General features: G+C 64.5%; 59 protein-coding genes (1 of these 59 running past the window's edge). 30 read left to right on the forward strand and 29 right to left on the reverse strand.

Annotated features, from left to right (window positions below):
• Positions 1 to 51, forward strand: partial view of an SDR family oxidoreductase gene (locus tag IAG25_RS20035; protein ID WP_187606403.1) — the final stretch only. The gene continues 750 nt to the left of window position 1, outside the view; only the last 51 of its 801 coding nucleotides appear in the window; its start codon lies off the left edge, out of view; the stop codon is at positions 49 to 51.
• Positions 52 to 80: 29 nt separating this feature from the next.
• Complete coding sequence (locus IAG25_RS20040; RefSeq protein ID WP_187606404.1) at positions 81 to 1,517, forward strand: dihydrolipoyl dehydrogenase; 1,437 nt, start codon at positions 81 to 83, stop codon at positions 1,515 to 1,517.
• 77 nt (positions 1,518 to 1,594) lie between these two features.
• Here IAG25_RS20040 and IAG25_RS20045 read toward each other — a convergent pair whose 3' ends face one another.
• From IAG25_RS20045 to IAG25_RS20055, 3 genes are all read right to left on the reverse strand, one after another.
• Positions 1,595 to 1,951, reverse strand: a complete 357-nt coding sequence (locus IAG25_RS20045; protein ID WP_035507454.1) for a hypothetical protein — start codon at positions 1,949 to 1,951, stop codon at positions 1,595 to 1,597.
• A gap of 264 nt (positions 1,952 to 2,215) precedes the next feature.
• Positions 2,216 to 3,112 (reverse strand): 3-hydroxyisobutyrate dehydrogenase, encoded by an 897-nt coding sequence (mmsB, locus tag IAG25_RS20050; RefSeq protein WP_187606405.1) that lies wholly within the window; start codon positions 3,110 to 3,112, stop codon positions 2,216 to 2,218.
• A 15-nt stretch (positions 3,113 to 3,127) separates the two neighbouring features.
• Positions 3,128 to 4,660 carry a CoA-acylating methylmalonate-semialdehyde dehydrogenase gene (locus IAG25_RS20055; RefSeq protein ID WP_187606406.1) on the reverse strand — a complete coding sequence of 511 codons (1,533 nt, stop codon included), beginning with the start codon at positions 4,658 to 4,660 and terminating at the stop codon, positions 3,128 to 3,130.
• A gap of 203 nt (positions 4,661 to 4,863) precedes the next feature.
• On the opposite strand from IAG25_RS20055, the gene IAG25_RS20060 reads away from it, so the two are divergent.
• The 6 genes from IAG25_RS20060 (at position 4,864) to infA (ending at position 9,778) form a co-directional block, all read left to right on the forward strand.
• Positions 4,864 to 5,838, forward strand: coding sequence for a LysR family transcriptional regulator (locus IAG25_RS20060; RefSeq protein WP_187606407.1), 975 nt, complete (start codon positions 4,864 to 4,866; stop codon positions 5,836 to 5,838).
• Positions 5,839 to 6,125: 287 nt separating this feature from the next.
• Complete coding sequence (locus IAG25_RS20065; RefSeq protein ID WP_187606408.1) at positions 6,126 to 7,076, forward strand: M23 family metallopeptidase; 951 nt, start codon at positions 6,126 to 6,128, stop codon at positions 7,074 to 7,076.
• A complete protein-coding gene (locus IAG25_RS20070; RefSeq protein ID WP_187606409.1) occupies positions 7,063 to 7,428 on the forward strand; it encodes a hypothetical protein in 366 nt (121 codons plus the stop codon). Before IAG25_RS20065 ends, IAG25_RS20070 begins: the two co-directional genes overlap by 14 nt.
• Before the next feature lie 59 nt (positions 7,429 to 7,487).
• Positions 7,488 to 7,922: a bactofilin family protein gene (locus IAG25_RS20075; protein ID WP_187606410.1), complete on the forward strand. Its 435-nt coding sequence runs from the start codon at positions 7,488 to 7,490 to the stop codon at positions 7,920 to 7,922.
• A 171-nt stretch (positions 7,923 to 8,093) separates the two neighbouring features.
• Positions 8,094 to 9,071: a magnesium/cobalt transporter CorA gene (gene corA, locus IAG25_RS20080; protein WP_035507469.1), complete on the forward strand. Its 978-nt coding sequence runs from the start codon at positions 8,094 to 8,096 to the stop codon at positions 9,069 to 9,071.
• 440 nt (positions 9,072 to 9,511) lie between these two features.
• The gene (gene infA / locus IAG25_RS20085) at positions 9,512 to 9,778 is read left to right on the forward strand and encodes a translation initiation factor IF-1 (RefSeq protein WP_035507474.1); all 267 of its coding nucleotides are present in this window, start codon (positions 9,512 to 9,514) and stop codon (positions 9,776 to 9,778) included.
• Positions 9,779 to 9,947: 169 nt separating this feature from the next.
• On the opposite strand, the gene IAG25_RS20090 is transcribed toward infA, so the two are convergent.
• From IAG25_RS20090 to zwf, 3 genes are read right to left on the reverse strand one after another with little or no spacing between them, the layout of a single operon-like run.
• Positions 9,948 to 10,832 (reverse strand): HAD family hydrolase, encoded by an 885-nt coding sequence (locus IAG25_RS20090; protein WP_187606411.1) that lies wholly within the window; start codon positions 10,830 to 10,832, stop codon positions 9,948 to 9,950.
• The gene (locus tag IAG25_RS20095) at positions 10,832 to 11,653 is read right to left on the reverse strand and encodes an ROK family protein (protein ID WP_371882232.1); all 822 of its coding nucleotides are present in this window, start codon (positions 11,651 to 11,653) and stop codon (positions 10,832 to 10,834) included. Before IAG25_RS20095 ends, IAG25_RS20090 begins: the two co-directional genes overlap by 1 nt.
• A 29-nt stretch (positions 11,654 to 11,682) precedes the next feature.
• Positions 11,683 to 13,248 (reverse strand): glucose-6-phosphate dehydrogenase, encoded by a 1,566-nt coding sequence (gene zwf / locus IAG25_RS20100; protein ID WP_187606412.1) that lies wholly within the window; start codon positions 13,246 to 13,248, stop codon positions 11,683 to 11,685.
• A 207-nt stretch (positions 13,249 to 13,455) separates the two neighbouring features.
• Here zwf and IAG25_RS20105 point away from each other — a divergent pair, with 207 nt between their 5' ends.
• The 6 genes from IAG25_RS20105 to IAG25_RS20130 all read left to right on the forward strand — a co-directional run bounded on the left by IAG25_RS20105 (position 13,456) and on the right by IAG25_RS20130 (position 17,973).
• The gene (locus IAG25_RS20105) at positions 13,456 to 14,292 is read left to right on the forward strand and encodes an arylamine N-acetyltransferase family protein (RefSeq protein ID WP_187606413.1); all 837 of its coding nucleotides are present in this window, start codon (positions 13,456 to 13,458) and stop codon (positions 14,290 to 14,292) included.
• 48 nt (positions 14,293 to 14,340) lie between these two features.
• Positions 14,341 to 16,044 (forward strand): peptidoglycan D,D-transpeptidase FtsI family protein, encoded by a 1,704-nt coding sequence (locus IAG25_RS20110; RefSeq protein WP_187606414.1) that lies wholly within the window; start codon positions 14,341 to 14,343, stop codon positions 16,042 to 16,044.
• A gap of 135 nt (positions 16,045 to 16,179) precedes the next feature.
• Complete coding sequence (locus IAG25_RS20115) at positions 16,180 to 16,545, forward strand: hypothetical protein (RefSeq protein WP_187606415.1); 366 nt, start codon at positions 16,180 to 16,182, stop codon at positions 16,543 to 16,545.
• Between the two features lie 11 nt (positions 16,546 to 16,556).
• Positions 16,557 to 16,847, forward strand: a complete 291-nt coding sequence (locus tag IAG25_RS20120) for a hypothetical protein (protein WP_187606416.1) — start codon at positions 16,557 to 16,559, stop codon at positions 16,845 to 16,847.
• Positions 16,848 to 17,142: 295 nt separating this feature from the next.
• Positions 17,143 to 17,448: a hypothetical protein gene (locus IAG25_RS20125; protein ID WP_035507493.1), complete on the forward strand. Its 306-nt coding sequence runs from the start codon at positions 17,143 to 17,145 to the stop codon at positions 17,446 to 17,448.
• Positions 17,449 to 17,640: 192 nt separating this feature from the next.
• Complete coding sequence (locus IAG25_RS20130; RefSeq protein WP_187606417.1) at positions 17,641 to 17,973, forward strand: beta-xylosidase; 333 nt, start codon at positions 17,641 to 17,643, stop codon at positions 17,971 to 17,973.
• Between the two features lie 14 nt (positions 17,974 to 17,987).
• Here IAG25_RS20130 and IAG25_RS20135 read toward each other — a convergent pair whose 3' ends face one another.
• Both IAG25_RS20135 and IAG25_RS20140 read right to left on the reverse strand, forming a co-directional pair.
• Entirely contained in the window at positions 17,988 to 18,845 is an 858-nt protein-coding gene (locus IAG25_RS20135) for a formate/nitrite transporter family protein (RefSeq protein WP_187606418.1), read from the reverse strand.
• A gap of 83 nt (positions 18,846 to 18,928) precedes the next feature.
• Complete coding sequence (locus tag IAG25_RS20140) at positions 18,929 to 19,996, reverse strand: HoxN/HupN/NixA family nickel/cobalt transporter (protein WP_187606419.1); 1,068 nt, start codon at positions 19,994 to 19,996, stop codon at positions 18,929 to 18,931.
• A 165-nt stretch (positions 19,997 to 20,161) separates the two neighbouring features.
• Here IAG25_RS20140 and IAG25_RS20145 point away from each other — a divergent pair, with 165 nt between their 5' ends.
• The 5 genes from IAG25_RS20145 to IAG25_RS20165 all read left to right on the forward strand — a co-directional run bounded on the left by IAG25_RS20145 (position 20,162) and on the right by IAG25_RS20165 (position 24,328).
• Positions 20,162 to 21,169: a fatty acid desaturase gene (locus IAG25_RS20145; RefSeq protein ID WP_187606420.1), complete on the forward strand. Its 1,008-nt coding sequence runs from the start codon at positions 20,162 to 20,164 to the stop codon at positions 21,167 to 21,169.
• Positions 21,170 to 21,216: 47 nt separating this feature from the next.
• Positions 21,217 to 22,029, forward strand: a complete 813-nt coding sequence (locus IAG25_RS20150) for a phosphate/phosphite/phosphonate ABC transporter substrate-binding protein (RefSeq protein WP_187606421.1) — start codon at positions 21,217 to 21,219, stop codon at positions 22,027 to 22,029.
• A gap of 121 nt (positions 22,030 to 22,150) precedes the next feature.
• Positions 22,151 to 23,146, forward strand: coding sequence for a luciferase-like monooxygenase (locus tag IAG25_RS20155; protein ID WP_187606422.1), 996 nt, complete (start codon positions 22,151 to 22,153; stop codon positions 23,144 to 23,146).
• Between the two features lie 241 nt (positions 23,147 to 23,387).
• Entirely contained in the window at positions 23,388 to 23,633 is a 246-nt protein-coding gene (locus IAG25_RS20160; protein WP_008353523.1) for a hypothetical protein, read from the forward strand.
• Between the two features lie 365 nt (positions 23,634 to 23,998).
• Positions 23,999 to 24,328: an H-NS family nucleoid-associated regulatory protein gene (locus IAG25_RS20165; protein WP_035507515.1), complete on the forward strand. Its 330-nt coding sequence runs from the start codon at positions 23,999 to 24,001 to the stop codon at positions 24,326 to 24,328.
• A gap of 78 nt (positions 24,329 to 24,406) precedes the next feature.
• Here IAG25_RS20165 and IAG25_RS20170 read toward each other — a convergent pair whose 3' ends face one another.
• Positions 24,407 to 24,598: a hypothetical protein gene (locus tag IAG25_RS20170; protein WP_187606423.1), complete on the reverse strand. Its 192-nt coding sequence runs from the start codon at positions 24,596 to 24,598 to the stop codon at positions 24,407 to 24,409.
• Positions 24,599 to 24,837: 239 nt separating this feature from the next.
• On the opposite strand from IAG25_RS20170, the gene IAG25_RS20175 reads away from it, so the two are divergent.
• Together IAG25_RS20175 and IAG25_RS20180 are read left to right on the forward strand one after the other, a co-directional pair.
• A complete protein-coding gene (locus IAG25_RS20175; protein WP_222946566.1) occupies positions 24,838 to 25,242 on the forward strand; it encodes a helix-turn-helix domain-containing protein in 405 nt (134 codons plus the stop codon).
• A 52-nt stretch (positions 25,243 to 25,294) separates the two neighbouring features.
• Positions 25,295 to 25,900 carry a copper-binding protein gene (locus tag IAG25_RS20180; RefSeq protein ID WP_187606424.1) on the forward strand — a complete coding sequence of 202 codons (606 nt, stop codon included), beginning with the start codon at positions 25,295 to 25,297 and terminating at the stop codon, positions 25,898 to 25,900.
• A 689-nt stretch (positions 25,901 to 26,589) separates the two neighbouring features.
• On the opposite strand, the gene rhaS is transcribed toward IAG25_RS20180, so the two are convergent.
• The 6 genes from rhaS to rhaM all read right to left on the reverse strand — a co-directional run bounded on the left by rhaS (position 26,590) and on the right by rhaM (position 32,472).
• Positions 26,590 to 27,603, reverse strand: a complete 1,014-nt coding sequence (gene rhaS, locus IAG25_RS20185) for a rhamnose ABC transporter substrate-binding protein (RefSeq protein ID WP_187606425.1) — start codon at positions 27,601 to 27,603, stop codon at positions 26,590 to 26,592.
• A 75-nt stretch (positions 27,604 to 27,678) separates the two neighbouring features.
• Positions 27,679 to 28,683, reverse strand: a complete 1,005-nt coding sequence (locus tag IAG25_RS20190; RefSeq protein ID WP_187606426.1) for an ABC transporter permease — start codon at positions 28,681 to 28,683, stop codon at positions 27,679 to 27,681.
• Positions 28,676 to 29,716, reverse strand: a complete 1,041-nt coding sequence (locus IAG25_RS20195) for an ABC transporter permease (RefSeq protein WP_187606634.1) — start codon at positions 29,714 to 29,716, stop codon at positions 28,676 to 28,678. Before IAG25_RS20195 ends, IAG25_RS20190 begins: the two co-directional genes overlap by 8 nt.
• The gene (locus IAG25_RS20200; RefSeq protein ID WP_187606427.1) at positions 29,716 to 31,230 is read right to left on the reverse strand and encodes a sugar ABC transporter ATP-binding protein; all 1,515 of its coding nucleotides are present in this window, start codon (positions 31,228 to 31,230) and stop codon (positions 29,716 to 29,718) included. The genes IAG25_RS20195 and IAG25_RS20200 overlap by 1 nt, the downstream gene beginning before the upstream one ends.
• An 11-nt stretch (positions 31,231 to 31,241) precedes the next feature.
• Complete coding sequence (locus IAG25_RS20205) at positions 31,242 to 32,126, reverse strand: amidohydrolase family protein (RefSeq protein ID WP_187606428.1); 885 nt, start codon at positions 32,124 to 32,126, stop codon at positions 31,242 to 31,244.
• A 31-nt stretch (positions 32,127 to 32,157) separates the two neighbouring features.
• A complete protein-coding gene (gene rhaM, locus IAG25_RS20210; protein WP_187606429.1) occupies positions 32,158 to 32,472 on the reverse strand; it encodes an L-rhamnose mutarotase in 315 nt (104 codons plus the stop codon).
• Positions 32,473 to 32,635: 163 nt separating this feature from the next.
• Between rhaM and IAG25_RS20215 the strand changes: the two genes are divergently transcribed.
• On the forward strand, positions 32,636 to 33,592 hold the full coding sequence (locus IAG25_RS20215; RefSeq protein WP_222946567.1) for a LysR family transcriptional regulator: 957 nt from the start codon (positions 32,636 to 32,638) through the stop codon (positions 33,590 to 33,592).
• On the opposite strand, the gene IAG25_RS20220 is transcribed toward IAG25_RS20215, so the two are convergent.
• From IAG25_RS20220 to IAG25_RS20235, 4 genes are read right to left on the reverse strand one after another with little or no spacing between them, the layout of a single operon-like run.
• A complete protein-coding gene (locus tag IAG25_RS20220; RefSeq protein WP_187606431.1) occupies positions 33,586 to 34,368 on the reverse strand; it encodes an SDR family NAD(P)-dependent oxidoreductase in 783 nt (260 codons plus the stop codon). The two genes, IAG25_RS20215 and IAG25_RS20220, sit on opposite strands and share 7 nt — an antisense overlap.
• Positions 34,369 to 34,380: 12 nt before the next feature.
• Positions 34,381 to 35,559 (reverse strand): L-rhamnonate dehydratase, encoded by a 1,179-nt coding sequence (gene rhmD / locus IAG25_RS20225; RefSeq protein ID WP_187606432.1) that lies wholly within the window; start codon positions 35,557 to 35,559, stop codon positions 34,381 to 34,383.
• 30 nt (positions 35,560 to 35,589) lie between these two features.
• On the reverse strand, positions 35,590 to 36,912 hold the full coding sequence (locus tag IAG25_RS20230) for an MFS transporter (protein WP_187606433.1): 1,323 nt from the start codon (positions 36,910 to 36,912) through the stop codon (positions 35,590 to 35,592).
• A gap of 22 nt (positions 36,913 to 36,934) precedes the next feature.
• Positions 36,935 to 37,696: an SDR family NAD(P)-dependent oxidoreductase gene (locus tag IAG25_RS20235; RefSeq protein ID WP_187606434.1), complete on the reverse strand. Its 762-nt coding sequence runs from the start codon at positions 37,694 to 37,696 to the stop codon at positions 36,935 to 36,937.
• A gap of 192 nt (positions 37,697 to 37,888) precedes the next feature.
• Here IAG25_RS20235 and IAG25_RS41185 point away from each other — a divergent pair, with 192 nt between their 5' ends.
• The 3 genes from IAG25_RS41185 to IAG25_RS20245 all read left to right on the forward strand — a co-directional run bounded on the left by IAG25_RS41185 (position 37,889) and on the right by IAG25_RS20245 (position 39,515).
• Positions 37,889 to 38,068, forward strand: coding sequence for a hypothetical protein (locus IAG25_RS41185; protein WP_222946568.1), 180 nt, complete (start codon positions 37,889 to 37,891; stop codon positions 38,066 to 38,068).
• Positions 38,069 to 38,200: 132 nt separating this feature from the next.
• Positions 38,201 to 38,470 carry a hypothetical protein gene (locus IAG25_RS20240; RefSeq protein WP_187606435.1) on the forward strand — a complete coding sequence of 90 codons (270 nt, stop codon included), beginning with the start codon at positions 38,201 to 38,203 and terminating at the stop codon, positions 38,468 to 38,470.
• 190 nt (positions 38,471 to 38,660) lie between these two features.
• On the forward strand, positions 38,661 to 39,515 hold the full coding sequence (locus IAG25_RS20245; RefSeq protein WP_035507549.1) for a helix-turn-helix domain-containing protein: 855 nt from the start codon (positions 38,661 to 38,663) through the stop codon (positions 39,513 to 39,515).
• Positions 39,516 to 39,548: 33 nt separating this feature from the next.
• On the opposite strand, the gene IAG25_RS20250 is transcribed toward IAG25_RS20245, so the two are convergent.
• From IAG25_RS20250 to IAG25_RS20260, 3 genes are all read right to left on the reverse strand, one after another.
• A complete protein-coding gene (locus tag IAG25_RS20250; protein WP_187606436.1) occupies positions 39,549 to 41,387 on the reverse strand; it encodes an ATP-binding response regulator in 1,839 nt (612 codons plus the stop codon).
• A 3-nt stretch (positions 41,388 to 41,390) separates the two neighbouring features.
• Positions 41,391 to 43,028 (reverse strand): ATP-binding domain-containing protein, encoded by a 1,638-nt coding sequence (locus tag IAG25_RS20255; RefSeq protein ID WP_187606437.1) that lies wholly within the window; start codon positions 43,026 to 43,028, stop codon positions 41,391 to 41,393.
• A 78-nt stretch (positions 43,029 to 43,106) separates the two neighbouring features.
• A complete protein-coding gene (locus IAG25_RS20260) occupies positions 43,107 to 43,778 on the reverse strand; it encodes a glutathione S-transferase family protein (protein WP_187606438.1) in 672 nt (223 codons plus the stop codon).
• 149 nt (positions 43,779 to 43,927) lie between these two features.
• Here IAG25_RS20260 and IAG25_RS20265 point away from each other — a divergent pair, with 149 nt between their 5' ends.
• Positions 43,928 to 44,098, forward strand: a complete 171-nt coding sequence (locus tag IAG25_RS20265; protein WP_187606439.1) for a hypothetical protein — start codon at positions 43,928 to 43,930, stop codon at positions 44,096 to 44,098.
• Positions 44,099 to 44,147: 49 nt separating this feature from the next.
• Here the strand turns inward: IAG25_RS20265 and IAG25_RS20270 are convergent, their stop codons facing one another.
• From IAG25_RS20270 to IAG25_RS20295, 6 genes are all read right to left on the reverse strand, one after another.
• Entirely contained in the window at positions 44,148 to 44,558 is a 411-nt protein-coding gene (locus tag IAG25_RS20270; RefSeq protein WP_238216800.1) for a response regulator, read from the reverse strand.
• Between the two features lie 340 nt (positions 44,559 to 44,898).
• A complete protein-coding gene (locus tag IAG25_RS20275) occupies positions 44,899 to 45,702 on the reverse strand; it encodes an AraC family transcriptional regulator (protein WP_187606635.1) in 804 nt (267 codons plus the stop codon).
• Positions 45,703 to 45,811: 109 nt separating this feature from the next.
• Positions 45,812 to 47,083, reverse strand: a complete 1,272-nt coding sequence (locus IAG25_RS20280) for an NAD(P)/FAD-dependent oxidoreductase (RefSeq protein WP_187606440.1) — start codon at positions 47,081 to 47,083, stop codon at positions 45,812 to 45,814.
• A complete protein-coding gene (locus tag IAG25_RS20285) occupies positions 47,080 to 47,328 on the reverse strand; it encodes a (2Fe-2S)-binding protein (protein WP_187606441.1) in 249 nt (82 codons plus the stop codon). Before IAG25_RS20285 ends, IAG25_RS20280 begins: the two co-directional genes overlap by 4 nt.
• On the reverse strand, positions 47,321 to 48,460 hold the full coding sequence (locus IAG25_RS20290) for an NAD(P)/FAD-dependent oxidoreductase (RefSeq protein WP_187606442.1): 1,140 nt from the start codon (positions 48,458 to 48,460) through the stop codon (positions 47,321 to 47,323). The genes IAG25_RS20285 and IAG25_RS20290 overlap by 8 nt, the downstream gene beginning before the upstream one ends.
• A complete protein-coding gene (locus IAG25_RS20295) occupies positions 48,457 to 49,401 on the reverse strand; it encodes a 4-hydroxyproline epimerase (RefSeq protein ID WP_187606636.1) in 945 nt (314 codons plus the stop codon). The genes IAG25_RS20290 and IAG25_RS20295 overlap by 4 nt, the downstream gene beginning before the upstream one ends.
• A 215-nt stretch (positions 49,402 to 49,616) precedes the next feature.
• Between IAG25_RS20295 and IAG25_RS20300 the strand changes: the two genes are divergently transcribed.
• Positions 49,617 to 50,522 carry a dihydrodipicolinate synthase family protein gene (locus IAG25_RS20300; protein ID WP_187606443.1) on the forward strand — a complete coding sequence of 302 codons (906 nt, stop codon included), beginning with the start codon at positions 49,617 to 49,619 and terminating at the stop codon, positions 50,520 to 50,522.
• 62 nt (positions 50,523 to 50,584) lie between these two features.
• On the opposite strand, the gene IAG25_RS20305 is transcribed toward IAG25_RS20300, so the two are convergent.
• Positions 50,585 to 51,328, reverse strand: coding sequence for a response regulator transcription factor (locus IAG25_RS20305; RefSeq protein WP_187606444.1), 744 nt, complete (start codon positions 51,326 to 51,328; stop codon positions 50,585 to 50,587).
• A gap of 490 nt (positions 51,329 to 51,818) precedes the next feature.
• On the opposite strand from IAG25_RS20305, the gene IAG25_RS20310 reads away from it, so the two are divergent.
• The 3 genes from IAG25_RS20310 (at position 51,819) to IAG25_RS20320 (ending at position 54,954) form a co-directional block, all read left to right on the forward strand.
• Entirely contained in the window at positions 51,819 to 53,111 is a 1,293-nt protein-coding gene (locus IAG25_RS20310) for an MFS transporter (protein WP_187606445.1), read from the forward strand.
• 113 nt (positions 53,112 to 53,224) lie between these two features.
• Complete coding sequence (locus IAG25_RS20315) at positions 53,225 to 54,697, forward strand: MFS transporter (RefSeq protein ID WP_187606637.1); 1,473 nt, start codon at positions 53,225 to 53,227, stop codon at positions 54,695 to 54,697.
• Positions 54,698 to 54,786: 89 nt separating this feature from the next.
• A complete protein-coding gene (locus tag IAG25_RS20320) occupies positions 54,787 to 54,954 on the forward strand; it encodes a hypothetical protein (protein ID WP_187606446.1) in 168 nt (55 codons plus the stop codon).
• The last annotated feature ends 9 nt before the right edge of the window (positions 54,955 to 54,963 follow it).

The raw sequence follows: 54,963 nt of genomic DNA on the forward strand, positions 1-54,963 counted from the left end.
TTCGTCGATGGCGGCATGACGCTCTATCCCGGATTCGCGGATAACGGCTGATATCGCATCGACAGAAACACGGGGACGGAATGAACGAAATCAAGGTTGACGTCGCCGTGATCGGCGCAGGCACCGCGGGCATGGCTGCGTTGCGTGCGGCGCGGCTCGCGGGCGCGAACGCGGTGCTGATCGAGGGCGGCGAGTTCGGCACGACCTGCGCGCGCGTCGGTTGCATGCCGTCGAAGCTGCTGCTCGCGGCGGCGAATGGATTGCACGATGCGCGTTCGCTGGCCGCGCGCGGCATCGAAGGCACGCACGCGCTCGAAGCGGACTACGCGCATGTGCTCGACTACGTGCGGCGCGAGCGCGATTACTTCGTCAAGGGCGTGCTCGAAGAAACCGACGCGCTGCCCGGCGGCATCGTGCTGCACGGCGAGGCGCGCTTCGAAGCGCCGACGCAGCTCGTCGTCGGGGATCACACGCGCGTCGAGGCGAAGAGCGTCGTGATCGCGACGGGCGCGGCGCCGAGCGTGCCCGAGGAACTGAGGGTGTTCGGCGACAAGCTCATCACGAGCGACGATCTTTTCGAGCTGCGCACGCTGCCGAAGCGCATCGCGGTGTTCGGCGCGGGGCCGATCGCGCTGGAGCTGGGACAGGCGCTCGCGCGTCTCGATGTCGATATCTTCATGTTCGGCAAGGGCGGCCGCGTTGCAGGGCTCACCGACAAACCGGTGCGCGATGCGCTCGCCGCCGCACTCGCCGACGAGTTCTATTTCGATCCCGACGCGAAGTTCGAAAAGATGTCGCTCGAAGACGGCGTGCCCACGCTGCGCTTCACCTCGCCGGATGGCGCGAGCCACGTCGAACGTGTCGATCTGGTGCTCGCAGCGACGGGCCGCAGACCGAATCTCGCGCCGCTCGCGCTCGAAAACGCGGGCATCGAACTGAACGAAAAAGGCGTGCCGCTGTTCGACGAAACCACGATGCAATGCGGCACGAGCTCTATCTTCATCGCGGGCGATTGCGACGGCACGCGTCCCTGGCTCCACGACGCCGCCGACGAAGGCAAGCTCGCCGGCGACAACGCCGCGCGCTTCCCGGACGTGCAGGCGGTCAGGCGCAAGGTGCCCTTCTCGATCGTGTTCAGCGAGCCGCAAGCGGTAATGGTCGGCGCGTCGTACGACGAGCTCGACAAGCAGATGACGGTGACCGGCGAGGTATCGTTCGAGAATCAGGGCAGAAGCCGCGTGATGCGGCAAAACCGCGGCCTGCTGCACGTCTACGCCGACGCGAAAACCGGCAAGCTTCGCGGCGCGCAAGGCTGCGGCCCGGCGATGGAGCATCTGGGGCATCTGCTCGCGTGGGCGCTGCAACTCGAACTCACGCTCGATGAAACGCTCAAGCTGCCTTTCTATCATCCGGTGGTGGAAGAAGGCCTGCGCAGCGCGCTGAAGGATGCGGACAGAAAATGCTATGAAGAGCGTTCGGAGGCACCGCCGACCTTACCTAGCGCGGCAGGTTGCTAGGCGCGCCAAAAAACAAAACGCCGGCTGCGAAGAGCCGGCGTTTCTTCTTTCGAATCATGCAAGAGAGCCGTCAGAGATCAGCTTCCGCTCAAACCATATTGCAGTGCAAGATCGAAACCCAACACCACTAGCGAACAGAAGAGACCCAGCGACAAATTTGCCAGCCGGTGGCCGACATCCTTGTGCTTCGTCAGAACGGCGCCCGCGAGGAACGCGATTTCCACGATGACCTGCATACAGAACACGGCGATCATCAACGCGAACTCATAACCCATCGAGTTGAAGTTCATGAAGTTGAAGCCGTTCACCGCGACCCAAGACCCCACTCGCCAGGCTTCGTATGCCAATAGCAGCAACGGAAAGAAATAGCTGGCTACATAAGTCGGCACCGTGGCGTGCCGCAATTCCATATTTAAGTGACGTGTTACTTGCATCGCGTACTCCTCATCTGATTGCCCGAAAACGACGGGCGTTCTACCTGCACCGTGGCGCAACCGGAGCGTTCTGACCGAACGGCAGACGGGCGTCGTGCTTTCAGAATAGGACAATTTTCGGGAAAGCGAATCATCGTATTCCCGATGATCACACCCAGTAAGGGATTACACGATGCATTGTGCAGTGCAACTGAACAACGTTGTTATTTATACCCTTGAATTCGGCACGCGCGTGCGCACCGAACCCATAACTCGTTTGATCGCTTATTGGCCGTTTTGTTGCTTGGCGTATAGCTTGATAATCCCTGAAAAATCGAGTCCGCCGAGTCCCTGCTGGCTCATCGACTGATACAACTGTTGTGCCAGCGCGCCCATGAAAACCGGCTGCTTTGCGCTACGCGCCGCATCGACAGCAAGGCCCAGATCCTTCAGCATCAGATCCGCTCCGAACCCGCCCGAATATCCGCGCGAAGCGGGCGCCGTTTCGACGATTCCCGGATAAGGATTACACGTATCCGAACTCCAGCAACGCCCGGTCGATGTATTGACGATGCTCGCCAGTTTCGTCGGATCGATGCCGAGTGTTTCGCCCAGCTTCATCGCTTCCGCGACGCCGATCATGGAAATCCCTAGCAGCAGGTTATTGCAGATCTTGGCGATCTGACCGGTGCCCGTTTCGCCGCAGCGCACCATGTTCTTGCCCATGCCTGAGAGCATGGGGCGCAGCGTTTCGAAGAGCGCTTCGTCGGCGCCGACCATGAAGGTCAGCGTACCCGCCTGTGCGCCGACGACGCCGCCGGAAACCGGTGCATCCGCGAACGGATTGCCCTGCTTCGCCGCCGCTTGGCCGATGAGCTTCGCGGTGGCCGGATCGATCGTGCTGCTGTCGACGAGCGGCACGCCCTTCGCAACACCCGCAAGCACGCCGTCATCGCCGAGATAGACCGACTTCACATGCTGCGCTGCGGGAAGCATCGTGATGACGACTTCCGCGCCTTCGGCGGCCGCGCGCGGCGAAGCGGCCAGCCTCGCGCCCGCCGCTTTCGCCGCGTCCAGCGCATCGGGCACGAGATCGAACGCCGTTACCGCGTGACCCGCTTTGAGGAGATTGGCGGCCATCGGGCCGCCCATGTGCCCGAGGCCGATAAAGCCTATTTTCATCGCCGTCTCCTTTTCTTATCTCAGCGAGATGGTCGTGTTGACGCCGTCGTTCACCGTGGCGTCGTCGAACCAGCGCGAGGTGACCGTCTTGGTCTGGGTGTAGAACTGCACGACCTGCTTGCCGTATGGCCCGAGATCGCCCAGTTTCGAGCCGCGCGAGCCCGTGAAACTGAACGCGGGCACCGGCACCGGAATCGGAATGTTGATGCCCACCTGGCCGATGTCGATCTCGCTCTGGAACTTGCGCGCCGCAGCGCCGCTTTGCGTGAAGAGACCGACGCCGTTGCCCATCGGATTGCGATTGACGAGCGCGATCGCGTCATCGAGCGTGTCGGCTTCGACCACGCACAGCACCGGGCCGAAGATCTCGGTCTTGTAGATCGACATATCGGTATCGACGTTCGTGAAGATCGTCGGGCCGATGAAATTGCCGCTCTCGTAGCCCTTCACGTCGATATCGCGGCCATCGAGCGCGAGCGTCGCGCCCTCTTCCACGCCGCGGCCGATCAGGCCGAGAATGCGCTCCTTCGCCGTTTTCGAAACGACCGGGCCGACATCCGTATTCGGTTCGATGCCCGCATTGACCTTGAGCGTCCTTGCGCGTTCGACGAGCTCCGGCACCCACTCCTTCGACGCCCCGACGAACACCGCCACCGACGTCGCCATGCAGCGCTGGCCCGCCGCGCCGAAGCCCGCGCCCGCGAGCGCGTTGAGCGTCTGTTCCTTGTTCGCGTCGGGCAGCACGACGGCGTGATTTTTCGCGCCCATCATCGACTGCACGCGCTTGCCGTGCTGGCTCCCGAGGTTGTAGACATGCGTGCCGACGGCCGTCGAACCGACGAACGAGATCGCCTTGATGTCGGGATGCGTGCAGATCGCGTCCACGACTTCCTTGCCGCCATGCACGACGTTGAGCACGCCCGGCGGCACGCCTGCTTCGATCGCGAGCTCGACGAGTTCCATCGTCGAAAGCGGGTCCTGCTCCGACGGCTTCAGCACGAAGGTGTTGCCGCAGACGATCGCCATCGGGAACATCCACAGCGGGATCATCGCGGGGAAGTTGAACGGCGTGATGCCCGCGCAGACGCCGATCGGCTGGCGCAGCGTGTACGTATCGACGCCGCCCGCGACGTTCTCGGAGAATTCGCCTTGCTGCAGCGTGCTGATCGAGCACGCATGTTCGACGACTTCGAGACCGCGGAAGATATCGCCCTCGGCATCGGCCAGCGTCTTGCCCTGCTCGGCCGTGAGCGTCTGCGCGATGCGTTTCTGGTTCTGGCGCACGAGATCCTGGAACTTCAGCATCAGACGCATGCGCGCGCCGAGCGGCGTCGTGCGCCACGTCTGAAACGCCTTGTGCGCGGCGGCAACGGCGGCGTTCACCTCGTCCATCGTCGCGAAGGGCACGCGGCCGACCACCTCCTGTGTCGCGGGATTGACGATGTCGCGCCATTCGGTCGTCTTCGAATCGACGAACTGGCCGTCGATCAGCAGCTTGGCCGTACGGACGGATGTATTCTGCGCCGGATGTTCAGCAGCGATATTCACGAGTCACTCCTTGTCTGGAAAGTTGCAAACGCGGGGGTTGGGATGAGAAACGAAGACGCGCGGACTGGACGCCGGTGCGGCGCCGAAGGGGAAAGGCATGTCGTCTCCGTTTATAAGAAATCGGCCTGCACTGCTGCACGGTCGTTTCCTTGAGTATAGTTATGCAAAAGTCCATCATGGCACCATAAAAACACCCGATCGATATGCAAAAAAACGCCATGCAAACCGCCAAGTTCGACCTCGCCCGCCTCAACTGGGACGATCTGCGCTTCTTCCTCGAAGTCGCCCGCACGCAGCGCGCGAGCGGCGCGGCCAAGCGCCTGGGCGTCGATTACACGACGGTCGCGAGGCGCGTGCGCGCGCTCGAAGACGCGCTCGGCACTCTCCTGTTCGACAAGTCGCGTAGCGGCGGATTCATTCTGACCGCCGAGGGCCAGCGGCTGCTCGGTTTCGTCGATTCGATCGAGACGACGGTGCAGTCCGCCACCGAGCAGATCGCCAATACGGGCCACGCGCTGTCGGGACATGTACGCGTCGGCTCGACGGAAGGTTTCGGCTGCTTTTTTCTCGCGCCGCAGCTCGCGCGCTTCCAGGACGCGCATCCGAACATTTCCATCGACCTGTTGCCGGTGCCGCATTTCGTGAGCCTGTCCAAGCGCGAGGCGGATATCGCCGTGACGCTCGAGCGCCCCGAGCAGGGCCAGTACGTCTATACGAAGCTCTGCGAATACCGGCTCAAGCTCTACGCGACCGCCGAGTATCTGGACGCGCACGGGCCGATCCGCTCGAGCGAGGATCTGCGACATCATCGCTTCGCGAGCTATATCGACGATCTCGCGTTCAGTTACGAACTGCTGTATCTCGAGCGCGCGGTGCCGGGCGCGGTGTCGCGCTGGCGCAGCACGAGCGCGATCGCGCAATACTTCGCGGCGCTGCAGGGCCGCGCGCTCGCGATCCTGCCGTGCTTCATGACCTCCGCCGATCCACGCTTCGTGCCGGTGCTGCCGGACGAGATCGTCGTGACGCGCGCTTTCTTTCTGTCCTGCCGCGAAGACCTGCGCAAGCTGAAGCGCATCACGGCCGTCTGGGACTATCTGCGCGCGGCGGCCGAAGCGAACCGCGGATTCCTGATGGGCGACGGCACGCAGATGGCGTGGGTCGATGTCAAGTCATCCTGATCGAATCACGTTTTATGACAGCGAGATCGGATCGAACGTGTTATCCGTCGATGCCCAATCGCGCGTCACAAAATTTGACCCGATGAATTCGTGTAATTTTGCTTCGATATCCTGTTTAAAACATCGCCTGTGCACACAGGGTCGTGCATAATCGGCGCCCAGTCTTATCGTTTTGCCGTGGAGAGCGCGGCGCACTCCATCCCCGTGATTTTCCTTAGTCTTTTTTCCGCCGGCCATACTGGCCGCTCCGCGCGCTGATGGCTTTCGTCATCTGGTCACGGCGGACCATGTCCCGCCAGCGCATCCGCTTCGTCGAGGCACGGACGGCGCGCGCCATCGCCATCATCGGCGCGATCACGCTGCTGATCGCCGCGCTCGCGCTCGGCATCGCCATCGGCACGATGTTCGGCCGCAGCCATCTCGGCGAAGAGCGCGCGCTGACGTCGCGCCGCTCGTACGAGATCGAAGAGCTCGGGCGGATCAATGCCGCGCTGATCGAACTCGCGCCGCGCGTCGAAGGGCTGTCCGCGGAAGTGAACGAGCTGCACGAGTTCGACGCGCACCTGAAGGCCGCGCACGGCACGGGCGGCACGTCCGGCGTGCACGACGTGCCGCCGCTGCCGGACAGCGAGGAACCGGCATCGTCGCTCGACGGCGCCGGCGGCCCGGCGCTGCCGCCACGCCTTTGCGATACCGGCCACACGACGACGGGCGCGCCGCGGCAGCGTCTGAAAAGCACGCAACGCATCATCGATTGCGTGAACGACCAAGTCTCGCAGTTGCAGACGCAGACGCTCGCGCACTATGCCGCGTACATGGCGTTTCCCGGCCGCGAACCGGCGCCCGGCGCGCGCAGCGGCTCGCCTTACGGCAATCGTCTGGATCCGTTCACCGGACATCTGAGCTTTCATCCGGGCGTCGATCTCGTCGCGCCAACCGGCACGCCGATCCTGGCGAGCGCGGGCGGACGCGTCGTGCAGGCCGGAGAGCGCAACGGCTACGGCAACGCGGTCGATATCCGCCACGGCGACGGCACGATGACGCGCTATGGACACGCATCGCGCGTCCTCGTGAAAGCCGGCGACTACGTGATGCCCGGACAGGAGATCGCGGAAGTCGGCTCGACCGGACGCTCCACGGGCCCGCATCTGCATTTCGAAGTGATCGTCGACGGCGCGCAGATCAATCCCTCACCCTTTCTCGCGCTCTTCAGGCGCAAGCCGAATGCGCAAAGTTGATTCGAAGCGGCCGTCGCTGCAACTGACTCGTCAGTCCTATTCGCTCACGCCCAAGCGCGGCGCGGGCATCTGGCTAGGCTTGATCGCGGCCATCTGCGCGATGGCCGCGCTCGCTGCCGCGGGCTTCGCGCTCAAGCGTTCGAACGAGGACGCGCACAAGCTCGACGCGCTCTGCGCGCCGCCCGCCTCCGAGCAGACGCTGCGCGATCAGCTCGCGCATGCGCAACTCGCACTCGAACAGGAAGCGGCGACCCGTGCGGCGCTGGAACAGCGCGTAGCGGACGGCACGGCCGAGATTCAGCGCCTGCAGACCGACCTCGTTTTCCTCAAGAAACAGCACAAGCCCGATTGAGCGGCACGTCTCGCACGCTCGCTTTCGTGTAACCCCTTACCGCATCGCAAGGACTCGACATGTTTTCATCCAAGAAGGATTCCACCGGCGTCAAGATGGCCAAGCTCGCGACGCTCGTCGCGCATAACGTTCATATCTCCGGCGATCTCGAGTTCAGCGAGGGCCTGCGCATGGACGGCCAGGTGACGGGCAACGTGAGCGGCCGCCCCGGCGAAGAAACGCTGCTCGTCGTGAGCGATCAGGGCGCGATTCGCGGCAATGTGAGCGCCTACGATGTCATCATCAATGGCTGCGTGACGGGCGATGTCACCGTCGCGCATTTCGTCGAACTTCAGTCCAACGCGCGCGTGCTGGGCAACATCTACTATCAGCAGTTGCGCATGGATATCGGCGCGACCGTCGAGGGCAAGCTGACCAAGCTCGATTCGCAGTCCGCGCATGTTCCGACGCTGCCGTCGCCGACCGAATACGCCGTCGACTTCAGCACGACTTGATGGCGGGAAACGAGCGCCGCACGATCGACGCTCGTTGGCAACAGTGCGCATGTCCAGCTAAGATTCGATGGATGGAGGCCACGCGCTCGCGCCCCACGCGAATCATCACGCGACTTCGAGCGCCCATCGACGCGTGGCCGGTGACATCGAAATAACTATAAAGGGCGCCCCATGCTGGTCAATTGCGCGGCTTATCAGAACGGCCGGAAACTCGCGGACGTCAATATCGACGATATCAACGCCTATCGCGATATGCCCGACTCTTTCATTTGGGTTGCATTGAAGGAGCCCGGTCCCGGCGAGCTCGCGCATATGACACACCAGTTCGGTCTGCATGAGTTGGCGGTCGAAGATGCGCAGCATGGTCATCAGCGGCCGAAGATCGAGGAATACGGCGACTCGCTGTTCGCGGTCTTCCATACCGTCGAGTTCGATGAAGAAGGCGAGGTGCTCGTCGGCGAGATGAACGTGTTCGTCGGCAGGAACTATGTGCTCTCGGTGCGCAATCGCACGACGCAAGGCTTTCAGGAAGTGCGCAAGCGCTGCGAGCGCGAGCCGCATCTGCTCAAGCACGGGCCGGCCTTCGTGATGTACGCGCTGCTCGATGCCGTCGTGGATCGATACTTTCCCGTGCTGGAAACGCTCGGCGCGGAAGTCGACGAAGTGGAAGAGCGCATCTTCGAACAGAAAGGCTCGGTGGAATCGCGCGAGATCATCGAGGATCTTTACTCGTTGAAGCGGCGCATGACGATTCTCCAGCATCACACGGCGCCGCTGCTCGAAGCCGTCAGCAAACTGTATGGCGGGCGATCGCCGGGCGTGTGTTCGGGCATGCAGGAATATTTCCGCGACGTGTACGACCACCTGCTGCGCATCGTGAAGACGATCGAAGGGCGTCGTGAAATGATCGTCACGGCGATTCAGGTGAATCTCGGCCTGATCGCGCTCGCGGAAAGCGAAGTGACCAAGCGCCTCGGCTCCTTCGCGGCCCTCTTCGCGGTGCCGACGATGATCGCCGGCATCTACGGCATGAACTTCAAATCGATTCCGGAGCTCGACTGGATCTACGGCTATCCGACCTGTCTCGCGGTTATGCTGATCGTCGATCTCGTGCTTTACTGGCGCTTCAAGAAGGCGGGCTGGCTGTAGCGAGAAAGCGTCTTTCAGGAACCTTCAGGCGAAATTCATTGTCTAATCAAGCGATTTGCGCGAGAATGCGGAGTGGGCTTGCAAACAGGCCCATCGACCGCATATGACGTGAACGCACGTCGCATTTTCACCGCTTTTCGTATCAACCGCACGTCGGCCTTGCTGTTCGCCGATGTCGCCGTCCCGGTCATGCCGGCCACGGCGCGCCGCCCCCGCGGTTCGCCCTGTCGTCCGGCCTATGCCGTCAAGCTCACAACGAGCCTGAAATAGAGACGCGGCGCGATCCGATCGCACGTTTTGATCGTGCCGGACGTGCCAGGCCACGCTTTGCATCGAATCTCACGTTTCGTAGCGACGCAGCCTGCGGGCAGCGGCGCTCGACGCTTCATCGGCGTAGGATTCGCAGATGCACCCATTACTAATCATCACAGGAGCCCCATATGGCGAAAGAAGAACTCATCGAACTCGACGGCATCGTTGACGAAGTGCTTCCCGATAGCCGCTATCGCGTCACGCTGGACAACGGCGTTGTCGTGGGCGCGTACGCCTCGGGCCGCATGCGCAAGAATCACATCCGTATTCTGGCCGGCGACCGCGTGACGCTGGAACTGTCGGTGTACGACCTGACGAAGGGCCGCATCAACTTCCGTCACAAGGACGAGCGCGCCAGCGGCGGCGGCCCGCGTGCGCCGATGCGCCGTCGTTGATGCCTGACCGCCTCATCTGATTCATCCGCAGCCAGCGTGAGCCTGATCCGCAGCGCACGCTTCTGAACCAACCCGCGGATCACCTGTACTTCGACGCGGCCGCATGCCCCGCGCCTGGCCGTTCAAGGCTGCGCGACGCGTCGATGCCCCCTTTCCCGCCCGCAATACCTCAGGCCGCACCGCGCGCCGCCAGCAGCGCGTCGATGCCGATCGCGAAGCCATCCTCGTCATTGCTCTTCGACACTAGGCTCGCCTGACGCTGCACGGTGTCGGATGCCTGTCCCATCGCGATCGATACACCCGCGATCTCGAACATCGCCACGTCGTTGCCCATGTCGCCGAGCACGGCCAAGCGTTCGAGCGGCACGCCCGCGATTTGCGCGAGTTCGCGCACCGCGGTGCCCTTGTTGGCCGCGAGGCTCGTGACGTCGAGATAGTAGGTCTGCGAGCGCGCCGCATGACCGCGACCTTCCAGTTGCCGCTGCAAATCGCTTTCCACGCGCGCGAGCAATGCTGTATCGGCGGTCGAGCCGACGATCTTGTCGACCGCGTCGAGATCGACATCGTCGAAGCGCGTCACGCGCACGCCCTCATAACCGACCGTGCGCGTTTCGAGCGGCACGTAGGTGCCTTCGGGATTCGTCAGATACCACGCATCGTCGATGAACACCCACGCGTCCACGTTCGCGGCGGCGAGCGCTTCGAGCGTGGTCTGCACGACATCGCGCGGCAATTTGTGCGACGACAGCACCTCCCACGTGCCTGGCCTGACGAGACTGCCGCCGTTGTACGACGCATACGGCATATCGACAGAAAGCGCCTCCACGATATGCCGCATGCCTTTGCCCGGCCGGCTGCTGGCCACCGTGAAGCGCACGCCGGCTTCGCGCAGACGGCGCACCGCGTCCTTCGCGGGCTGGCCGAGCGCCTTGTCGGTGTAGAGCAGCGTGCCGTCGCAATCGGTGACGACGAGCTCCACGCGGGCGAGCGCTTCGAAGGCCGCGGCGCCGTCGCCGGTCGCGCTGTGCAGGCCGTACTTGCCTTGAGCGTTCATCAGTGCGCCCCTTCCCGCTGGTTGAAGTGCGGCAACTGCCGCGTCTCGCGCACCGAGCGCGGATGCCACAGCCGCGCGCCGCCTTCGATGCCCGCCGCGTTCGACACGATCGCCACGTTATCCGGCAGCTTGAACTTGATGTGCGCCGCGTTGCCGCCGCCGATCCAGAGCTTGTCGTAGTTCACGAGCGTCGCAAGAATGCCGATGATCTTCTCCACGCGCCGGCTCCAGCGTTTCTTGCCCGCCTTCTCGCGCGCCGCGTTGCCGATGTATTCGTCGTAGGTCTTGTCCTTCGCGACCGGATGATGCGCGAGTTCCAGATGCGGCATCAATTCGCCGTCGCGAAAGAGCGCGGTGCCCGCACCGGTGCCGAGCGTCAACACCATCTCGATGCCGCGCCCTTCGATCGCCGCGAGTCCCTGCATTTCGGCGTCATTGATCATGCGCGCGGGCATGCCGCCGAGGCGCTCGGAAATCAGTTGCGCGAGCGGTACGCCACGCCAGGCCGGCGTGCCGAGATTCGGCGCGGTCAGCACGACGTTCTCGCGCACGACGCCCGGAAAGCCGATGGAGATATGCGTCGGCGGCTCCGCGACGATCGGTTTGATGAGTTCGATGAGCGTCTCCACGACCACGTCGGGCTTCGCCGGATGCGGCGTCGCCACGCGCACGCGGTCGCTCTTCATCTCGCCATCCTCGGAGATGATGGCCGCCTTCAACCCGGTCCCGCCGATATCGATCGCGAGAATCCGTTCGGCCTTGATCGCGAGTTTGTCCGCCGAGACATGCGTTTTCTGTTTGGCTCTTGATTCTGTGCTCACGCTCGTTGTCCTTATGATTGTTGATGAGGTCAGTCCTTCTTGCGCGTATCGGTCAGCGCGCGCCATGTGCGGCCGTCCTGCGCCAGCAATTTATCCGACTCCGCCGGTCCCGCGCTGCCCGCCGCGTAGCCGTGCACGTCAAGCGGGCTGTCGGGATGCAGCACGCGATCCACCGCGGCCCACGCCGTCTCGATGCTGTCCGCGCGCTGGAAAAGCGTGGCATCGCCGAGCATGCAGTCATAGAGCAGCGTCTCGTAGCCGACGTTCGCCCGCTCCGCGAAAAAGTCCGCGTAGTTGAAGGCCGATCGCACCTTGCCGATCTGCATCACCGGTCCCGGCACCTTCACGTTGAAATCGAACGTCGTGCCGTGCGCCGGATCGATACGCAGCGTGAACACGTTCGGCGTGAGCGCATCGACGGGCGTATCGCGGAACAGCAGAAACGGCACGGCTTTGAGTTGCACCGAGATCTCCGTGCGCCGCTCGGTCAGCCGCTTGCCGGTGCGCAGATAGAACGGCACGCCCGCCCAGCGCCAGTTCTCGACATACACGCGTGCCGCCGCATAGGTTTCGGTGCGGCTGTCTTTCGCGACGCCCGGCTCTTCCTTGTAGCCCGGCCCGGCCGCTCCGGCTTCGTATTGACCTAGCACGACATCGTTCGCCGTGAGCGGGCGGATCGCATCGAAAATTTCGGCTTTGCGGTCACGCACGGATTCGGCATCGAAGGAATTCGGCGGCTCCATCGCTACCATCCCGAGCAACTGGAAAAGATGATTCGGCAGCATGTCGCGAAACGCGCCGGTCTGCTCGTAGAACTTGCCGCGCCCTTCCACGCCGATCGTCTCCGCCGCCGTGATCTGCACGTTGTCGATGTATTCGCGCCGCCAGATAGGCTCGAACATCGCGTTGGCGAAGCGCACGGCGAGAATGCTCTGCACCGTGTCCTTGCCGAGAAAATGGTCGATCCGGTACACCTGCGACTCGTCCGCGAATTTGAGGATGCAGGCGTTGAGCGCCTTTGCGGACGCCAGATCGGTCCCGAACGGCTTTTCGATGACGAGCCGCCTGAAGTTGCCGTCCTTCTCTTCGAGCAGGCCCGCCGCGCCGAGATGCTCGATGATCGGTTGAAAGAAGCGCGCGCCCACCGCGAGGTAGAACATGATGTTGCCGGACTTCGCCTTCGCGAGCCGCGCCTTGAGCCGCGCAAAGGTCTCGTCTTCCTCGAATTCGCCGGGGAAATACTCGAGCCGCCCAACGACCCAGTTCCATGCCTCTTCGTTCAACTGCGACGTGTGAAAGGTGGCGGCCTTGTCGGCGGCGAAAGTGCGCAGCGATTGCGTGAGCTCGTCGCGCCAATCGGACGTCTCGCGCTCGCCGTGGTTCACCCCGATGATTTCCATGCCGTCGTCGAGCAGCTTGTCGGCGGACAGGTTGTACAGCGACGGCATCAGGAGCCGCTTGGTGAGATCGCCGCCGGCTCCGAAAATCACGAGCGTGCATGGCGGCGCGGGATGCTTGCCGGCGCATGTCGCGCTCGCCGGGTTCGCGGGATTCGCTTCGTTCGATTGGTTCGCTTCGTTCGATTCTTTCGGCATGGCGTATCGCCCCTTGTCAGTTGCGCGTGAACCTGGAAAGACCTTCATCGATACGGCACAGTTCATTTCGATGGCGCACTACGCACCCGCGCGCCAAAAAACGTATGCAGTTTGTAATTTTTAACCTTTCGTGTCGTAAAATATGCGCGCTCGGCGCCTGCGCTCGCCGATCTTGCGACATCGAAGCCGACTCGAGGCCTGGACTACATGAACGCACACGACACTTCCATCGACCTTGCCGCTTACTTCGAGCGCATCGGCTTTTCCGGACCTGCGCGGCCCGCGCCGACGCTCGACATGCTGCGCGCGCTGCATCTGCTCCATCCCCAGACCATTCCGTTCGAAAACCTCGACGTGCTGATCGGCCGTCCGGTGCGGCTCGATCTGGAATCGGTCCAGCGCAAACTCGTCAAAAGCCGGCGCGGCGGTTACTGCTACGAGCATAACCTGCTGTTTCGCAGCGTACTGCAGACGCTGGGTTTTCGCGTGCGCAGCTTCGCGGGCCGCGTCCTCTGGGGCCGGGATGCGCCGGAGATGCCGGCGCGCACGCACATGCTTCTGCTCGTCGATCTCGACGAAGGCACGTTTCTCACCGACGTCGGTTTCGGCGGCATGACGCTGTCCGCGCCGCTCGCACTCCAGACGGGCCTCGAACAGATCACGCCCCACGGCGCCTTTCGCCTCGACGATGCCGGCGGCGAGCCGCCCGCTTATATCCTGCAGGCGCTCGTGAACGGCGCATGGACGCGCGTGTATCGCTTCGACCTCGACCCGCAGTATGACGCCGACTACGAGATGGCCAACTATTTCGTGTCCGCCTATCCGCAGTCGATTTTCCTGCACAACCTGCTGGCCGCGCGTCTCGCGCCGGGCAAACGTTTCGGCCTCTTCAACCGGCGCTTCTCGGCGCACGACGAACGGGAAGGCAGCGATCATCGCGAACTCGAAAGCGTCGCCGATCTGCGCCGCGTGCTCGAAAACGAACTCGGCATTCGTCTGCCGGATGACGCCGGTCTCGACGCCGCGCTCGCCCGTCTGCCCTGATGCGCGGACACCCCGGCCGGCACAACCAAGCTTAATCACAGGACCACGATGTTCAAGAAGAAGACGCGCGGCGGCAGCGATTTCCAGACGCATCACCGCAGCACGATGCTCGCGAACCGGCTGCCCGCGTGGCGCTCGCGTCTCGTCGTGATGGGCGTCACGGCGGCGTTCCTGTCGCTTGCGGGGCGCGCGCTGTGGGTGCAGGTCATCGACCACGAGTTCTATATCGGCGAAGGCCAGAAGCGCTATCAGCGCACGCTGGCGCTTTCGGCGACGCGCGGGCGCATCGTCGATCGCAACGGCGCGATGCTCGCCGTGAGCCTCGCCACCTATGAAGTCTGGGCGACGCCAAAGCTCTTCGACGGCGACCACGGCAACGAGATCGCGCGCCTGCTCGACATGCCGCCGAAGGAGTTGCAGCGGCGCGTCGATGGGAACCGCGCGTTCGTGCTGCTCAAGCGTCAGGTGGAAGCCGAGTCCGCCGAGCGGATCCAGACGATCGGGCGCGCGGGCATCACGCTCGTGCCGGACACGAAGCGTTTCTATCCCGAAGGCGAATCGGCGGCGCACGTCGTCGGCTTCACCAATAACGAGGATCACGGGCAGGAAGGCGTCGAGCTCGCCGCCGATACGCGTCTGACGGGCGAAGCCGGCCAGCGCGAGGTGATTCGCGACCGCCTCGGCCGCGTCGTCTCGCAGATCGGCGAGCCGGCCATGCCGCAGAACGGCGAGACCATTCAACTGACGATCGACCGGCGCATCCAGCAGCTCGCGCACTCGCAACTGAAAGCGGCGATCGCGAAGCACAAGGCTCGCGCGGGCAGCGTCGTCGTGCTGGACGCGAGGAACGGCGAGGTGCTCGCGCTCGCCAATTATCCGAGCTTCGATCCGAACGACCGCTCGCGCCTCACTGGCGAGCAGTTGCGCAACCGCGCGCTCACCGACACCTTCGAGCCCGGCTCGACGATCAAGCCGCTCGTCGCCGCGCTGTCGATCGATCTGGGCCGCGTGCGGCCGGACACGCGCATCGATACGGCGCCGGGCACGTTCAAGCTCGGGCCGAACGTGATTCACGACACGTCGAATCACGGCATCATCACCGTGGCCGAGGCAGTGCAGATGTCCAGCAACGTCGCGCTCACGAAGCTCGCGCTGCAGATTCCCGCGCAGACCATCTGGGACAAGTACCGCGAATACGGCATCGGCCGCGCGCCCGAGCTGACCTTCCCCGGCGCGGCAACGGGCCGCCTGCGCTCGCCCGAGCGCTGGAAGCCGATCGAGCAGGCCACGATGGCGTATGGCTACGGCCTGTCGCTCTCGCTTTTGCAGATCGCACAGATCTATACCGCCTATGCCGGCGACGGACGCTTCCATCCGGCCACGCTGATTCAGGGCGAAGCGCGCCGCGACGCCATGCAGGTGACGAAGCCCGCGACCGCGAAGGCCGTGCGCAGCATGCTCGAAAACGCGACCGGCGACCACGGCACCGGGCGCGCGGCGGCGGTCGAAGGCTATCGCGTCGGGGGCAAGACGGGCACGGCGCGCAAGCAGGTCGGGCGCTCGTATGCGGCGAACAAGTACCGGGCATCGTTCGTCGGCATCGCGCCGATGAGCGATCCGCGCGTGATCGTCGCGGTGATGATCGACGAGCCCACAGGCGGCACCTACTACGGCGGCACGGTGGCGGGGCCGGTGTTCTCGGGCATCGTCGGCGGCACGCTGCCGCTGCTCGACGTGCCGCCCGACGCCTGAGCGGCGCGCAGGCGGGCGCGGGCCTTGCTGCTTCGATCATGCGCACCCCGAGGCGCGCCCGCGAACCTGACCGGACTGTAAAGGGCTTGTGCTCTAATGTCGTGTTCGGCACCAAGAGATCAAACGGGAAAGACCATGAAAAAACTCGCCGCGGCGCTCGCGTTGCCTGTGCTTTTCGCCGCTTGCGCCCAGTTTCATAACGAAGATGCAGGACAACCCGAAGTCGAGAAATCATCGACCGACAACAAGGTGAACGGCATCGTCCAGTGCATCGCCGACGAAGCGAAGAAGCACGACGCCAAATATCAGAAGACGGCAATCCCGCAAGGCGTGATGCTGGAGTTCGGCGATTCCAACGTGATCAAGGTCCGTTACGACAACGGGGAGACCACGTATCGCTTCTATCCGGGGCAGCGTCATCCGTCGAATCTGTGGATCGAGGGCGCGGGCAAGAAATGCGCGCCGGCGGATGCGACCGCCCACGACGAACCCCAGAAATAAGCAGGCACATCATGCGCTCGACCAAAGCCATCAGCGCCGTCGAACGGCTCAAGACGCGCAGCGGCAACGCGAGCTACGCGGCCATCTCGATGCCGGGCGGCCTCTTCTATCTCGTCGAGCGCTCGGCCGAAGGTTCGAAAAAACTCTCCGATCCCCTGCCGATGGACGAGTTCGTCGCGTTCGTCAACGCGCGCGAACCCGGCAAGCCACGCAGGGTGAGCAAGCTCGATCTCGCGATGGAAGAACAGATCGGCCGCAGCGGCAAGCGCACGACGAAAGCGCCCGCCGAGAGCGGCGAATAAGCGCATCTTCCCGCCGTCGCTATCGATCCACGCCGCCCTGGCGCGGCGCAACATCGAAATCCCCACATCCCCATCACATGAATGTGCGATGACAGACGGAGCCAGCAGGCTCGCGTTGCGTACATTTTTGTTAACGATCGAACTCGCTAAGACGGGCAACGATCGGTCTACCGAAGAAAAGAGCAAGGGCCACCCGCAACGCTACAAAAAAATGCGCGGGTGAACGGGGTGCCTGAACGGCGTGCGTGTCCGAAGTCGGGACCATGCGCCGCATGGCCGAGAGGAAGACCAAAAAATGAAGAAGAAGAACGAGACCAAGGGCAGCCTTCTGCCCTCGGCGATGGCTGACGTCGAGCTTCAACACATCGAGCGCGCACTCGCGCAACTTCGCACGATGCACAAACAATCGTCCGGCACGCTCAACGTCGAGTACTGGCGCGAGCGTCTCACCGCCGTGCTGAAGGGTTATGCGCTCGTGCCCGCGCAGAAGCAGCGCATCGAGGCGCTGCGTATCGCGCTCGATACGGTCGACAGCGGCCCGCGCGACGGCTCCGGCAGCCGCAGGAAGTCGACCAACAGGCTTTGGGCGAAAGCGGCCTGACAACCGCTTTCGCCGCTCGCGCCGCGGCGCGAATCCTTCGTTCGCGCCCGCGTCTCGTGACGAGCCGGGCGCGCAACGGCTTTGCGAATTCCCGACTTTTCACGGCACGCGTGCATCGCGGACGCGTCCCGCCGGTACGCCGGGCACCGTTCATGCTCGAAAGAAAGACCTTCGATCATGCCGGGAGCTGCCATGTCCACTCATCGTCACGAACGCGCGCGCGGCGCACGCCGGCCCTGGCCGATGCTCGCGAATGCGATCCTCGCCAGCGTCATCGCGGCGTTCAGCACGTACGGCGTCGCGCAGATCACGAACGGCGGCAGCGCCGGCAGTCAAGACAATCGCCAGTCCGATTCGACATCGAGCGCGGCTCCGTCGGGCACCGCGATGCATGAATCGCAGAAGCCGCAGTCGAAGGATGCCGCGAAGGGCCGCTCCGCGACCGCGGGCAAGGATCACAAGACCGAAGGCAGCGGCGGCTTCGACAACGGTTTGTACGGCACAGGCGCGGGCAACAACAAGTAAGAGCGCACCCGCGTTCAGTCGTCGCGCTTGTGCGGCACGCCCATGATTTCCGGCGCGATCGCCGCATGATTGACGATCGCGACGAGCGACACGCCGCCGATCACGTTGCCGATGAACGTCGGCACGAGAAACACGAGGAAGTAGTCCGGGACGCTGGCCGCGCCGATCATCACCGCGTACGCCGCTTCGACCGACCCCGCAATCACGTGCGTGAGCTTGCTCACCGCGACGGTGTACGTCACGAGCAGGACGGTCAGGAGACGCTCCGAGCGCGCGCTCGGCAGCAGCCACACCATCAGCGCGATGAGCCAGCCGGAGAACACGCCGCGCACGACGGTCACGCCGAACTCGGCGGACAGCGGCGTCATCGCGACCTTGGCGAGCGCCTCGCTCACTTCCGGCGAAAATACGCCGCGAATCTGGAGGATGGCTGCGAAGATCGTCGTGCCGACGAGGTTGAAGAAAAGCACGATCGCCCAGAGACGCAGCGCCTTGAACAGGGTCACGAGATCGCGTCGCGTGAGCACGGGCAGCACTGCGGTGAGCGTGCTCTCCGTGAAGAGCTGCTGACGTCCGAGAATGACGAAGACGAAGCCGATCGTATAGCCGAAGCTCGATACGAGGCCGCTCCATCCTGTCTCCGGCAGCGCGCTTTCGAGAATCGACTGGACGAGAAACGAGAAACCCATCGAAAGGCCGGCGGCGAGCGCCGACCACATCAGCGCGGCGAAGGTGCGCTCCATCGCGACTTCGCCTTCTTCGCGCACGATCTCATGAATGACGAGCGGATGCGGTGCGGAGTGTTCGGCGGCCTGTTCCTGCTCGGCGCTATCGAGGTGCGGCGAGTCGGCCCCGGCTTGCGGCTCGTTCATGATCGTTCTCCCTGAACGCCGCTCGATACGGAAGGTGGATGAGCGGCTGGCGCATCCACGAAGCAGGAAGAATGCCCATCGACCTAACGGGCGATGGTGCCGTCGATGGCGTCATAGCCGCGCCACTTGTAAATGAGCGCGGAAACGAGCCAGCACGCGGCGAAAATCGCGACGATGCCATAGCCGAGCAGCCCGAAGTGCTCGGCCAGCGACGCGCTCGCATCCCACAGTCCGCCCTTCAGTTGCAGCCGGTCCGCGATCAGACCCAGCGCCTCGATGCCGCCGACGAGCAGCGCGATCAGCACCGACACGAGCGTGACCGTGAGGTTGTAGTAGAGCTTGCGGATCGGCTTCATGAACGCCCAGCCATAGGCGCCCGTCATCAGCAGACTGTCCGCGGTATCGATGAGCGACATGCCGGCCGTGAAGAGCACCGGAAACACGAGAATCGACCAGACCGGCATGCCGCGTGCGGCTTCGGCGGCCGCGATGCCCATCAGGCCGATTTCGGTGGCCGTGTCGAAGCCGAGCCCGAACAGGAAGCCGAGCGGATACATGTGCCAGCTTTTGCCGATCAGCCTGAAGAGCGGCCGCGCGATGCGCGCGAGCGGCCCGCCGCCGACCGCGAGCATGTCGATGTCTTCGTCGCGGCAGGATTCGCCGCGACGCACGCGCCTGAACGCGCGCCACACGCCGCGCAGCACGAAGAGGTTCATCGCCGCGATCGCGAACAGGAAGAGCGACGACACCGACGTGCCGATGATCCCGCCGATCTCGCGAAACTCGGCGAATCGGCCTTGCACGGCCATCGCGGTCGCGGCGATCAACGCGGTGGCCGCGACGACGATCGTCGAGTGTCCGAGCGAAAAGAAGAAGCCGGCGAAGAGCGGCCGCTTGCCTTCCTGCATCAGCTTGCGCGTGACGTTGTCGATGGCGGCGATATGGTCGGCATCGACCGCGTGGCGCAGCCCGAGCGAATACGCGAGCAGCGACGTGCCGAGCAGGAGCGGATAGTGGCGGAACGCGACGAGCGCCCAGAGCCACGCGAGCACATTGAACGCGATCAGGCCGGCGACGAGACGCGCGGATTTGCGCGGGAGTTTCCGAGGCGTCGGACTGGACGCGGAAGCGGGCTCGAACGGTTCGGTCATATGCGCGCGCGTGCGGTATCGAAGGAATAAAGGATACCGTGAGCGAATGCATGGCCAAAAATCGAATGCTTATTGCGCCGATCGCGAAATCCTTAGCCGGATTCCTTCGTTGGGACGAACAGGATGCGCCGCTAGCATGGCACTTCGCCTTCATCGATGTCCGCCATGCCCCGCTATCTCGACGACGCCCAACGCCAGGAACTCCAGCGCCAACGCGAAACCTTGCACTGGCGCAGCGAATGGCCGACGTGGGCGGTGATCGTCGCGATCTACGGCGGCTGGTTCGGCGTCGCGATAAACGCCCGCACGATCGGCCTCGTGCCATCCGTCGCGCTGCTCGCGGTGCTGTCGTGCTGGTACATGTCGCTGCAGCACGAACTGATGCACGGGCATCCGACGCGCTGGCCGCTCGTCAACATGCTCTTCGGCATCGCTCCGCTCGCGGTGTGGTTTCCCTACGAGGTCTATCGGGAGTCGCATCTGCGTCATCACGACGACGCGCATCTGACCGAACCGGGCCGCGATCCCGAAAGCTATTACGTGACGCCGGAACAGTGGGCGAGCGCGGGCCCCGTGCTGCGCGCCGCGCTCGCCGCGCGCAATACCTTCGCGGGCCGCATGCTCATCGGGCCGTGGTTCTCGATCGCGGCATCGTGGCGCGAGGCGGTGCAGGCCGTCGTCGAGCGGCGCTGGCGCATCGTCGCGAGCTGGGCGGCGCATCTCGCATCGCTCGTGCTGCTCGCGAGCTGGCTCGAAACGCGATGCGGCATTCCGTGGCGCGCGTTCGTGTTCGGCGTCGGTTATGCGTCGCTCGCGCTGGCTTCAGTGCGCTCATTTCAGGAGCATCGCGCGGCGGAGGAAGAAAGCGAACGTACGGTCGTCAACGAAGCCGCGTGGCCGTGGCGCCTGCTCTTTCTCAACAACAACTATCACGCCGTGCATCACGATCTGCCCGGCGTGCCGTGGTTCGCGCTCGGCCGGATCTATTCGCGCCGCCGCGACGCGTATCGCGCGAGCAACGGCGGTTTCGTCGTGCGCGGATACGGTGAATGGGCGATTCGCCATGCGCTCGCGCAGGCGGCGGAACCGGTGCATCCGTTCGCCGCTGCGGAATCGCCGGCCGGCCGGCGCCAGGACGCGCGCAGCGCCGATGCGGCCAGCCTCGCGAGCTGACGCGCGGCGCTGTACGATCCGTCATCGACATTCGATCTCCGCTCGCGATGCAATGGCTCGCCGCCCTGCCGATGTACAACGTCACGCCCGCGCTCGCCGCGGACTGGCGCGCGCTGCTCGCCCACGTTCGTGACCCTCTCGCGGACTGGCTGAGCGCACGCGGCGATACGCTCGAGATCGTCGATCCCGGTCCGGATCTCACTGCCTTCTGGCTGCGCGACGATGTGCTGCTCTCGCAGACCTGCGGCTATCCGCTCGTGCATGCGCTCGCGAATCGCGTGCGGCTCGTCGGCGCGCCCGACTTCGACGTCCCCGGCTGCGAAAACGGCTCGTATCGCAGCGTGATCGTCGCGGGCGGGCATGTCGCGGCGCAATCGATCGAAGGCTGCCGTGGCCTGCGCGCCACCTATAACGACGACGATTCCAACAGCGGCATGAACCTCTTCCGGCACGCCGTCGCCCCATTCGCGCACGACGGACGTTTCTTCGCCTCCGTGACGAAAACCGGCGCGCATCTGGCCTCGCTGCGTGCGCTCGTCGAGCAGCGCGCGGATGTCGCCGCGATCGACTGCGTGACGTTCGCGTTCGCGCAGTCGCATCTGCCGGAACTGACGGCCGGCGTGCGCGTGCTCGGCATGACGGCCAGTGCGGGCGCGCTGCCGTTCATCGCGTCGATGCGCGTTCCGCCTGACTCCATCGACACAATTTTTCAAGCACTCGCCGATGCGCTCGATCGCGATCCCGCGCTCGCCAGCCGCTTGCGGCTCAAAGGCGTCATACGGCGCAGCGAAGCGGACTACACGCCGATTCTCGACTACGAACGCGATGCCATCGCGCGTGGCTATCCGCGCCTCGCCTGACCGGAACGCGCCCGCCCGATCCGGCAGGTTTTCCGGAGTTTCGGCACAATCGGTTTTTTAGCGCGTGGTCTGCGGCGCGGTGTGGATGCATCGCGATCCGCCACGCTTTCGGAAAGCCGCAATGATCCCCTTCTCGCTACTCGACCTTTCTCCGGTTCCGCTCGGCTCGACACCGGCCGATGCCTTCGCCCATTCCCTCGATCTCGCCCGGCACGCCGAGCGCCTGGGTTATGTGCGCTACTGGCTCGCCGAGCATCACAACATGACGGGGATCGCCAGCGCGGCGACCGCTGTCGTGATCGGCCATATCGCGGCGGGCACCACGACGATCCGCGTCGGTTCGGGCGGCATCATGCTGCCGAATCATGCGCCGCTCGTGATTGCGGAGCAGTTCGGCACGCTCGCGTCGCTGTTTCCGGGGCGCATCGACCTCGGGCTCGGACGCGCGCCCGGAACGGACCAGACCACCGCGCGAGCGCTGCGCCGCGATATGCACGGCAGCGCGGAATCGTTCCCGGACGACGTCGTCGAATTGCAACGCTATTTCGCCGATCCGGTCGAAGGCCAGCGCGTGCGCGCGGTGCCCGGCGCCGGACTGCATGTGCCGATCTGGCTGCTCGGCTCGTCCCTCTTCTCGGCGCAACTGGCGGCCGCGCTGGGGCTGCCGTTCGCGTTCGCATCGCATTTCGCGCCGGATTACCTGCTGACCGCGCTCGAGGTCTATCGCAAGCAATTCCGCCCGTCCGCGACGCTGCAAAAGCCTTACGCGATGGTCGGCGTCAACGTCTTCGCCGCCGATACCGCCGACGAAGCGCGCTTTCACTTCACGTCGCTGCAACAGCAGTTCATCAATCTGCGTCGCGGCACGCCCGGCCAGTTGCCGCCGCCCGTCGAATCGGTGGCGTGCAGCGACGCCGAGCGCGCGGGCGTCGAGCAGGCGCTCGCGTGCTCGGTCGTCGGCGCTCCGGCCGATGTCGAAGCGGGCCTGCGCTCGGTGATCGAGCAGACGCAGGCGGACGAACTGATCATCACCGCGCAGATTTTCGATCACCAGGCGCGCCTGCGTTCGTTCGAGCTCGCGAGCCAGGCGCGCGACGCGGTCGGCAAAAGCGCGTGAACGGACGCGCCGCCGGCATAAAATAAAGGGACACAATATTCCCATGCGCCTCCCGCTGGACGCGCGCACTTTTGACAGGCAATAATGAGATACCGGAGGGTAGCGCTGGCCGCGCCGCCTTTCGCGTCCGCCTCGTTCGTCAATCTGAATCCCAATGTAGCGCGCCCGAATTTCGTGCACGCCGGTCGATGGCGCGGTGAAACAACAACAACGACGTCGCAAGACGGGAGGAAGAATGTCGATGCCGAGAAGCGCCGCAACGGGCGCCATGACGCTGCTGACGGAATACGACGATGCCAGCGGACAGGAAGTGCGTTCGCTGCGCCTCGAACCCGCGGCGGACGGCAAAGCCGTACTGCTGATTGAAATCGACGAGCGCAAACCCGGCATTCACCGCGAAGTGCGTTATGAAATAACGCCCGCGGAACTGATTGCCGCCATTCGCGCGCATGGTGCGGAATTACCGGGGGAACAACACAGTCGTTAAAACGTTTTAATACTTGCCGCAAGCAGCATACAATAGGGTTAAGCGAGGTATCGCGCGCGTGTTGCATGGCGGCGCGGGCTTCGCCATCGGTTCGTGGCTCCCCGACGTGACTTTCCGCGCGCATTCGTTTCGCGCGTCCGTCACGGCGATGCGCGGAGCGGGCGAACGTTCGCATTCGTGGCAATGCCCGCATTAAAGGCGAAGCCACCGGCGAATTAATAGGCGTGCGGTAAATACACTAATTGACGCGGAGCAAGCACTGCGTCACGCTTCATAAAACACTTATATTCGAGTCTTCGAACCGCCCCGGTCCGCGCGGGGTTTCGGTTCGTCTTCTGAAAATCAAAAGCTGAATCAGGAAAGCCGTGGACGAAAGAAAGCGAGACAGCATCATTGCGTATTTGCGCAGCCGAATGGCTGAGTTCGGCATAACGGAAAGAGCGTTGGCTGAAGCATTGGCCGAAGCGCCGGTGGTTACTCCACCGCCCTCCTTCACCAAGACCAACGGGGCTCACGGCGCGCCCAAGGCAAGACGGCCGATGCCGCAATTGCCTTTATTCCCGCACTCCGGGGATGGCGCCGCACCGATATTCCGAAACGCGAATGGCGATACGTGGGACGGCCTCGGCGATATGCCCGAGTGGCTCAAGCGCGCGGTTCACGCCGGTCAGGACATCGAGTTCTATCGCGTTTGAGAAGTCGTCGGTCATTCATCGGGACAGAAGCGGTCGACGCACGCGCGCACCCTCCGTCCCGCCGGCGAGGCCTGCACGTCACACTGAACACGCGTTGAAACGCACGCGCGCGGCATTGCACGCCGCGCCGCGCGTCTTGCGTCGTCGATCGCGCATTCGCTGCTCATCGGCAGCTTTCATAGGCAATTCGCCGACATTAATCAAGCCCAAAAAATTTTCGCCGATGGTTGCCCGTCGGGCCTGAAAACGTTTATTGGTACTTCTCTGCAAGTCGGCTCAGAAAGACGAGTCGCGCATCGGCCGACGTCAAGCACGCCCAAATCAAGTCCCGCCGTCTCCATTCGACAAGGGGGCAAACATGAACGCATACGGACGCCGCAGCGATGCACCTGGTGCTCGCGCGCATCGACGGACACAGGGACGGGCATCAGAGCCGATTGCGCTGCGCACGGTCGTGCCCGATGTCGCGGGCAATCGCTCGTAATCCGAACGATCGAGCGGCGCGCGCCATGCTCTCTCGCCCCGACACACTGCCGAGCGTCGTGCGACGCATGACGGCCGGGCGTTTGTTGCTCGATGGCGCGTCGGTCGAGGCGGTGGCCGAGGAGTTGCATCTTTCTGTGCAGACGGTGCGGCGCTACAAGGCCATCGTCACGGAAGGCGGTCTCGACGCGCTCGCGAAGATGGGCGTCGGCGGGCGCGCGTCGGTGCTCGATCGCGAGGCGCTCGACTGGATCGCCGCGGCGCTGCAGGGACCGGCACGCGAACATGGATTCGCGAGCGATACCTGGACCAATTCGCGTCTGCGCGAGTTGATCGAACGGCGTTACGGCGTGCGTTACTCGCGCGTTTATATCTGGCAGATCGCAACCAATCTTGGGCTGGGACATTTGTTGTCGAAGTCGCGCCGCTGAGGCGCTGCTTGCGACAATCAACGAAGTGCTAACTGAACACAGGAGAGAACTCATGATTCGTTCGTCAAGCCAATGGCCGCGCCGCTCCGTCACGCGTCTGGCGACTTGCGCCGCCCTCGCCTTCGCGGCGATCGGCAACTCATCGGCTCAGGATGCGGCGTCGGCTTCGACGGCACGCGGCGCGGCAGCGGTCGCGCACGTGCAGGCACGCGTGGTCGGCATCGATCCCGTGACCAACAGCGTGTCGCTGCAAGGCCCGGCTGGCCGCGTCGTGGACGTGTCGGTCAATCCCGAAATCGGCGATGTCAAGAAGCTGCAGTTGGGCGATGTCGTGAACATCGAATATCGCAGCGCGCTGCTCGTTCGCGCGGCGAAGGTGAAATCCGACGGAATCCGTCAGCGCATCGATAGCGAAGCGGCGATTCCGGCATCGGGCGGCGTGATGGCGCAGGCGCGCGTCGTCGAGGTGATCGGGACGATCGAGCGCGTCGATACGAAGAACCGACGCGTGACCTTGCGCGGGCCGAGCCATACGGTGACGCTTGAAGTCGCGCCGGATGTGTCGCTTGCGGACTTGAAGAAGGGCGATACGGTGCACGCGCAGTTCGAATCGGCGATGGCGGTGCAGGTTTTGAGGGGTGGGCAGGGGATTAAGTGAAGGCCATTGGTGCGGGGGTGGCTCACGCCGAATCCGTCGACTGACAACTCATGGGGCGTAGCGCTCGGCGCCACCTCGCGCGCGCTCGTTCGCGAGGCCGGGAGGACGGCCCCGGCCACGCCTGGCGGACTCTTGTGTGAATGTGGACATGCGCCACCCCACGTCCAAGTAGGATAAACGATCTTGTCTGGATGCCTTAGGAAATAAGTTCGACAAGAACGAAGGCGAGAGACTGCAAACCTTGGACTTATATGTCAGGCGGTCAGAACATTCGAGGACATTTAGGAATTCTCGGCTCCATCCGCGAACAACCTCCTTGCTAGTCTACGCGTCGACGTTCGTAATTCAGCGAATCGTCAGTCAAGGAGAAACACATGCAAAAAATCAAGAAACCGATTCGTGCCGTCGTAATGGCAGCGCTGGTCATTGCTCCGTTCGCTGTGTCATCGGAAACGTTCGCTTCGTCGCTTCTAGGCTTTTGGTACAGGTAAGGTACCGGCCGCCGCATATGTCGATCGGCGCGTCGTCATCGCAAACCGACTCGGTTCTGATTCGGCCATTGGAGCATCGCCTCAACTCGCTGATCACAAAGGCTTTTCCGCCACCCATCGACAACGCGGCAGCCGCTGAAAAAAGAAACGCCCCGAAGGGCGTTTCATCACACTCCCAACCTCTCGAAACCCACATCCTCAAAAATTAAAGTTATCGATATTCGCCGCATCGAACGTGGTTGGCGGCCCGAGGATCACTTCCCCGCTCTTGCCCACCGTCCGCTTGCCGAGTTTGCCCGCATCGAACGAATCGCCTTCCTTCCCGGTGATCGTCCCCGATGCGAGATTGGCCGCCGCGAACGCCGCGAGATAACCCAACTGACCCGGGTCCCACAACTGGAACGCCTTCACCGTGCCGTTCTTCACGAACGCGCGCATCTGATTGGGCGTGCCCAGGCCCGTCACGACGACCTTGCCCTTCGCCGGCGAACTCGATATATAACGCGCCGCCGCCGCGATCCCCACCGATGTCGGCGCGACGATGCCCTTCAGGTTCGGATACGCCTGCAACAGGCCCTGCGTCTCGACGAACGACTTCTGATCGTCGTCATTGCCGTAGGCGATCTTCACGAGCTTCATCTTCGAATACTCGGGCGTCTTGAGTTCCTCCTGCATCCATTTGATCCAGGTGTTCTGATTCGTCGCGTTGGGCGTCGCCGATAGAATCGCGAACTCGCCCTCGCCGCCGATCAGCTTCGACAGCAACTGAATCTGCCCGCGCCCGATCGCTTCCGAATCGGCCTGATTCACGAAGATCTGCCGGCCATCCGGCGCTGTGTCGGAATCGAAGGTCACGACCTTGATGCCCTGCGACATCGCCTTCTTCAGATACGGCACGACCGCGTTCGCATCGTTCGCCGCGATCACGATCGCGTTTTGCCGCTGCGTGATGAGCGTGTTGATATAGCTCACCTGCGACGACGCGCCCGCATCCGACGGCCCCACCACCTTGCCGTCGCCCTTCATCTCCTTGATCGCGGCCATGCCGCCGTCATCGGCGATCACCTCGTACGGATTGTTGATCTGCTTCGGCAGGAAGGCGATCTTCAAACCGCTCTTGATATCGGCGGCGCTCGCCGTCAGCGCGACGCTCGCGGCCAGCAACGCCGCCGCGAGCGCCGGGCCGCGCGGGAATCGAATGAGCTTTTTCATGTCGTAAAGTCTCCTGTCATTGCGCATGACTGCGCTGGTTTGCAACGGATACCCGCAACGGACAACATCACCGAATCAAAGCGTCTGCGCCATGAGACGCTTTTCGCGCGCCGCCCGCCAGCGCGCGACGAGATTCGGTATCAACACCGACGAGAGCAACAGCGCGCCCGTCACGATCGTGAGCGTTTCGCTCGATACATCCGCGAGCGTCAACGCGTTGCGCAACACGCCGATGATCACGAGCGACAGCAGCACGCCGATCATCGAGCCGCGTCCGCCGAAGATGCTCACGCCGCCGAACAGCACCGCCGCGATCACGGAAAGTTCGAAGCCCTCGCCGTTGTCGCCGCGCGCGCTCGTAAAACGCAACGTATAGACGATGCCAGCGAGCGCCGCCATCGCGCCCGACATCATGAATAGCTTCAGCTTCGTCTTCGCGACGTCGATGCCCGAGAACTGCGCGGCCGTCGGGTTCGCGCCGATCGCAAAGAGACTGCGACCGAAGGGCGTCGCCTGCAGCATGACCGTGAAGACGATCGCGCCTGCAATCACCAGAATGAACGGCATCGGCAGGAAGGTGTCGCCGACCGTATCGATGCCGAACGCTGTGTACGACGCCGGAAAATCCGCGATCGCCTGATCGCCGAGCAGCACGTAGGCGAGACCGCGAAACAGTGCGAGCGTGCCAATCGTAACGGCGAGCGACGGCAGCCCGAAGCGCACGATCACGAGGCCATTGAGCAGGCCCGCGAGCGTGCCGAACAGAAGCACGAGGACGATGACGAGCGGCATCGGCAAGCCCATGTGCCACAGCACGCCCATCAGCGCGCTGGATGCGCCCAGCACGGACGCCACCGACAGATCGATCTCCGCCGCGACGATGATGAGCGTCATCGGCAGCGCGATCAGCGCGATCTCGGTGAAGTCCGCGAGCATGTTCGACACATTCGCCGCCGACAAGAAGAGCGGCGACAACACACGCCCCCCGACGAGCGACACGACGAGCACGATCGCGAGCATCGCTTCCCATTGCAGATGGCGGCGCCTGGTCGTGGAGAGAGCGGAATCGGGTTTAGCCATGATCGCGTTTCCTCATCATGCGGCGCGCGACCGAGCGCGCGAGCAACGTATCGAGCGCGATCGCCGCAACGATCAGCGCGCCTTGAATCGCCTGCTGCCAGAACGGCGACACGCGCAACACCACCAGCGCGATATTGATGACGCCGAGCACGAGCGCGCCGAGCGTCGCGCCCGCGATCGTCCCGACGCCGCCCGTGATCGCGACGCTGCCCACCACCGCCGCCGCGACCACCTGCAGTTCGATGCCCTTCGCCGTGCTGGCATCGACGGTGCCGAAGCGCGCGAGCCACAGCACGCCCGCAAGCCCGGCGATCGCGCCCGAGAGCAGAAAGCCGATCATCACGCGCCGGTCCACGCGTATGCCCGCAAGGCGCGCGGCCTCGGGATTCGAGCCGATCGCATAGTGCTCGCGTCCGCCGCGATACTGCTTCAGATACACCGACAACACGATCAGCACGGCGAGCGCGATCAGCACGAGATTCGGCACGCCGAGAAGCGCGCCTGTCGCGATGGTCGCGAACGCATCGGGCAGGCTCGTCGCGTTGATCTGACCGCCGTGGACCCATGCGTAATCCGCGCCGCGCACGATATAGAGCGTGGAAAGTGTCGCGACGAGCGAAGGCACGCGTCCGAACGTGACGAGCGCGCCGTTGACCGCGCCGATCGCAAGCCCGATACCGATGCCCGCGAACATCGCGACGATCACCGGCATGTGCGGGAACATCACGAAGAGGCTGCCGACCGCATATGCCGATACGCCGACCACCGACGCCACCGACAGATCGATATGCCGCATCAGCATCACGATCGTCATGCCTGCCGTCAGCAGGCCGATGATCGACACGTTGAGCAGCACGTCGCGCAGATTCTGCAGATTGAGAAAGTCGGGCTTGACCGCGGCCGTCGCGCCGATCAACACGAGCAGCACGATGAACAGCGTCAGTTCGCGGCTCTTCGCGATCGAGACCGCGAGGCTCGTGCGTTTGGTTTCGGATGGCGGCATCGCGGGTAGCGTGGGAGAGTGTCGTGTCATCATGCTGCGCGTCCCAGTGAGTTCGGCGTTGCGCCCAAAGCCGCGCTCATCACGCGCTCTTCGTTCGCATCGGCGCGAGCGATATCCGCGCTGATGCGGCCTTCGTGCATCACGAGCACGCGATCGGCCATGCCGAGCACTTCGGGCAACTCGCTCGATATCATCAGCACGGCCATACCCTCCTTCACGAGTTCCGCAAGCGTGCGATACACCTCCGCCTTCGCGCCCACGTCGATGCCGCGCGTCGGCTCGTCGATGATGAGCACCTTCGGATTCGTCGCGAGCCATTTGCCGAGCACGACCTTCTGCTGATTACCGCCCGATAGCGTGCCGACCGGCGCTTCGAGATCGCTCGCCTTGAGCCGAAGCCGCTTGCCCCAGTCCGACGCGAGCATCGATTCGCTTTTCGCGGTGATGAGTCCGTGGCGCACAAGACGCCCGAGCACGGTCAGCGACGCGTTGCGCGCGATGCTCAGTTCCAGCGCGAGCCCTTGCGCGCGACGATCCTCCGGCACGAGCGCGAGTCCCGCGCGCACGGCCGCCGCCGGATGTCCCAGCGCGAGCTTTTTGCCCGCGATCTTCACTTCGCCGCCATCGACCGGATCGATGCCGAAGATCGCGCGCGCGACTTCGCTGCGTCCCGCGCCGACGAGCCCCGCCAGCGCGACGATCTCGCCCGCGCGCACATCGAAGGACACGTTCTTGAACACGCCTTCGCGCGTCAGATTGCGCACCGAAAGACGCACGTCGCCGGGCGCGACATCGGCTTTCGGATAGAACGTGTCGAGATCGCGGCCGACCATTTTGCTCACGATCGCATCGATGTTCATGTCCTGCGTGAGCGCGTCGTAGACCTTCATGCCGTCGCGCATGATCGTCATGCGTTGCGTCAGTGCGAACACTTCATCGAGACGATGCGTGATGAAGAGAATCGCCACGTCGCGCTCGCGCAATGCACGCACGATCGCGAAGAGCCGCTCCACTTCGGGCAGAGAAAGCGCGGCAGTCGGCTCGTCCATGATGAGCACGTTCGCATCGAGCGACAAAGCCTTTGCGATCTCGACGACCTGCTGATCCGCGATCGACAGCCCGCGCACCAGACGCTGCGCCCGCAGATTCACGCCGAGCGACGACAGCAACGTATCGACTTCGCGATGCATCTCGTCGTAGCGAATGCGGCCGAAACGGTCACGCGGCTGCCGGCCCATGTAAATGTTCTCGGCGATCGACAGGTCCGCGAAAAGCGTCGGCTCCTGATAGATCACGGCGATGCCCGCATCGCGCGCTTCGGCGGGATTGGCGAAGCGGCGCGCGATGCCTTCGACGAGCAGTTCGCCCGCATCGGGCTGATACACGCCCGCGAGCAGTTTCACCAGCGTCGATTTGCCCGCGCCGTTTTCGCCGAGCAGCGCGTGCACTTCGCCGGGAAATAGTTGCAGGCTGCCATCGCCGAGCGCGCGCACGCGGCCGAACGATTTGCTTGCATGTCTCAATTCGAGACGTGGCGTCGTCATGTCGTTACCTCTCAGATGCGATAGATGCGTTCTGCGTTGCGCACGAAAAGCGCTTGTTTCTCGCTCTCGCTCGCATCGCCGACAATGTGCGCATACGCGTTCCACAACGCCGTGTACGTGCCGAACAGCCGATCCACCGGAAAGTTCGATGCGAACATCGCGCGGTCGATGCCGAACGTGTCGATGGTTTCGTGCACGTAAGGACGCAGGCTCTCGATGGTCCAGTCATGATCGAACATCGCGAAGCCGCTCACCTTCACCGCGACGTTCGGGCACGCGGCCAGCATGCGCATGCCTTCGCGCCACGCGCGATAGCCGTGCGTCGAGTTGCGGTCCACGAACATGCCCGCGTGATTGACGATGAATTGCGTGTCCGCATGCTCGCGCGCGAGTTGCGCGGCCTCTTCCATCTGCGATGGATAAAGTTGCAGATCGAACGACATGTCGAAACGCTTCAGCAAACCAAAGTGCTTGCGCCATTGCGGCTCGCGCATGTAATGACGCCCGACATAGTCGTACAGCTTGTTGTCATGCACGTTGAGAATCTGGCGGATGCCGCGCGTATTGGCGAACGCCGCATGTGCTTCGAGCACCTGTTCGGCGTTGTCCGCCGACAAGTCCGCGCCCGCGACGATGCCGTTCGGCATGCCGTCCTTATCCGCTATCGATTGCAGCCAGCGTGTTTCCTCGACGGGATCGGCGGGATCGTGATTCGCATCGACGTGCACGAGCTTCAACACGTCGATGTCTTCAGCATCGCGCAGCAGATCCGCCAGCAGATAGTCGTGCCGCAAGTCGCGCGCGTCGCCGACGAACGATGTCTGCGGATTCGCGAGCCAGGGGTAATGATGCGTCTTGAGGTCCCACAGATGAATGTGCGGATCGACGACCTGCATGATGGCGTTCCTCGCGAAAGAGGCGAACGTTTCAGGGAAGATGAAAGACAGGCACGAGCGGCGTCACGACAGGCGAGTTATCCGCGTGTGTCTCCATCAACTCGGCCATGAAGTCCCACCACTTGCGCATGACGGGGAGGGCCGGCAACGTGTCTGTCGTATGCGTATCCGTGCGCTGATGGATGGCGAAGAGATGCCCGGTCGATTCGTCGAGAAAGATCCGGTATTCGCGGATGCCCGCGTCGCGCAACGCATCGGCCAGTTCCGGCCAGATCTCGCGATGGCGCTTCTCGTATTCCTCGCGCATGCCCGGCTTCAGGGTCATGCGAAATGCCACTGTCTCCATGGCGGCCCACCTTCTTTTGATTGGTGAATCCCTGTGTTCGGGACTCGTTGTGCTGCGACTATAATTCGCCGACCGATAACACGACAATCCGAATGCAGGATTGGCCGATCGCAAAAACGTATCGCTGCGCCGTATCATCGCGCGGTTCAAAGCGGACTGTCGAATGATTCAGAACGTGTCCCAAACTGTGTCGCCGAATGCGCTGGTCAATCGGCTGAAATTCAAGCACCTCGCGCTTCTGGTCGCGCTCGACGACGCGCGCAATCTCCATCAGGCCGCCGAGGCCATCAACGTGGCGCAGCCGAGCGCGAGCCGCATGCTCGCGGATATCGAGGAAGCCTTTGGTTTTCTGCTCTTCGAGCGTAATGCGCGCGGCATGCAGCCGACGTCGCTCGGCACCGCCGCGCTCGCGTACGCGCGCCGCTCGCTCGCGGACCTGACGCGCTTCGCCGACGATCTCGACGCCAAGCGCCGCGGCGGCCACGGTCAACTCACGGTCGGCGCGATCATGGGCGCCGCGCCCGACGTGCTCGCGATGGCCGTCACCGAACTGAAATCCGAGCGGCCGCTCTTGAACGTGCGCATCCTCGGCGAGACGAGCGATCAGGTCGTGCAATTGCTGCATCGCCGCGAAGTGGATCTCGCGCTCGGCCGTTTGACGACGCCGCTGCAGCACAACGATTTCGACTTCGAGCCGCTCGCACGCGAGGCGATGCGGCTCGTCGTGCGCGCGGGGCATCCGCTTGCCGGAAAGACCGAACTCACGCTCGCCACGCTCGTCGGCTGGCCGTGGATTTTGCAGCCGATCACGAGTCCCGCGCGCGGCCTCTTCGAAGACGAACTCGCCCGCGCCGGGCTGACGACACCCGCCGATATCGTCGAATGCGCGTCGATCTTCGCGACGCTGCAACTGCTGCAGAACAGCGAAGCGGTCGCGATGCTGCCGGAGTCCGTCGTGCGCGATTATCTGCGGGCGCAATTGCTGATCGAGCTGCCGATCGAGATCGGCAAGAGCCTGTCGGGTTTCGGGCTGCTGCGCCGCAAGTTCGAGACGCTGAGCGAGCCCGCCGAATACTTCATCGCGTTGTTGCGCAAGTACTCGGCGGGTTCGTCTCACTGAAGATTGACGAAGAGGCCGCCATCGACGAGCAGAGATGCGCCCGTCACATAGCGCGCGCGGTCCGACGCGAGAAAGACGACGCATTGCGCGACATCATCGGGTTCGCCCAGTCGCCCTAGCGGAATGCGTTTTTCCATATATGCGCGCTTGTCCGCGTCCGAGAGATCGTCGGCGTTCAGGTCCGTCGCGATGGTGCCGGGCATCACCGAGTTGCAGCGGATGCCATACGGCCCCAGCGCGATCGCGCAGGACTGCATCAGCGAGTGGACGCCTGCTTTCGTCGGCGTGTAGTGCGTCTGCATGCCGCCGCCGACGAGCGCGCTGATCGAACTCGTCGCGACGATCGCACCGCCCGTGCCCTGCGTCTTCATCTGGTTCGCGGCCGCCTGTGTCACGTAGAACGCGCCGTTCAGGTTCACCGCGACGGTCGTCTCGTAGACGGAGGCAGGCATGTCGAGAAACGCATGAAACGGACAGATGCCCGCGTTGCTCGACAGCACATCGACGTGGCCGAACGCATCGACCGTGCGCCGGATCAGCTCGATGCCCGTGTCGCGCTCGGCCACGTTGCCCTCGACGGCGATCGCGCGCCGCCCGAGCGCCTCGATCTCACCGACGATCGATTCCACCGCCGATGCCTTGCCATAGGACCTGTCGTTGTCGCCCCAGTAGTTGATCGCGACATCGGCGCCTTCGCGCGCGCTCGCGAGCGCGATCGCACGGCCGATGCCGCGCGAACCGCCCGTCACCACGACGACCTTGTTTTCCAGCAGCATGAGATGCCTCGTTCAGTGTGTATAGGGTCTTTCGAGCTTGCATTCAGGATTGAGCCGCACGCCGAAGCCCGGCGTCTCGGGCACCTTCATGCGGCCGTTCACCGGCACGGGCTCGTCGAGCAGCAAGGGCGTGAACATCGGCACGACCTGATCGGCCTTCGGCGCCATCATCAGAAACTCGGCGAACGGCGAGTTGTGGCGCGTCACGACGAAGTGATAGCTGTACACCGACGAACCGTGCGGCACGACGAGCACGTTGTGCGCATCCGCGAGCGCCGAAATCTTGATGAGCTCGGTGATGCCGCCGCACCAGCCGACATCCGGCTGCACGAGATCCGCGCAGCCCATCTCGAACAGCATCCGAAAGCCCCAGCGCGTCGCTTCGTGCTCGCCGGTCGTGACCATCATGCCGGCCGGCACCGAACGGCGCAGTTCGGCATAGCCCCAGTAGTCGTCGGGCGGCAGCGCTTCCTCGATCCATTTCAGGCCATGCTCGCGCGCCGCGTTCGCGAGGCGCTTCGCGTAGTTGAGGTCGAGGCTCATCCAGCAATCGAACATCAGCCAGAAATCGTCGCCGACTTTCGCGCGCATGTCCGCGAGCTTCGCGATGTTCTTGTGCAGCCCTTCCTCGCCTTCGGCCGGACCGTGCTGCAAGGGCATCTTGCCGCCGATGAAGCCCATCTCCTTCGCGAGATCGGGGCGCGCGCCGGTCGCGTAGAACTGGAGTTCGTCACGCACCGGACCGCCGAGCAAATGAAACACCGGCTCGCGGCGCACCTTCGCGAGCAGATCCCACAGCGCGAGATCGACGCCCGAGATCGCGTTGAGCACGATGCCCTTGCGCCCGTAGTAGAGCGTCGCGTTGTACATCTGATCCCACATCTTTTCGATGTCGGTCACGCGCTGCCCTTCGAGAAAGCGCGCCAGATGTTTCTCGACGATAAACGCGCCGATTTCGCCGCCCGTCGTCACCGCGAAGCCGACGGTGCCGTCGCTCGCCTCGATCTCGACGACGAGCGAGCCGAGCACGTTCAGCCCGAAAGACTGTCGGCTCTTGCGGTATTCGGGATAGCGGGCCATCGGCGTGGCGATGTGATCGTCGATCCAGTGATCGGCGCCCTGGTCGTGATAATCGGCGCCGCCGCCGCGAACGGTGAAGGCGCGCACCTGGGCGATCGTGGGCATGGACATGATGTGGCTCCGTACGTGTGGTTTCGTTGTTCAGGACGCGTTCGCGGCGTCGGGAATGGGTGCGTGTTCGCTGCGCCCGGGCACGCGCACCAGCGCGACGATGACGAGCGCCGCGAGCACGCTCGCGCCCGCCAGCACCATGAGCCCGGCGCTCGTCGAATGGAACGCGGCTTCGGCGGCGGTGCGGGCCATCGGTGCGAAGAAACCGCCGAGTCCGCCGAGCGAATTGATGAGCGCGATGCCGGCCGCGGCGCCCGCGCCTGTCAGATAGCGCGTCGGAAAGGTCCAGAAGAGCGGCTGTGCAGCGATGAAGCCGCTCGCCGCGCAGCACAGCGCGATGATCGACACGACGGGCGACGCCGCCACGCCCGACACGGCGATCGCGATGCCCGACATCGCGAGCAGCGCCACCGCGCACGGCCGATGCCTTCCGGTGCGATCGGCGTAGCGCGGGACGATCCACGTGACGATCACCGCGGCGATCCACGGCAGCGCCGTCACGAGCCCGACGCGAAAGCCCACTTTGGTGCCGAGCAGCGCCGACACCTGTTGCGGCAGATAAAAGACGACGCCATAGACCGCGGCCTGAATCAGGAAATAGACGCAACACAGCACGAGCACGCGCGGATCGACGAGCGACGCGAGCACGCTTCGCGGACCGTGCGACGACGCGGCGCGCGCATCTTCGTCGAGGCGGCCGACGAGCAGCGCGCGTTGGTCCGGCGTGAGCCATCGGGCTTTCGCGGGATCGTCGTCGAGATACCAGAACGCCCATACGCCGACAATCGACGCAAGCAGCCCTTCGACCAGAAAGAGCCATTGCCAGCCCTTGAAACCCAACGCGCCGTGCAGATCGAGCAGCAAGCCGGAAAGCGGCGCGCCGAAGATGAACGCGAGCGGCGCGCCGAAGTAGAACACGCCGAGCGCACGCGCCCGCGACGATTGCGGAAACCAGCGCGTCAGGTAATAGACGATGCCCGGAAAGAAGCCCGCCTCCGCCACGCCGAGCAGAAAGCGCAAGGTATAGAACGCGGTGGCGCTATGCGCGAAGGCCATTGCCGCCGAGACGAGACCCCACGTCACCATGATGCGGCACATCCACAGCTTCGCGCCGACGCGATGCAGGAGCAGATTGCTCGGCACCTCGAAGATCGCATAGCCGATGAAGAACACGCCCGCGCCGAACGCGAACGCGGCATTCGTCAAACCGGTGTCCTGCTGCAGCGCCTTTTGCGCGAAGCCGATATTCGCGCGGTCCAGAAACGCGAGCACGTACATGAGCAGCAGAAACGGCAGCAGCCTCTTCATCACGCGGGACGTGACGGCGCCTTCCGCTATGGCGGAGTGATTCATCGCGATTCTCCCGAAGCCGCAATCAGTACGTCGCGCGTCCGCCGGACAGATCGAACACTGCGCCGGTGCTGAACGCGCAGTCCTCGGACGAAAGCCACAGAATCAGCGACGCGGCTTCCTCCGGCATCAGGAAGCGGTTCATCGGGATTTTGGAGAGCATGTAGTCGATGTGCTGCTGCGACATCGAATCGAAGATTTCGGTTTTGGCGGCGGCGGGCGTCACGGCGTTCACGAGGATGTTCTTGCCCGCGAGTTCCTTGCCGAGCGATTTCGTGAGGCCGATCAACCCGGCCTTCGACGCGCTGTAGTGCGACGCGTTCGGGTTGCCTTCCTTGCCCGCGATCGACGCGATATTGACGATGCGCCCATAGCCCGCCTTCAGCATGTACGGCACGACGGCGCGGCACGTCAGATACGGGCCGATCAGATTGACGTCGATCACGCGACGCCACACGTCGGGCGCGAGTTCCCAGGTCGTGCCGTTGCCGCCGGTGATGCCCGCGTTGTTCACGAGCACGTCAATCCTGCCGTGGGCGGCGAAGGTCTTTTTCGCGGCGGCGTCGACGGACGATTCGTCGGTCAGCTCGACGACCGCGTCGCTGACCTTGCACTCCTTGTATTTCGCCGAGAGTTCCGCGCTCGTGCGCGCGAGGCGCTCGCCGTCGACATCCCAGAGCGACACATCGGCGCCCGATTCCAGCGCGCGTTCCGCCACCGCGAGCCCGATGCCTCGCGCCCCGCCGGTGATGATCACGACGCGGCTGGCCAGGTCGATACGGTTCATGGGTTTGTCTCCTTTCGTTGTTGGTCGCTTTGGATTGTCATGCCGTGAGAGGCACTATAGTCCCGCGCCAATAGCGCAACAATTCGAAAGGGCGATCGTTCGATAGCAAAAGCGGATCGCGCTGCTTGCCTAGCGCGGCGGCTCGTCCGACGCCTGTTCTCGATCTGTTCCGTCCGACTCGACCGGAAAAAGTTGATCACATTGAGCGGCGCGCGAGGCTTCGGCACGCTTTTTCGCGATCAGAGCCAGTACAAAAAGCGCCGCAACGCCTACGGGGAAGATCAAGAGAGCAGCAACGAACACAACAACCTCCGATTTAAAGAGGCGTCGAGTTTATCGTCGGTAATGACATCAACTGTCGCCAAAATCTGAAATATTCCATTCAACATTCGTGAACTTGCTTGCTGGATCCGGGCGATCGACAATGCCGGACGCGCTCCGGGAACGCACGTTGCTATCGCAACCGGACCGTCAATTTTCGACGCTTAATCAACCTAAAAAAGCATGTTCACTTCGAAAGCCTGCACTACAACCTGCGTACTCGACGGCATCCCCGTCACCCTGACTTTCTTTCCCGACACCACCCTCCTTCGTATCACCGACGCCAACGGCCATTGCATGCGCGAAACCCGCTGGCCCGCGCCGTGGCGCACCTTGCTCGCGACATTGCGCGAATTCAGCGGACGCGACGCCCGCAACCAGCTCTCGACGCTGCTCGACTCGATTCCCGTGGCATCGAAGCCGAAACGCGACCGCGCGTCGGCGCTGGCGTGAAGTGCGCGCCAGCGAACGGCAACGGCGGGCATTTATCCAATAACATCAGTACGTTGCACGCGGTCCGCCAAGGTATTTTGAGTGCGCGGACCCGCGCCATTTACAATGTCGGACCGACTGCGAACGGGCCATGAGGCCCACGCCGAACCCCACCCCTCGCAGGCCCACTTTCACGCATCCGACTGGCTGTATGGTCACTGAAACGTCTTCTTCGGAATCCCTCGCCGTCGCGGAGCGCGTGCGCGAGTTGATGGCCCGTCATGGCATCGGGAAGCGGCAGCAAACCGCCGAGTTGTGCCGCATTCTCGACCTGAGCTTTTCGCAGGGCCATCGCAAGCTGCGTGGCAACAGTCCGTGGACGCTCGCGCAGATTCGCCGCGTCGCCGATGCCTTCGACGAGCCCGCGCTCAAGCTCTTCGATTCGATCAATACGCGCCCCGACGAAACCGAAGGCACCGCGCACGACGCCGTGTTCAAGCTCGGTTCGGTGGAAATTCCCTGCATGGCGTGGGTCGGCAACGCGCTGGACGCGGGCAGCCGCCCGGATTTCATCGCGCAAAAGATCAACAATCGCTGGGTCGTCACGAAGCATGAGGGCGTGCTGCTGCATGAAGCCTGCGACGTCCACAAGATCGAAATCCAGCCGCGCCGGCCCGACACCGACAAGCCGATCATTGCCGTCGTGGACGACGACCACGCTTCCGCGGACAACCTGCACGACTATCTGGAGGCCACCGGTTTCACGGCGATGGCCTTCTACGGCCTCGACGCATTCCTCGAAGCGCTGCAGACACAGGTGTTCGATGCGGTCGTGATGGACTGGCTGTTCGGCGTGCATACGTCGGCGGACGCGATTCGCGCGGTGCGCGCGTCGGACAACCCGGACGCGCCGGTCTTCGTGCTTACGGGCGAACTGACCACCGGCAAGGCGAGCGAATCGGAGATCAGTCAGGTTATCCGCGACTACGACGTCACGTGTTTCGAGAAGCCCGCGCGGCTCGGCATTCTCGTCGCCGATCTTTCCAAGCGGCTCATGCGCAGTTGAGGGCCAGGCTCACAGGCTCACAGGCTCACAGGCTCACGCGACGCGCCGGCGCACCGTCACCGCGCGGTGAACGGCGCCCTTCAGCACCTCGTAGCGCACCGGCTTCAGCAGATAGTCGAAGAACAGCACCGCCGCGCTCGGGTCCACCAATTCGGGCGCGTACGCACTCACCGCGATGATCGGCACGCTTGCACCCGGCGCACTGCGCGCACGATATTCGTTCGCAAACGAGTAGCCGTCCTTGCCGGGCATGTGCAGGTCCGCGAGGATCACGTCGGCGTCGTTGGCGCGCAGCCATGCGAGCGCGCTGTCGACGTCGGGCAAGGCGACCGCGTAATAGCCCAGATGCGTGAGCATCTCGATCAGCGAATCGCGGATCGACTCGTGGTCGTCGATCACGAGCACGCGCGATTTGCGCAACTCGGGCGCGTCGGCTTCCTGCTCGCCTCCGGGCAACCGCTCCGCCGAGACCGCCGGCACGCTCACGCGAAACGCAGCGCCTTGTCCGACTTCACTCGACACCTCGATCTTGCCGCCGAGCAAACCGACGAGCCCGCGCACGACCGCGAGACCCATTCCCGCGCCGTCGAAACGCCGCGTGCTCGATGAATCGAGCTGCGTGAATTCCTGAAAAATGAGCGGCAACTGCTCGCGGGATATGCCCGGGCCCGTGTCGATCACGGAAATATCGAGGCGCGCTTCGGTGCGCGCGAAATGCACGTCGATGGAACCGGATTCGGTGTACTTGATCGCGTTGGTCACGAGATTCGTCACGATCTGCCGCACGCGATGCGGATCGGATTCGATCGGTTCGCGCTCGCCGGCATAGTCGCCGCGCAATTCCAGCCCCTTCGCGGTCGCGGCGGGCGTGTTCGCATCGACGATCGATTCGAGCAGCTCTTCCGGATCGAAGACTGACATCCGCAGTTCGAGCTTGCCCGCGCCGAGACGCGCGTAGTCGGTCAGATCGCGCATCTGCGCTTCGAGATGACGCGCCCCCGATTCCAGGCGCTGCATGATCTTGCGGTCGGCATCGCCGCGCGCATTGAGCCCGAGCAACTCGACCGACGAGACGATCGCGTGCAGTGGCGTGCGCAGTTCATGGCTGATCATGCCGAGGAAGGTGTCTTTCGCGACGCCCGCCTCGCGCGCCGCGCGCGTCGCCTGATGCTCGGCCGTGAGCGCCGCGCGCTGTTGTTCGATGAGGCGCGTGCGCCGATAGCCGTTCAGCAGCAGCAACACCGTCGCCGCCGCCGACAGCAGACCGAGCAGAATGCCGCCGTAGATCAGATAGCGGCGCTTGGCGTCGAAGTCGCGCACGATCGCCTCGCGCTCGGCCACATCCATGAGCCGTCGTCCGCTCGCCAGTTCCGCGACGGCCGGCGCGTTCTGACGCAGCACGCCGATCACGCGCAAGGTGTGCTGATGTTCGGCCTGAAGCCCTTCGACGTCCGCCTGGATGGAATCGAGCGCGGTCTGCAATTGCCGCTGGATTTCGCGCTGCCGGTTCAGCAGTGCTTCGTGTCCGTCCGACAGTCCCGTCGATTCCGACACTTGTTTGAGCCGCGCGCGCAATAGCCGATAGCTCGCGCGCACGCCGTCCGCGTCTTCATCGATGCCGTTGCGGTAGAGCAGTACCTGATTCTCGAAACGCTCATAGGCGAGCTGGAACTGCGCGGCGTCCCAGTACACGTCGTAGGGCACGACGAGCCTGTGCGTCTCGCGCGCGATCAGGCCGGAATACAGCATGTAGCCGACCGCGCCGATCGGCGGCGCGACCGCGAGCGCGATCAGCGCCGCATACCAGAGACGGCGGAACCACGGGCGCGCGGCGGGCGCGCGCACGGACGTTTCGGTACCGATGACGGCCATGCGCTACTGCAACGCGTCGATGGCCCGGGCCGCGCGTTCGGATGCGACCACGATCAGCTTCATCGTCGCCCGTGTCGCGCCGACGAAGATCTTGCGCGCGGCCTGCTCGTCGAGCGCTTCGAAATCGACTTCCGTCAGGATCACGCACGGTGCGGATTGCCCCTTGAAGCGATAGATCGATTCGAGCAGCACGTCGCCCTCGCGATACTCCGGGTTGCCGAACAGATCGTACGTGCCGGTGAAAGCGCGCAGCCGGTGCGGCCCGAGTTGATCGACGGCGGTGAGCGCCGAACCCTCGCGGCCCCGAAACGACAGCACCGCGATGTCCTGCTTGCGAAAGCCGAGCGAGAGCGCATGTGTGATCGCGCGCTTGGTCGCCTCGATGATTTCCTCGGGATGGCCATCCTCGTAGGTCGAGACGCTCACATCCGAGCCGTCGAAGGGGCTGCCCGCATCGAGCCGCACATCCGGCCCGACGATCTTGCGGATAAAGCCGAGCAGATCGCGCGGGCTGCGATAGTTCGTGGTCTCGCGCAGGATGGTCCAGCCCGGCAGCGGCACCGGCTCGCGCAGATACAGGTTCTGCATCGGATCTTCGAGCCACCACCACGCGCCGTCCGGATTGAGCAGGCGCTCGAGCGGCTCGACCCACGCCGCCTGAAAGTCCTGACCTTCATCGACGATCAGCACGTCCGTCTTCCACTGCTCCGGCACGGGCACGGCGGCGAAACGCTCTTCGAGCGTCGCGAAGACGTTCGGCTGACTGAAATCGGGCGGGCTGCCGGCATCGCGCGCGACCGCCGCGCTCAACTGATGGTAGTTCGCGATCTTCGCCTCTTTCGGCGCGATCGCGCGGATGTGATCGGCGAGCGGCCGGTTGAAGCACACGTAGAGCACGCTCTTGCCTTGCGCGAGCGCGTCGCGCATCACGCGCACGGCGAGCTGCGTCTTGCCCGCGCCGGCAGTCGCGATCACGCGCAGCCGGAACGGCGCGAATTCGAGCCGGCGCGCCCACGTCGCGAGGCCGCCCGACAGCCGCGTGACGAGCGTGTTCGCGGCGCCGACGAGCGCGTTGGTGTCGGGCGTGAGCGAGAGTTCATCGGCGAGAAAGTGATGGATGCGCGCCGCCGATTCGAAGCGAGGTTCGTCGGGCGGCAGAATGTCCAGCACGACGCGCGCGAGCTTCGACTTGCGGCTCGCATCGACGATCCGCGCGGGCGCAACGCCCGCGATCGCCGCGTTTTTCACGGTGTAGTCGGGGCAAAACAGCAGTTCCTCGATCCGGTACGTGCCCGCGCCGAACGCGGCGGTGAAGCGCCGGTGCAGGTTCTCCAGCGTGCGCGCAAGCTGAATGGCGACGTTGCGTTCCTTCTGCAGATAGACCTTCACGAGGCCCTGACCGGTTTCGCGCAGAAAGCCCGCCTTCTGCTCGATCATCAGCACGCGACCCGACGGCGCGACGACGACGAAATCCGCCTCGCCGAACACCGAAAAGCCTTCGTTGACGCGCGTCCAGTGCACGCCGTGATACACCGTGTAGTCGTCGGGCAGCTTTTCGAGCAGCGCGAGCGTTTCGAGTTCGCGCGCCGCCGCGCCGGTCGCTTCGAGATTCTTCCAGTCGTCGGGAACGATTCGGGCCATGCGTCGCCTTTGGGCTGAGTGGTTGCGTGCGACTCATTGTACGCAACGCGTCCGCCGTACCGGCAGTCGGCCGAACGGCTAACCGGCGTAGTCGTATCGCCCGCCCCGTTCCAGCGCGCGCTGATAGGCCGGCCGCGCGTGGATGCGCTCGAGAAACGCGCGGATATGCGGCATCGACTTCGCGCCGGCGCGCGCGCTCGCGGTTTCGAGCGGGAAGCTCATCTGCACGTCGGCGGCGGTGAACGTCTCGCCCACGAACCACGGCGACTTCGCGAGCTCGGCGTCGATATAGCCGAAGTGCAGCCGCAATTGCGGATCGATGAAACTGCTTTGCATCGTCTGCGCGATGCGCCGCGCGATCGGCTTCGCGAAGAACGGCATCTTCGCGCTCTCCAGCCGCCGCGCGACGAGCTTGAGCAGGAGCGGCGGCATCGCGGAGCCCTCCGCGTAATGCATCCAGTAGTTGTAGCGCAGGCGTTCCGGCGACGTTCCGGGCGGTGGCGAGAAACGGCCTTCGCCATAACGGTCGACGAGATATTCGATGATCGCGCCCGATTCGGCGAGCGTCAGACCGTCGTCGGTGACGACCGGCGATTTGCCGAGCGGATGCACCGCGCGCAATTCGGGCGGCGCGAGCATCGTGCGCGGGTCGCGCTGATAGCGCTTCAGTTCGTATTCGACGCCGAGTTCTTCCAGCATCCACAGCACGCGCTGCGAGCGGGAATTATTGAGGTGGTGAACGGTCAGCATGCTCTCGCTCTTGTTCATGTTCGACGATGCCGCCCGCGGTACGCCCCTTGCATCCAGTGAACTTATGCGCGCCCGGGCGTCGAAAGGATAAGGCCCTTTCATGAAGGCCACGCAACGATTTCTAGCACACAACGAAAAAGGAGAAGTCGATGACGCTGATCATCTATCTTGCAGGCTGGTTGATTCTGATCGGAGGCGTATCGTGGGCGCTCGTCGCGATGCACGTCTCGCAGCATACGATCATGATCGTCGCCGTCATCATGCTGGGCATCGCCGTCATCACCGGCGCGACGCGGGCGCGCAACCGCGACCGGTCGTAAAAATCGGGGCCGCCGTTCAGCGGCGGCCCTGATCCGTCATCACGTCACATCACATCACCACGCGCGCCCCGACCGCGTCCTGTATCAACGCGACGAGTTCGTCCGGATGCACGGGCTTCGTCATGAAATGCTGAAAGCCTTCGCCGATGCTGCGTAATCGATACTCTTCGCCGCCGTGTCCCGTCAGCGCGATCGCCACGGAAGGCGGCAGGTTGCCGCGTATTTCGTGATCCCGCAAACGTTGGATGAGATAAAAACCGTCCATCTCGGGTAAATCGAGATCGCAGATCACCGCATCGGGAAGATGCTCGATCGCAGCTTGCGCGCCGTCTTCGGCGTCGGCTACCGCGATCACGTCCGCACCTTCTTCTTCCAGCAACATTTGCAGTGATGCCCTGCTCTCCGGATCATCCTCGATGAGGACGATCCGCATATGCCCCAGTCTTGCCACTTCGTTCATGATGTTCTTTTCTGCTGCCCAAAAAACGGAATTCTCGCGACGGGTCTCCACCTCGCCGCCGCGCGCGCTGTCGCGCGCATTGATTGACACGAAAACGCGGCGGGAATTCCGAACGCACCGTTATTTGTGTCGCGTGTGCGCCGGTGCGGAACGCCTCGCGGTTCTGCGCTGCGCCGATGCGAAGATTTGCCCGGTCGCCGCGAGCGTATCCGAGCAAAATCCGGACCGACCTGCATTCGATGGCGCGAAAGCCGCATCACGCGGTTCATTCGGCCGATGCGCGCCGCCGCTCGAACGCACGACCGTGTAATTTCGGCGTGAAGCGTGCCCTGATTTCCCGTCAGACGTTTGCCTCGCGGCCGGAATCGGGGCGCGACGCGTTCGACGGACCCGCCTGCAACAGCGCGCGATACTCGCTCGGCGTGATGCCGACCGTCGCCTTGAATTGGCGCGTAAAGGCGCTGTGATCGGTGTAGCCGCACAGCGCGGCGACATCGGTGACCTTTTCGTTCGAGACGAGCAACGCGGTGGCCGCGTCGAGGCGAGTTTTCAGCAATACCTGACGCGGCGTCAGATGGAAGACCTTGTGAAAATACCGCTCCAGTTGCGCGATCGACATGTTCGCCATCTGCGCGAGTTGCCGCATGTTGAGCGGCTGCACGTAGTTTTCCTGGATGTGCTGCACGACCGCCGCTAGCCGGCTGTAGGCGGGATGCGTGCCTTCGGCGGCCTGCAAGTCGCGCGAGATCCCCGCGAGTCCGACGATCGTCCCCTGCGTATCGTGCAGCGGCTGCTTGCAGGTCATGCACCAGCCGGGCTCGCGTCCCGGATACAGATGCAGTTCAAGCTGATCGATCAGCTGATGTCCCTGCGCGATGATCGCCTGATCCTGCGCCGTGTAGATGCGCCCGAAGCGCCGCGGGAACACGTCCTCCGCTGTCTTGCCGAGCAGCGCCGATTTGTCGTCCTTGTGGCCGCAGCGACGCGCGAGCGTGCGGTTGACCATCGCGTAGCGCGCCTCGCGATCTTTCACGAAGAACACGATGTCGGGCATCGCGTCGAACACCGGCGCGAGCAGCGCGAAGTGCGCGAGCATGTCGGAGAGCGTCGACGCGGGAGGTTGCGCGATCGACGCTGCGTTCATCGTGAGGCCTGTCGTGCTCGTCATGCGTGGGGAGGTCGGTTGCGTGCGGATCAGTCAGGCAACCGATTATAGGAGCGCGCACGCGCGGACGAAATTCGCGCTGCCCCCACTATGAAACGGGCGTTTCGGTGCTCTCGCGAACGGCGATCAGCGTATCGATGCGCACCGGCGTGAACGGCGGGCGCGCCGCCGTGCGCGGCCATCCGAAATAGATCGCTGCCGCCTCGCCGCAGATGCGGCCCTGACACGGCCCCATGCCGCAACGGGTCTGCAATTTCGCGTCGCGCCAGTTCGCGTGCGCGGCGACATCGGCGATCGACACGTCTTCGCAGCGACACAACACAGTGTCCGGCGACGGCAGCGCGCGCGCATCGGGGCCGAGTTCGAACGCGTGCGCCACGCGCCGGGCGAATGCGCGCCAGCGATCGCGCTCGCGCACGAGACGCGCATCGGCGGCGATGCCGAGCGCCGCATGCGCCGCGATCGCCCCTTCGACGCGCGCCAGTTCCATCCCGCCGATGCCCGTGCACTCGCCCGCCGCGAAGACGTGTTCCCGCGACGTGCGCTGCGAATCGTCGACGAGAATCGCGCCGTCGCGTTCGTCGATCGAGCAGCCGAGTGCGAGCGCCAGCGTCACGTTCGGCACGAGGCCGTATCCGCACGCGACGCGATCCGCTTCGAGCGTCTCTTCGCGCCCGCGCGCGCGGATCGTGACCGCCTCCACACGCGCGCTCCCGTGCGCTCTCACGACGACGCTGCCCGTCCGATAGCACGCGATCCCGAGCCTGACAGCCTGAGCCAGCTTCCCGGGCGTCAGCGCCAGCGACGCGACGAACCGCCCGACGCGCGCCAACGACGCCTGTTCGACCACCGCGACGACATGCGCACCGTGACGGCGCGCCGTATCGGCGGCGGCGAGCAGAAGCGGCCCGCTGCCCGCGACGACGATGCGCTCGCCGCGCACCGGCATCCCGCCCTTGACGAGCGCCTGCAAACCGCCCGCGCCCGTCACGCCGGGCAAGGTCCAGCCTTCGAAGGGCAGCAGCCGCTCGCGCGCGCCGGTTGCGAGGATGAGCTTCGAATACGCGAGCGTGAGCGGCGCGCCGTCGCGTTCGAGCAGGAGCCGCTTGTCTCCCGGCGCGGCGGCGACTTTCGTCCCGTTCATGACGATGAGATTCGCGTGCGCGCGCGTTTCATCGAGCCACTGACGAAGCTGCGCGGTGGGCGCGAGTGTCGGTCCTTGCCGCCAGATCTGACCGCCGGGGCGCGGATTGTCGTCGATGAGCGCGACACGCGCGCCCGCCCGCGCCGCAATCAGCGCCGCCTTCAGACCCGCCGGCCCCGCGCCGACGACCGCGATATCGACATGCTCGACGTTCATCGCATCGTCTCGATCGAAAGGCCGTCGCGACACAGCGTCTGACATCCGAGCACATGCGCGCGGCCATCGACCGTCACGCGGCATTCGTGGCACACGCCCATTCCGCATAGCGCGGCGCGCGGCTCGCCGGTGACGGAGCGCCGCGTGCCGCCGACGCCGCGCATCGCGATGGCCGCCGCGACGGTCGTGAAAGCGGGCACGGCGAGCGGCTCGCCGTCGATGATCACACGCACGCGCTCAACCATCGGCGTGCTCCCGTGCGAATCGTTGCGGCGAGAAGGCGTGCGTGTCGGGCATGTCGAACGGAACCGGATCGCCGAGCATTTGCGCGGCGATGAGCTTCGCGGTGCCGAGCGACGTCGTCACGCCGAGCCCTTCGTGACCCGCCGCGAGCCACAGCCGGTCGCCCGGAAAACGCGCGGGGCCGATCAATGGCAGACCGTCGGGCGTAGCGGCGCGAAAGCCCGTCCATGCGCGGATCGCGTTCAGCTCGCCGATGCCCGGCAGATAGCGCGTCGCGCGCGCGAGCATCGCGGCGAGCACGTCGATCTCGACAGCCGGATCGAGCGTGCCGAACTGGCGCGACGAGCCGATCAGCACCTGCCCGGTCGGACGCGGCTGCGCATTGAACGCGACCGACGTGCCGCGCGCGTGATGCGCGCTCTTGATGTAGCCGAGTTCCAGCACCTGATGATGGATCGTGCCGGGATAGCGATCGGTGATGAGCAGATGCCCTTTCTTCGCTTCGAGCGGCACGTCGGCGATCAAGTCCGGCGCTGCGAGCCCATTGGCAATGACCACATGAGCGGCCGTGCGCCGATCGCCGTTCGCGAGCGTGACGCTGGCGTGCGTATCGTCGGCGTCGACGGCGCGAACCGCGCAGCCGGTCGATACACGGATGCGCGTCGAGCGCGTCAGAAGCCATTGCGCAGCGGCGGGCGCGTACACGATGGCGTCGTCGTCGATCAGGAGTCCGCCTTGCATCGCGTGGCTTATCGATGGCTCCGATTCGCGCAGCGCGGCGCGATCGAGCATCTGCGCGCGCACGCCCGCCGTCGCGAATGCATCGCGCATAGTGCGGGCGGCGTCGAGTTCTTCGTCGTCTTCGGCGATCCAGAGCGTGCCGCAACGCGAAAACGCGTCGCGCTCGCGCAGTTGAGGGCCAAGGGCGAGCCACAGTTCGCGCGAAGCATGTGCCAGTGCGAACTCGGCGGGCGAATCGTTCATCACGACGATGTGGCCCATACCCGCCGCCGTCGCCCCGCCGCCGATGCCGCGCGCTTCCAGCACGTCGACCGCGAGGCCGCGCAACGCGAGTTCCGCCGCGCACGCCGCCCCGACGATTCCGCCGCCGACGACGATCACATCAGCTTTCATGCGATGCCGAGCATGAACGGATCGCGCTCGTCGAAGACGAGACGCCCTTCGCCCATGATGTGCGCGTAGCCGGTGATCGTCGGGATGAGCGCGTCGCCGTCGATCGCGTAGCTGCCTTCGAACACGCTGCCGATGATGCTCTCCTGACGCCAGATCTCGCCCGGCGCGAGCGCGTCGTCCGCCGCGAGGCACGCGAGCTTGGCGCTGGTGCCGGTGCCGCACGGCGAGCGATCGTAGGCGCTGCCTGGACACAACACGAAGTTGCGGCTGTCCACGCCCGCGACGGGCGACTCCGCGAACAGCTCGATATGGTCGATGTACGCGCCATCGGCGCCGGTGATGCCCTGCGCGTGCAACGCATCGCGGATCGCCTCGGTGAACGCGGTCAGCCCGGCGATGCGCGCGGGCACGAGTTCGCGGCCGTGGTCCGCGACGAGAAAGAACCAGTTGCCGCCCCACGCGACATCGCCTGAGAGCAGCCCGTGGCCGGGCACGTCGACCGTCACCGCGCGCCGATGCCGGTACGCCGGCACGTTGCGCACGCTGACGCTGCCGTTCGCGTTGAGCGTGGCATCGACAGGACCGACGGGCGTATCGATCCGGTGCCGCCCCGCCGCGATTTTTCCCGCATGCGCGAGCGACGCGACGAGCCCGATCGTGCCGTGCCCGCACATGCCGAGATAGCCGACGTTGTTGAAGAAGATGACGCCCGCCGCGGCCGCCGGATCGTCGGGCTCGCACAGGAGCGCGCCGACCATCACATCCGAGCCGCGCGGTTCGGTGACGATGGCGCGGCGCCAGTCGTCGAAGCGCGTGCGGAACGTGTCGAGCCGTTGCGCGAGGGTGCCGTTGCCCAGGTCCGGGCCGCCCGCGATCACGAGGCGCGTCGGTTCGCCGCCCGTATGCGAGTCGATGATGTCGATGGTTTTCATGCCGCCTATCCTAGAAACGCGCGCGATGGGCGTCTTGAAGCGGCTGGATCGTTTTGATGACGATATCGGCATAACACGGGATCGGCTCGGCAAGCCCGCCGCACGGCGCTTTCACGGCCAAACGGCTATGCCGAAATCGGCACGCGGCGCGCGCGAAACACGCAAGACGCCCGATTTTTCGGTGCTTACACTGCGTATCGTTCAATCAACTTCGGAGCGCTGCCGTGACGCATATCTGGGAAGGCGTGATGCCCGCCGTGACCACCAAGTTCAACGCCGATTTCAGCATAGACCGCGCGTGGACCGCGAAGAATATCGACGCGCAGATCGAAGCCGGCGTGGATGGCATCATCGTGTGCGGATCGCTTGGCGAAGCATCGACGTTGTCGCTCGACGAAAAGCTCGACGTGCTCGACATCGCCGTGGATGCCTCACGCGGCCGCGTACCGGTGCTATTGACGATTGCGGAGAACAGCACGCTCGACGGCTGCCGCCAGGCCGAGCGCGCCGCGCGCCACGGCGCGGCCGGTTACATGGTGCTGCCGGGCTTGCGCTATCTGTCGGACCGGCGCGAGACGCTCAACCATTTCCGCATGGTCGCCGACGCGAGCCCGCTGCCGCTGATGGTCTACAACAATCCGCTCGCGTATGGCGTCGATGTCACGCCGAAGATGTTCGCCGAGCTCGCCGAAGACAAGAAATTCGCGGCGATCAAGGAATCGAGCGGCGACGTGCGCCGTATCACCGATCTCATCAACGAAACGGGCGATCGATACGCGCTTTTCTGCGGCGTCGACAATCTGGCGATGGAAGCGATCCTGATGGGCGCGCACGGCTGGGTGGCGGGTCTCGTCTGCGCGTTCCCGCGCGAGACCGTGGCCATCTACAAGCTCATTCGCGCCGGACGTGTCGAAGAAGCGCGCACGATCTATCGCTGGTTTGCGCCGCTGCTCGCGCTCGATGTGTCGCACAAGCTCGTGCAGAACATCAAGCTGGCCGAGGCGATCGTCGGATTGGGCACGGAGCCGGTGCGCCCGCCGCGTCTGCCGCTCGCTGGCGAGGAGCGCAAGGAAGTCGAGGCGTTGATTCGTCGCAGCATCGAGACGCGCCCGGCGCTGCCGGCGGTTTAATTAAGGCGAAACGAAAAAAAATGCCGTCATCGCGACGGCATTTTTCTTTGTGGATCGCGGCTTCAGGCCGCGATTTGCGCAGGCGCGGGATCGGCGAGGTCGTCGCCCGAATCTTCGCCTTCGTCATAGAGATGCAGCAGGCGATAACCGCTCTTGTACACGGGCTGCAAGCGGAAGTTGTTCACCGGCTCGATTTCGAGCGCAAGGCGCAGACGCGAAACGTGGCTGTCGATCGTGCGCGTGGTTTCGCGGAACTCGCGTCCCCAGACCATCGCGAAAATGTGATCGCGCGACAGCACGCGGCCGATGTTCGAGAAAAATAGCTGTGCGAGACGGAATTGCGTGCCGCTCAGTTGCACCGGCTTGCCGCGCACCGTCACGATTTGCTGACGCGCGTCAAAACGGTATGGGTCGACTTCGAGACACGCGCTCGACGTCGCGGGATACGCGCGACGCAGCAGCGCCTCGACGCGCGCGCCGAACTCGCCCGGGCGAATGGGATACACGATGTAATCGTCCGCGCCCGCGGTCAGTGCGCAGACCACGTTGTGCTCGGCGCCGTCGGGCGTCGCGAACATGACCGGCACGCGTTCGCCGAAGCTCGAGCGCACGGATTTGAGCAGGTCGAGGCCGCACAGGCCCGTGGAATTCCAGTCGAGAATCAACAGATCGACGGTCGAGCGGGACAGCGCTTTCGATAGCACGAGGCCGTCGCCGAACGTCACGCAAGTGTGACCGAGTCGTTTGACGACATCGCTGATGAGATTTCGATAACTTGGGTCGGTTTGCAAAACGGCGACGCGCATGAGGTCTTACCTGATGAGTCCAAGGGACATTGGGGCGGGTGCCTTACTGCGGGCCACCGCCGGATGTCTCGTCGCGGGATGAGACGAGGCTGATCACGCTGCGCATTCTGGCCAGCGAGACGCCCCTTTCCCATCGGACTCATCTGAATTGTCAACGCATGTGACTGCGCATCCCTCCGACCACAATGCGTCTCATGCGCACAACCATCTCGAAAATAGAACGACTTTTCTCTTTTACGCCTGTTTTCATCCTGTACCATCCGCTTCTGGCTCAAAAGTTCCCGCTTCCGCCGTTTTATCGAGACGTCGCGTAGCAAGTTGCGCCGCGACTCTCCGTCGCATCGCGCAGCGCGGATGACGGGCGTCGGCTCTCGAATCCGCGCCCGCCTTCGCTTCGCGTCGACCCGGCGCGTGTCGTCATCCCCGCAGGGCAAGGCCTTGTCCTACCGCGCATCACGCGTGGCTTTTCCACTCACGGGTTCTTTTTTCGATGCAGGCAACACCTCTGTCCGACGCCCCCCGCGCGGCCGGCCGTGCGCTCACGCGCGGCGACTACAAGACGCTCACGCTCGCCGCGCTCGGCGGCGCGCTCGAGTTCTACGACTTCATCATCTTCGTGTTCTTCGCGCCGGTCATCGGCCAACTGTTCTTTCCGCCGACGATTCCTGACTGGCTGCGCCAATTGCAGACTTTCGGCATCTTCGCGGCCGGTTACCTCGCGCGTCCGCTCGGCGGAATCGTCATGGCGCACTTCGGCGATCTGCTCGGCCGCAAGCGCATGTTCACGCTCTCCGTGCTGCTGATGTCCGTGCCGACGCTCCTGATGGGCCTGTTGCCCACCTACGCGTCGATCGGCCTGATGGCGCCCGTGCTGCTGCTTCTGTTTCGCGTGATGCAGGGCGCGGCGGTCGGCGGCGAGGTGCCGGGCGCGTGGGTGTTCGTCTCCGAGCACGTGCCGGGCCGTCATGTCGGCTATGCGTGCGGCACGCTCACGGCCGGTCTGACGGCGGGCATCCTGCTCGGTTCGCTGATCGCCACGGCGATCAACAAGTCGTTCGCGCCCGCCGAAGTCGCCGATTTCGCATGGCGTCTGCCGTTCCTGCTCGGCGGTCTGTTCGGACTGTGCTCGGTCTACCTGCGTCGCTGGCTGCATGAAACGCCGGTGTTCGCCGAGTTGCAGAAGCGCAAGTCGCTCGCGGCGGAGATCCCGCTCAAGGCGGTGCTGCGCGATCACGGCCGCGCGGTGATCGTTTCGATGCTGCTCACGTGGATGCTGTCGGCGGCGATCGTCGTCGTGATTCTGATGACTCCGACCTTGCTCCAAAAGCAGTTCCACATCGCGCCGGCGACGGTGCTCGTCGCGAACTGCGCGGCGACGCTGTGCCTCACGATTGGCTGCGTGCTCGCGGGCGCGATCGCGGGCCGCATCGGCGCGGGCAAGACCATCTTCATCGGCGGCGTGGCGCTTGCCGTGTCGTACTGGCTGATGTTTCAGCAAGTCGCGCTCGATGCGTCCGTGCTGCTGCCGTGGTACGCGCTCGCGGGCTTTTTCGTCGGCGTGATCGGCGCGATTCCGTTCGTGATGGTGAAGGCGTTCCCGCCCGCCATCCGCTTCTCTGGCATCTCGTTTTCGTACAACGTCGCGTACGCGGTGTTCGGCGGACTCACGCCGATCGTCGTCTCGCTGATGATGAAATCGAGCCCGATGGCGCCCGCGGTCTATGTCGGCGCACTCTGTGCGGTCGGCGCGCTGACGACGTTCTTCATCAGGGAAGCACGCTGATTCAGCGTTGACGTCGTTGGGAAAATGGCGCGCCGCTCACCCGGCGCGCCATTTTTCATTCGACTTCCACGTTTCAGCCCATGCCGAAACATCGAACGCGCGACGCGCTTACGATGAACGGCATGAACTCGAACCTTTCCTCATCCGAAACGCATTTGTCCGCGCGACAGATGCTCGTCGTCACGGCGACGAGCGTCGGCTTCGTCGTCTCTCAACTCGATGTCTCGATCGTGAATGTCGCGCTCGCGAGCATCGGTCACGACCTGCAAGCGAGTGTCGCGAGCCTGCAATGGACCGTCGACAGTTACGCGCTCGCCTTCGCCGCGCTCATGCTCTCGGCGGGCTCGCTCGGCGATCGCTTCGGCGCGCGGCGCATGTTCCTCGGCGGCCTCGCGCTCTTCGCGCTGGCGTCGCTCGCGTGCGCCTTTTCGCGCGATGTGACCCAGCTGATCGCCGCGCGTGCCCTGCAAGGCATCGGCGCCGCGGGGATGCTGCCGAATTCGCTCGCGCTCCTGAACGCGTCATGCGGCCACGACCGCCGCCTGCGCGCGCGTGCGGTCGGACTTTGGACCGCGGCGGGCGCGGTGTCGATCGCGGCGGGGCCGATCGTCGGCGGTGTGCTGATCGCCGCGTTCGGCTGGCGCAGCATCTTCTGGGTCAATCTGCCGATCTGCGCGGCAGGCATCGCGGCGACGCTCGTGTGGGTCGAGAAAACGCGCGCGAAAGACCGTGAACATGCGGGCGGCATCGACCTGCCCGGCCAGGCGCTCGCGATCGTCGCGCTCGCTGCGCTGGTCGGCGCGGTGATCGAACTGCGTCCGCTCGGACCGGCGCATCCGCTCGTGATCGGCGGACTTCTGCTCGCGCTGGCGGCGGGCGGCGCGTTCATCGCGGTCGAACGAAAAAGCCGCGCGCCGATGCTGCCGCTCTCGCTCTTCGCCGAGCGCACGTTCAGCGCGGCCGTCGTCTTCGGTATCGGCGTGAATCTCACCTATTATGGAATGGTCTTCGTTTTGAGCCTGTATTTGCAGCGTGTGCTCGGTCATACGCCTTTGCAGACCGGTCTCGCGTTCCTGCCGCTGACGGGCGGCTTCCTGATCTCGAACCTGGCGAGCGGCCCCGTCGTGGCGCGCTTCGGCTCGCGTGGCCCGATGATCGCCGGCGCGCTGCTCGATGCCGCGGGCTTCGCGGCGCTCGGCTTCGTCGATGCGACGACGCCCACGGCCGCGCTGCTCGTGCCGTTCCTGCTGATTCCCTCCGGCATGGGCCTCGCGGTTCCGGCGATGACGACCGCGCTGCTCGGCACCGTCGGCCAGCAGCGCGCGGGCACGGCGTCGGCGGTGCTCAATACCGCGCGGCAGGCGGCGGGCGCGATCGGCGTCGCGGCGTTCGGCGCGCTTGCGGCGCATGGCGACGGCGCGCCGAGTGCGGAACATATCGTCGATGCGGTGCGCTGGTCGGCGGCGATTTCCGTCGCGCTGTTGCTGGCCGCCGCGCTGATCGCGCGCCACGTGCGCAATCCGGCGAGCGCGAAGACGGAAGCCGCGAAACGCGCGTGCGGCGCGCTTTCCGACGAAGCCGAATGAAGACGGGCGGCAGCGGGAACGCACGTTGCAGTGTCAGGGCAAAGCACGCTGGAAGATCCATCCATTGACGGAAGATTCAGGAGATCACCATGTCGACGATGCCTCGCTCCCCCGAAGAGCCTTTCGAACCGGACCCGGACAAGCTGCTCGATCCGGACGCCCCGCCGAACCCCGACGACCCGGACATGCCCGACGGCCCGGATTCCGCCACGCCGATGGTGCCCGCCGATCCGAAGAACGGCGAGCCGCGCATGTGACCCGCTGAA

The sequence above is a fragment of the Caballeronia sp. EK genome (assembly GCF_014384845.1).
GTDB classification, from domain to species: domain Bacteria; phylum Pseudomonadota; class Gammaproteobacteria; order Burkholderiales; family Burkholderiaceae; genus Caballeronia; species Caballeronia jiangsuensis.

Coding starts and splice junctions, on each gene's coding strand:
- IAG25_RS20040 (WP_187606404.1), top strand. CDS start 81: ATGAACGAAATCAAGGTTGACGTCGCCGTGATCGGCGCAGGCACCGCG.
- IAG25_RS20045 (WP_035507454.1), bottom strand. CDS start 1,951: ATGCAAGTAACACGTCACTTAAATATGGAATTGCGGCACGCCACGGTG.
- mmsB (WP_187606405.1), bottom strand. CDS start 3,112: ATGAAAATAGGCTTTATCGGCCTCGGGCACATGGGCGGCCCGATGGCC.
- IAG25_RS20060 (WP_187606407.1), top strand. CDS start 4,864: ATGCAAAAAAACGCCATGCAAACCGCCAAGTTCGACCTCGCCCGCCTC.
- IAG25_RS20065 (WP_187606408.1), top strand. CDS start 6,126: ATGTCCCGCCAGCGCATCCGCTTCGTCGAGGCACGGACGGCGCGCGCC.
- IAG25_RS20070 (WP_187606409.1), top strand. CDS start 7,063: ATGCGCAAAGTTGATTCGAAGCGGCCGTCGCTGCAACTGACTCGTCAG.
- IAG25_RS20075 (WP_187606410.1), top strand. CDS start 7,488: ATGTTTTCATCCAAGAAGGATTCCACCGGCGTCAAGATGGCCAAGCTC.
- corA (WP_035507469.1), top strand. CDS start 8,094: ATGCTGGTCAATTGCGCGGCTTATCAGAACGGCCGGAAACTCGCGGAC.
- infA (WP_035507474.1), top strand. CDS start 9,512: ATGGCGAAAGAAGAACTCATCGAACTCGACGGCATCGTTGACGAAGTG.
- IAG25_RS20090 (WP_187606411.1), bottom strand. CDS start 10,832: ATGAACGCTCAAGGCAAGTACGGCCTGCACAGCGCGACCGGCGACGGC.
- zwf (WP_187606412.1), bottom strand. CDS start 13,248: ATGCCGAAAGAATCGAACGAAGCGAACCAATCGAACGAAGCGAATCCC.
- IAG25_RS20105 (WP_187606413.1), top strand. CDS start 13,456: ATGAACGCACACGACACTTCCATCGACCTTGCCGCTTACTTCGAGCGC.
- IAG25_RS20110 (WP_187606414.1), top strand. CDS start 14,341: ATGTTCAAGAAGAAGACGCGCGGCGGCAGCGATTTCCAGACGCATCAC.
- IAG25_RS20115 (WP_187606415.1), top strand. CDS start 16,180: ATGAAAAAACTCGCCGCGGCGCTCGCGTTGCCTGTGCTTTTCGCCGCT.
- IAG25_RS20120 (WP_187606416.1), top strand. CDS start 16,557: ATGCGCTCGACCAAAGCCATCAGCGCCGTCGAACGGCTCAAGACGCGC.
- IAG25_RS20125 (WP_035507493.1), top strand. CDS start 17,143: ATGAAGAAGAAGAACGAGACCAAGGGCAGCCTTCTGCCCTCGGCGATG.
- IAG25_RS20130 (WP_187606417.1), top strand. CDS start 17,641: ATGTCCACTCATCGTCACGAACGCGCGCGCGGCGCACGCCGGCCCTGG.
- IAG25_RS20135 (WP_187606418.1), bottom strand. CDS start 18,845: ATGAACGAGCCGCAAGCCGGGGCCGACTCGCCGCACCTCGATAGCGCC.
- IAG25_RS20140 (WP_187606419.1), bottom strand. CDS start 19,996: ATGACCGAACCGTTCGAGCCCGCTTCCGCGTCCAGTCCGACGCCTCGG.
- IAG25_RS20145 (WP_187606420.1), top strand. CDS start 20,162: ATGCCCCGCTATCTCGACGACGCCCAACGCCAGGAACTCCAGCGCCAA.
- IAG25_RS20150 (WP_187606421.1), top strand. CDS start 21,217: ATGCAATGGCTCGCCGCCCTGCCGATGTACAACGTCACGCCCGCGCTC.
- IAG25_RS20155 (WP_187606422.1), top strand. CDS start 22,151: ATGATCCCCTTCTCGCTACTCGACCTTTCTCCGGTTCCGCTCGGCTCG.
- IAG25_RS20160 (WP_008353523.1), top strand. CDS start 23,388: ATGCCGAGAAGCGCCGCAACGGGCGCCATGACGCTGCTGACGGAATAC.
- IAG25_RS20175 (WP_222946566.1), top strand. CDS start 24,838: ATGCTCTCTCGCCCCGACACACTGCCGAGCGTCGTGCGACGCATGACG.
- IAG25_RS20180 (WP_187606424.1), top strand. CDS start 25,295: ATGATTCGTTCGTCAAGCCAATGGCCGCGCCGCTCCGTCACGCGTCTG.
- rhaS (WP_187606425.1), bottom strand. CDS start 27,603: ATGAAAAAGCTCATTCGATTCCCGCGCGGCCCGGCGCTCGCGGCGGCG.
- IAG25_RS20190 (WP_187606426.1), bottom strand. CDS start 28,683: ATGGCTAAACCCGATTCCGCTCTCTCCACGACCAGGCGCCGCCATCTG.
- IAG25_RS20195 (WP_187606634.1), bottom strand. CDS start 29,716: ATGACACGACACTCTCCCACGCTACCCGCGATGCCGCCATCCGAAACC.
- IAG25_RS20200 (WP_187606427.1), bottom strand. CDS start 31,230: ATGACGACGCCACGTCTCGAATTGAGACATGCAAGCAAATCGTTCGGC.
- IAG25_RS20205 (WP_187606428.1), bottom strand. CDS start 32,126: ATGCAGGTCGTCGATCCGCACATTCATCTGTGGGACCTCAAGACGCAT.
- rhaM (WP_187606429.1), bottom strand. CDS start 32,472: ATGGAGACAGTGGCATTTCGCATGACCCTGAAGCCGGGCATGCGCGAG.
- IAG25_RS20215 (WP_222946567.1), top strand. CDS start 32,636: ATGATTCAGAACGTGTCCCAAACTGTGTCGCCGAATGCGCTGGTCAAT.
- IAG25_RS20220 (WP_187606431.1), bottom strand. CDS start 34,368: ATGCTGCTGGAAAACAAGGTCGTCGTGGTGACGGGCGGTTCGCGCGGC.
- rhmD (WP_187606432.1), bottom strand. CDS start 35,559: ATGTCCATGCCCACGATCGCCCAGGTGCGCGCCTTCACCGTTCGCGGC.
- IAG25_RS20230 (WP_187606433.1), bottom strand. CDS start 36,912: ATGAATCACTCCGCCATAGCGGAAGGCGCCGTCACGTCCCGCGTGATG.
- IAG25_RS20235 (WP_187606434.1), bottom strand. CDS start 37,696: ATGAACCGTATCGACCTGGCCAGCCGCGTCGTGATCATCACCGGCGGG.
- IAG25_RS20240 (WP_187606435.1), top strand. CDS start 38,201: ATGTTCACTTCGAAAGCCTGCACTACAACCTGCGTACTCGACGGCATC.
- IAG25_RS20245 (WP_035507549.1), top strand. CDS start 38,661: ATGGTCACTGAAACGTCTTCTTCGGAATCCCTCGCCGTCGCGGAGCGC.
- IAG25_RS20250 (WP_187606436.1), bottom strand. CDS start 41,387: ATGGCCGTCATCGGTACCGAAACGTCCGTGCGCGCGCCCGCCGCGCGC.
- IAG25_RS20255 (WP_187606437.1), bottom strand. CDS start 43,028: ATGGCCCGAATCGTTCCCGACGACTGGAAGAATCTCGAAGCGACCGGC.
- IAG25_RS20260 (WP_187606438.1), bottom strand. CDS start 43,778: ATGCTGACCGTTCACCACCTCAATAATTCCCGCTCGCAGCGCGTGCTG.
- IAG25_RS20265 (WP_187606439.1), top strand. CDS start 43,928: ATGACGCTGATCATCTATCTTGCAGGCTGGTTGATTCTGATCGGAGGC.
- IAG25_RS20270 (WP_238216800.1), bottom strand. CDS start 44,558: ATGAACGAAGTGGCAAGACTGGGGCATATGCGGATCGTCCTCATCGAG.
- IAG25_RS20275 (WP_187606635.1), bottom strand. CDS start 45,702: ATGAACGCAGCGTCGATCGCGCAACCTCCCGCGTCGACGCTCTCCGAC.
- IAG25_RS20280 (WP_187606440.1), bottom strand. CDS start 47,083: ATGAACGTCGAGCATGTCGATATCGCGGTCGTCGGCGCGGGGCCGGCG.
- IAG25_RS20285 (WP_187606441.1), bottom strand. CDS start 47,328: ATGGTTGAGCGCGTGCGTGTGATCATCGACGGCGAGCCGCTCGCCGTG.
- IAG25_RS20290 (WP_187606442.1), bottom strand. CDS start 48,460: ATGAAAGCTGATGTGATCGTCGTCGGCGGCGGAATCGTCGGGGCGGCG.
- IAG25_RS20305 (WP_187606444.1), bottom strand. CDS start 51,328: ATGCGCGTCGCCGTTTTGCAAACCGACCCAAGTTATCGAAATCTCATC.
- IAG25_RS20310 (WP_187606445.1), top strand. CDS start 51,819: ATGCAGGCAACACCTCTGTCCGACGCCCCCCGCGCGGCCGGCCGTGCG.
- IAG25_RS20315 (WP_187606637.1), top strand. CDS start 53,225: ATGAACGGCATGAACTCGAACCTTTCCTCATCCGAAACGCATTTGTCC.
- IAG25_RS20320 (WP_187606446.1), top strand. CDS start 54,787: ATGTCGACGATGCCTCGCTCCCCCGAAGAGCCTTTCGAACCGGACCCG.